The sequence below is a fragment of the Streptomyces sp. NPDC001851 genome (assembly GCF_040297165.1).
GTDB lineage: Bacteria > Actinomycetota > Actinomycetes > Streptomycetales > Streptomycetaceae > Streptomyces.
Map to the genome: position 1 here is coordinate 334056 of NZ_JBEOYR010000002.1, position 52530 is coordinate 386585.

Here is a 52530-nt window from a genome sequence, read left to right on the forward strand (position 1 = left end):
CCGGCCCCGGCACCGCCGCCACCGTGGCCGGGCTGCCCTTGGAAACGTTGGTCAGCAGCCGCTCCGACTGCAGGATGCGCAACGCCTGCCGCACGGCGCCGCGTTCAACACCGAACTCATGGGCGAGGGCGGCCTGCGTGGGCATGCGCTGGCCCGCCCGCAGCACACCGGACCTGATCCGGGTGCGCAGTTCGTCGGCGATGTCGCGGGACGCACGGGGCCGGTGTGACCTCGTCCGTCCACTGGCGGAGGCGTGCTCCGGGTCCACGGACAAACACTACAACTTCCCGCCAAGTTGCGGCAGTTCGCCGACGGCTGGTTATGAGTCGCGTCCCAACGGAGATAAGTACAGTGGAGTTGGCTGCCAACTCACATGACATGGTCAAGCTTCCCAGTGGTTGGCCGCCGGGCTCCCTTCCGGAGGGGAGCCGGGAGTCCGGACAGGGGACGGCCACCGAAGCGCACAGTCACAACTGAAGACGACCTCGCACAGCCACAACTGAACACCGCCGCACAGCCACAACTGAACAGCTCGCTACGGATGAACGGTCAGCGTCGCCGGGAGGAAGGAGCGGTCAGAACATGTCCGGGCACCACGGCCGCCCGGGCGAGCGGAACAGGGCGTCGGCCTTCCGGGCGGCGCCCTCTCGTTCTTCCCGCACCCGGCCGAGCGAGGCCAGCCGCAGCAGGGACTCGCCCCCGAGCCAGACCGCGGCCAACTCGCCCGCCTCCAGCGTCAGATCGGGGCTCGCGGTGCCCGCCGGCGTACAGGACGCCCCCTCGGGCGAGGCCTCCAGCCGGTACCGGCCCCCGGCGAGGCGGTCGCCGTCCACCACCTCCAGTACGACCGTGCCCGCCCCCTCGTACGTCCGCGCCTCCAGGGCCCGTACGACGTCCAGGATCCGCATCCAGAGCCAGTCCGCGTGCTCGGTGATCCGGGCCGCGCGCGGGTCGGGGAGATAGTGCGGGAGCAGGTCGTCGGGGCCGCGGTAGCCGCTGTCGACCTTCGTGATCCAGTCGATGGAGCACAGGAAGTGCCACAGGGCGCGCTCGGCCGCCGCGGTGGTGGCGACGAGGCCCAGCACACTGGCGGTCTGGTCCGGCTGCTTGCCGGTCCAGGTCTCGTCGGACCGGTACGCCACCAGGCCCTCGACCTCGCCGTGGGCCGAGCGGTAGGCGGCGTAGAAGGGCTCGGCCCAGTCGTCGTCGAAGCGGACCGCCCCGGTGTTCACCTGCCACCACAGCTCGTCGCGGCTGACCGCGCCGGGCTGGCGGCGGCGGAACCGCTCGTACAGCTCGGGGCCGAGCTTGCGTGCGCCCTCGCCGTCCACCAGGTCGATCCGGCCCCCGTCGCCCGGCCCCGACCAGCGCGGGTCGAGGCCGGCCCGGGGCACCTCGATGGTCCACCGGTTCGCCCAGGTGGCGGGGCCGAAGCCGTAGCGGCCGTAGATCGGGTACTCGGCGGCGATCAGGGTGGCGACGACGTCACCGCGCTCCTTCGCCGCCGCGAGGTCCTGCGCCATCATCCGGCTCAGCAGGCCGCGGCGGCGGTGGGTGGGGGCGACACTGACGTTGGTGATGGCGTCCGCGGCCACGGGCGCGCCGCCGACCGCCGTCAGTTCCTGGGCGAAGGACCGGAAGGTGGCCACACAGCGGCCGTCGTCGAAGGCCCCGCGCAGCCGCCCCGGTTCGAACTGCGCCCGCCGGGCGTCGATCTGCTCGGGTGTCAGGACCGGCGCCCGCAGAAACCCGACGGCATGCGCGCGCAGCCAGTCCCCGAACTCGTCCTCGGTGACGCTTCGGACCTCAGTCATGGGGCCACCGTAGGCGGCGCCCCCGGCACCTGTCGTCTGCATTTCGCCGGCTCAGAGCAGCAGGTCGTCCACCTGCGCCTCGCCCACCCGGTAGCGGCGGGCGATCTCCGCGCTGCAGTCGTCGGCCGTGCGCTGCAGGTGCTGGCGGCGCCGGGAGACCTCCTGCTCGTAGCGGACCAGGCGGCCCATGGCCGTGGTCAGTTCCAGGTCCGTGCGCGCTTCCAGGTCCGACAGCTCGACCTCGGCGAGCATCTCGGCGGCCAGCTGCCGGTACTCCTCGTTGTGCGGAGTGCCGAGCGTGACATGGCGGGCCGAGGAACGGTGCCGGGCCGGGGCGTCCTTGAGGATCTCCGGCAGCCGGTCGACCATGGAGCCGTCCGCCGGCGCGGGCACGGACGCCCGGCCGCGCCGGCACAGCTCGGCACGGAGGATGTCGATCCGGCCCTGCAGCAGCCGCCGCACATAACTGAGGTCGGCCTCGTCACGCTGGGCGTCGCGGCGCAGGGTGCGCAGCTCGGGCAGACTCAGCCGGGCCAGGTCGGGCTCGGGAGCCTCGACGGGCAGGACCGGCTCCGCGCAGAGGGCCGGCTCCGTCCCGTGCGCCCCCTGCGCCCCCGGCATCTCCAGCCGCCCGCTGGTACTCGGTGTGCTCATGTGCTTGTGACCGTCCCCTCGACCGGCGTGTGGGAGCATCGTGCCACCCCAACTGGCCGCTAAGTGACCGAGTGCCCCCGAACAGCCCCAGATGGGGGGTAAGGGATCTATATTGGACCCCCTGTATCCGCGTACCGGGCACCCGGCATGATGGTCCGCATGCGTGCGGTGGTGCAGAGAGTGGACGGCGCGAGTGTCGTCGTGGACGGTGAGACGGTCGGCGCGATCGAGGGCGAGGGGCTGTGCGTCCTCGTCGGGGTGACCCATGAGGACACCAAGGAGAAGGCGGGGCAGCTGGCCCGCAAGCTCTGGTCGATCCGGATGCTGCAGGACGAGAAGTCGTGCAGCGACATCGACGCCCCGCTGCTGGTGATCAGCCAGTTCACCCTGTACGGCGACGCCCGCAAGGGCCGCCGGCCCACCTGGAACGCCGCCGCCCCCGGCGATGTCGCCGAGCCGCTGGTGGACGAGGTCGTGGCCCAGCTGCGGAGCCTGGGGGCGACGGTGGCCACGGGCCGCTTCGGCGCGAAGATGCGGGTGTCCTTGACGAACGACGGGCCGTTCACGGTGCTGCTGGAGATGTGACTACGGCTCGACCACGACCTCCTGCGCAGCCGCCGTCTCTCCGGCCAGGAGCCTCGCGTCGACCGGGACATTGCGCTTGACCAGCGCCAGTGCCACCGGCCCCAGCTCATGGTGCCGTACCGACGTCGTCACGAAGCCGATCTTGCGGCCCTCCGGCCCCTCGTCCGCGACGCGGATCTCCGTACCCGGCACCGGCAGGTGGACGTCGCTGCCGTCCAGGTGCAGGAAGACCAGGCGGCGCGGCGGCTTGCCCAGGTTCTGGACGCGGGCGACCGTCTCCTGCCCGCGGTAGCAGCCCTTCTGCAGATGCACGGCCGTGCCGATCCAGCCCAGCTCGTGCGGAATCGTGCGGTGGTCGGTCTCGAAGCCGAGCCGCGGCCGGTGGTGCTCGACGCGCAGCGCCTCGTAGGCGAGGAGCCCGGCGGCCGGGCCGTGCGTGGCCGCGAAGGACTCCAGGTCGGCACGCGGCAGGAACAGATCACGGCCGTACGCCGTCTCCCGCACGACGACACCGTCGGGCACCTCGGCGATGGACCCGGCGGGCAGGTGCACCACGGCGAAGTCACCCGTTCGGTCGGCGACCTCGACCCGGTAGAAGAACTTCATCGACTCCAGGTACGCGACCAGCGCGTCCTGCGTGCCCGGCTCCACGTGCGCCCAGACGGTCGTACCGTCGTCCACCAGGTACAGCGCGTGCTCGATGTGACCGTGCGCGGAGAGGATCAGCGCCTCGGTCGCCTCACCGGCCGGCAGCTCGCTGACGTGCTGGGTGAGCAGGAGGTGCAGCCAGCTCAGGCGGTCGTCGCCGGTGACGGTGACGACGCCCCGATGGGACAGGTCGACGAATCCGGTGCCGTCGGCGAGGGCACGCTGCTCACGGAACAGGTCGCCGTAGTGGGCGGCGACGCCTTCGTCCACACCCTCGGCGGGGACGGCGCCGGGCAGGGTCAGCAGGGGGCTCTTCATGGGGCCAGCCTACGACGTGGTAGTTGAACTCTTCAGGGAGCAGTCCTTGCACCTGCCGAAGATCGCGAAGTGCTTCATGTCGGTGTCGAACCCGAACTGCGCACGCAGCTTCGCGGTGAACTCCGCGGCGACGCCCACATCGGCCTCGATCACGTTCTCGCAGTCCCGGCACACCAGGTGCAGATGGTGGTGGCGGTCGGCGAGGTGGTAGGTCGGCGCCCCGTGCCCGAGGTGGGCGTGGCTGACCAGGCCCAGTTCCTCCAGCAGCTCCAGGGTGCGGTAGACCGTGGAAATGTTGACCCCCGACGCCGTCTTCCTCACCTCGCTGAGGATGTCGTCGGGGGTCGCGTGCTCAAGGGTGTCCACGGCTTCGAGGACAAGCTGCCGCTGCGGCGTCAGCCGGTAGCCGCGCTGCCTGAGGTCGCTCTTCCAGTCGGTGCTCACCACACGCCCAGTGTAGAAGGGACCAACGGCCGTCAAGAGCCTGTCGGCAAGCGGTCCGCCATGAGAAGCTCCGCGAGGGTCGCGCGCAGGTCCGTGGTCACCCGGACGATCTCCTCGTGCGCCCTGATCTTCTCGTCCAGCGCCTTGAGCGCGGCACCGATCTCCCGTTGCCGTTCCAAGGGGGCCAGCGGCACCGGCAGGTCCTGAAGGGTGCGCACGGTGATCGACCGCATACCGGTGGTTCCGGCCGCCCGGCGCTCCAGCCATTCGGCGACCCGTGGTCGGGACAGGCAGGCGAACAGGTAGGTGGCCTGTGCGGGATCGTGTGCTCGCACACGCAGCAGGTGGGTGTTGTACAGCCAGCCGCTCTCGCGGTCGGTGACGAGCGCCACCCGTCCCACCGTTCCCGTACGCGTGACCAGGATGTCGTCGGTGACGATGCGGTACTTGAGCAGGCCCCGTGCCGTTTCGGGATCCACATGCACCACCGACTGCGCCGAGATCCGCTGATGACGTAGATCGACCGGGCGGACCACGGGAACCCCTGCCTGCCGATGCTCGTTCCTGCGCACGGCCGGGCCGCCCGCCTGGATGTCGCAGATCTCGCCGAGAGGGACACACCGCCAGCCCTGCGGCAGACCCTCCAGTCCGTCCTCGCTCACAGGCCGTACCTCCCCAGCAGTTCTTCGACGGCGGCGTCCGCGTCCCGCGCCCGAGCATGCAGCTCGGTCAAGTGCCCGGCGAGAGCGGCCAGGTCCGCCGGCTCTGCGGGGCTTGCACTGGCCGGCGTACCGCTCGGCACATAGAAGGCAGGGCTGAGGGTGTAGTCCTTTTCCCTGATCTTCTCAATGGGCACGGCCCGGCTCAGGCCGTCGGTCCCCGGGAACGTGCGGCCGTCGGCCCGGGCAGCCGTCCAGGACCGGTACTGCTCAAGGATGCGCCGCGTCTCGTGCGGGGCCAGCTCCCGCTGGACACGGGAGACAAGCGATCCGAGGTGACTGGCATCGACGAACAGAATCTCGTCGCACGTCCCCGTCGGATGCCGCAGCAGCCAGACCGTCACACGGATGCTCGTCGTCGTGAAGAGCTGAGCGGGCAGCGCGATCAGCGCCTCCACCGCGCCGTCCTCCACCATCGCGGCCCTGATCCTGCGCTCCGAGGGGTTGGCGGAGAACGCGGCGATGTCGGGCATGAGCACGGCTGCCCGGCCCTCTGGCCCGAGACGGGTCACGACGTACTGGAGCCAGTCGAAGTTCGCGTTGTGCTGGGGCGGTGCGCCGTAACGCCAGTGCCCGCGTTCAACAGGACGCTCGACCTTCATGTTGAACGGGGGGTTCGTCAGAATGCGGTCGAACCCCTGGTGCCGGGGGTTGTGCCCGGCCGATGGAGCCGTGCCTCCCGTCCCGAGCCTGGCCTCGGGCACGCCGTGCAGAGCGAGGTTCATGCCGGCCAGCGCCAACGGATGCTCGCCCACTCCCGCGCCGGTTGCCTCGGGGAAACCGCCTTGTGTCTCCGCCACGGCGTCGCACGCGGCCGCCAGCAGCTCACCGGCCCGCACGAAGGGATCATGCACACTCCTGACGCCCTGACCGCCGTCGGCGACGAGCTTGCTGAGAACGTCGACCGCGGCTCGGGGCGTGAAGAAGTCGCCCGCCCTTCTGCCCATGAGGTCGCTGTACCGCGCCATGAGCCTTTCGAAGGCGTGAGCGTGTTCGGCCCGGTCCACCGGTCCCGTGTCGTCCAGCAACCGGATGGTGTCGGCCACGCGGGAGCCGCCCAGGTTCTGGGAGAGCGCAAGGAGGAGACGCTCCTGCTCGGCTCCCAGCCCTCGGCGCACCGCGCTCGCCAGTATCCGCACCAACAGCTCGCCGGAGTGCGGAGAGGGAAAACGGCGCGCCTCGGTCAGGATGCTCTGCCATTCCTCGGGCAGGCATCCGCGGACATAGACGAGCGTGAGCAGCACGGTGAGGTAGTCCGCCTGGGACAGTTCTCCGCGGAATCGTTCCGCCTGCGCGCCGCTCAGCCTGTCCACGGTCCTGAGCAGTGCTCCGGTCCGCGTTCCCCCGAGCGAGGCCCGGAACCGATCACCGTAGGTGGTGCCTTCCGGCTCGTCGGATCGCCTGGCGTTCGCCGGGATGGTGCGCCGGTCGAGCCAGGCCAGCACGTCCGACGCCGAGAAGACCTCGACGTCCGCGGGCCCTCGGTCAGGGCCCCCCGCAGGCCGGGGGAAGTCCTCGTGCCGACGCTCCCAGTTGGTCACCGCGGGTCGCTTGACCCCGGCGAACCGGGCGATGTCGGCCCTTGAGACGAGGACGCCCTCGAAGTCGCTCACCACTCCTCCGCCCATCAGAATCGGGATGGCCTGGACCCACGCAGAGCATCGCGCTTGCCCGCGAGAACGGCCGGGAAGCGGTCCATGGCCTGGGCCTCCTTGGCCAGCTCGGGGTCGAGGTACCCGAGCATGCGGTAGATCTTGGCATGGTCGGCGGCGAGGTCCCGGTGGTGGATCGGCTCATGATGCATGATCCGATTGCGCAGCAGCACCAGCGACCACAGGCCGTCGTACAGAACATCGCGCCGGCCCGAGTAGTGCGGGAACGCCTTGTGCACGACGGGCACCCAGAACAACCGGTCGTAGCCCGATCCCCCGCTGACCAGCGACGCCCAGAAGCCGAAGGACAGTTCCGCCACCATGCTGTCGGGCGGCGCCGGCACGAGGCCCCGGCGCTCGCACTTGCTGCGCGCCTTGGCCACGAGCCGCTGCCCGTTCTGATTGAGCGGAGCCGTTGTCCACCAGTCGTCCCTGCGGTAGGCGGCGGAGAGCTGCCCGTGGATCGCGTTGCGCAGGGCGAGCTCCAGGCAGTGCAGAGCGCCGTAGAGCGCGGCCGAGGCCTCGACGTTCCACCAGTACAGTCGCCCCGCCACCACGGCGTTGCCACGCGCCGCACCGACGTAGCGCGCCAGCCGCAGCTTCGAGAACGCGCGCAGCATCCACTCCGGCAGTTTGTCAGTCATCGGGCCCCCCTCATCCGGGCACAGCAGGGCCCGGGACGCGTGTCGGTACGGGAACGTCCTCACCGTGATACGGTGGGTAGCGAAAGCCCTGGGCCCGCCTCTGCACAGCACGCCACCCAGGGCACGGACTTCCGAACCCCCGGCCACCCTCAGGGCAGCCGGGGGTTTCTGTTTCTCGCGCACGGCTTCTCGGCAGGCACCAACTGGGTTGGTGTCCCGCGTCGTTGCACCCAACGGTAGCAACGGAGATCACCCGACTGCAAGCGCAGTGCGCTGCGGGCCGAATCTGTTAACCCCTGGCTGTTTCGCATCGAGGCCTGGAAACAGGTGATGGCCCCGGCGCAGTACGCGGAGCCATCAGATGACGCCAGCCGGAACGGCCGGCCTACGGGGAGGTCGGGGGCCTACTTGAAGAAGGCGATGCCGTCGTCCGGCATATCGTCCGGGAGGGCCTTCGCCCAGCGCTCGACGTCCTCCGGGGTGACGACCTTCTTCAGGTGGGCCGACATGTAGGGGCGCAGCTCGACCTCGGGGGTCTGCTTCTCGCCGACCCACATGAGGTCGCTCTTGACGTAGCCGTAGAGCCGCTTGCCACCGCTGTAGGGCTGCGAGGCGGCCGTGCGGGCGACGGCGTCCGTGACCAGGTCGATCTGCGGCTTCTTGTCGGCCATCTCGCCGTACCAGATCTCGATGACACCGTCGTCGCGGGTCATCGTCACCTCGACCTTGCGGCCGGCGTCGATCCGCCAGAAGCCGTGCTCCGACTCCAGCGGGCGGACCTTGTTGCCGTCGTTGTCCAGCACCCAGGTCTGGGAGTGGTACTCCAGGAAGTCCCGGCCGTCGTGGGTGAAGCTGACCTCCTGGCCGAAGTTGCACTTCTCCGAGCCGGGGAAGTCGTGCACGCCCGCACCGGCCCAGTTGCCGAGCAGGAAGGCGAGCGGGACGAGGTCCTTGTGCAGGTCGGACGGGATCTCGATCATGAGGGGCGTTTCCTAGATGGGGGTCAGCGCTGGCCCTGGTACAGCTTCTTCACGGTCAGACCGGCGAAGGCGAGCACGCCGACGCAGACCAGGACCAGCAGGGTTTCGAAGAATGCTTCCACGGGTGCTCCTTGAGCGAGTGCGGGCATACGACAGAGCCGGGGCCCAGCTTACGCGGCCCTGGCCGGGCTCTCTTGGGGAGGTGGGCCGACCAGGGCCCCCGCCCCGTTCGGCCCGCCCGGCTCGCCCCGGCACCGGCCGGCACCGAACCTTGATCCAGGTCCAGCCGGAGATCGGAGATCGGAGAGAAGAGCATGCTCAAGGTGCTGCGAACGATGGCGACGGGTGTGGCCGCGGGTCTGTTGCTGGCGGTGATGCCGGCCACTGCCCACGCCCACAACGATGACTCCGCGGCCCTGTCGGAGGTCACCGACCTGGTGGGCACCCCGCTGAACGCAGGACTGTTCGGCTGATCAGCCCCGCTTGACCCCCTCGACGAACGCGGCCCAGGCGCCCGCGCCGATCAGCAGGGGGGTGCGGGTGGTGTCCTTGCTGTCGCGGACCGGGACGAGCCGCTTCGCGGGGATGTTGTCGGCGACCTCCAGGCAGTTGCCGCCGTCCGAGTTGCTGTGGCTGCTCTTGCGCCAGGTGACACTGCTCAGGTCGATGGCTCGCATGGCGCTTCCTCCAACATCCGCAAGATGAACGTCCGCGACTCGGCGGGGCTCAACGCCAGGTCACGCAGGTCATCATAGGTGCGCTGCAGACGCCCAACCTTGGTTGTTTCCTCGATGAGTTCGCCCCGCACATCGTTCTCTACGTAGGCCACGGTACGACCGTCTGACAGCTGGAGGAACATGGTGTCGGTGTTGTCCATGCCGTGCAGGCCGGCGCCGAAGGGCAGCACGTAGAGGGTGATGTTCGGGCGCTCCGCAGCCTGCGCCAGATACGTGAGTTGCTCCCGCCACTCGTCGGGGTCACGCAGCGAGTTGCGCAGCACCGCCTCCCAGAGAATGACCCGAAACGGCGGCGCGCAGTTCCCCTCCAGTACGTGCCGCCGTCCGATGCGCGCACCTACCTGCTGATCCAGATCCTCCCCGCTGAGGCCACCCGCGGCGAGTGCTTCTCGCGCGTATCCCGCAGTCTGCAGCAACCCCGGCGGTCGGCTTACGGAGTACTGCCACAGGCTCACCGCCTGAGCCTCCGCCACCATGTACCGCCGGTACTGCTCCTTGAACTGCGTCGGATCAGCCACCGCCAGCTCCCAGAGGGTCAGCACCAGCCGCCCCGTCCCGTAGTACTGGTCCAGCGCCTGCGCCACCTCCGGGCCGCCCAGTGTGTGGCCGTTCTCCAGCTTGCCGAAGAGGGACGCGTCCCAGCCCACCGCGTCGGCCAGTGTCCGCAGGCTCACGCCCCGGGCGGCCCGCAGTATCCGCAGCTCCTCGGCGAAACGAACCCTCGGCTCCTGGCTCCGCCCCGTGATCGCCCTCCGCTGCGGCACCGCGCCCTCCCCTGTTCGTGGAACTTGTGGAATTTGGGCCGCCCGCTGTGGCACTAGCCGCCATTCCGCTCGTGTCCGCCTTCACCCTGGGCCATCCTCGTATCAGCCCAGGAGCACGCAGAGTAGTGCAACTGTCGCATTCCGTATAGAAGTTGAGCAAAGGAGCGAACACCATGAGAACGGAACCGGCCGGCTACGAACCCGGCACCGTGCTGTACGACCCCGCCACCCGCCGCGTCGGCGAGTACCAGGACCGCTCGGGGCCGTACGCGCTGCTGCGCCCCGTCGGCGGTGGCCGCGAGTGGCAGGCCGATCCCGCCGCGGTGCGTCCGGCCACCGACCGCGAGCGCCTGAGCGCGAGCGTCCACGCGGCGAACGGCCGTACCCGGGCCGTGCCGCCCGACCCCGGCGACCTCAGCCGCCCGCCCCGGCCGGTGCCCGGCTGCGCGGCGTGCATGAGGATGGCCGAGCTGCGGGAGGCGGCGCGGGCGGTGTGCGATCGGAGTGCCGAGACCGACGCCAACGTGCTGCTGCGGCAGCACCGGCGGCAGGAGCACCGCGCATGAGCGGCGTCCAGGGCGGCCTGCCGTACGAGGAGTGCAGGCGGTACCGGGCGGAGCACGGCACACCGGGGGCCACAGCCCCGCTCTCACCGGGCTACGCGCTCCCGCCCTTCCACCCCGGATTCGCCGACCGGCAACGCCAACAGCGCCGGCGGCGGCACCGGCCCGACGGTGCCACCGTGAGCGGCGTACTCACCGCTCTCTGTGTCGCCGCGCTGCTCGTCACGATCGTCACCGCGGCTACGCTTCCGGCATGACCAAGAAGCTCGTGATCAAGGTGACGGCCGGGGCGGACGCCCCCGAGCGCTGTTCGCAGGCGTTCACCGTGGCGGCGGTGGCCGTGGCCAGCGGGGTCGAGGTGTCGCTGTGGCTGACCGGGGAGTCGTCCTGGTTCGCGCTGCCGGGACGGGCCGCCGAGTTCGAGCTGCCGCACGCGGCCCCGCTGCCGGACCTGATCGAGTCGGTCCTCGCCGCCGGACGCATCACGCTGTGCACGCAGTGTGCCGCCCGGCGGGAGATCACCGAGAAGGACGTCATCGAGGGCGTACGGATCGCGGGCGCGCAGGTCTTCGTACAGGAGTCCCTCGCCGACGACACCCAGGCGCTCGTCTACTGATTCCTGTGCTTCCTGCCGTCCAGCTCGTCCCACCACTCGTCGGACTGGGGATCGCCGGAGGGGTCGTCCCACCAGCGGTCCTCCGGGCCCCGCCGGTTGGCGATCATCGCGGCGACCGGCGGGATGATCATGGCCACGACGCACATGCCGACGGCCGCCGGGACGGACCAGAGCCGCACCACTCCCCACGCCAGGACGAAGAGGCCGATGCACGTCCCCATCATGGCGAAGTAGATGTGACGCCGCCGTGCGTACATGACTCCAGGGTAGGGCGGCCCGTCCTTGTCACAAGAGATCCACAATCCCCGCCCGGCCGCCGTCCGAGAGTTACCGTGGCGTAGCCACCTACCGACAACCCGGGGGAAACACCACATGCGCGCCCTGCGAATAATCCTGATCCTCGTCGTGGTCCTGGGCGGGCTGTTCGTGATCGCGGACCGGGTCGCCGTGCACTTCGCCGAGGGGGAGGCCGCCGACAAGCTGAAGGCGACCGAGAACCTGGCCTCGGCGCCGGACGTGGACATCAAGGGCTTCCCGTTCCTGACCCAGGTCGCGGGCGGGTCGCTCGACGACGTGGAGGTCGGGATCAAGGACTACCAGGCGGCCACCGGCAAGGCGGGGCAGACCGTCCGGATCGACGACCTGAAGGCCGACATGAAGGGCGTCTCGTTCTCCGGGGACTACAGCTCCGCCACCGCGGCCGACGCCACCGGCACCGCCACGATCTCCTACGCCGAACTGCTGAAGACCGCGGACTCCCGGCCGACCGAGGTCGCCCCCGGGATCACGGCCCGGATCGTCGGCCTCTCCGACGGCGGCAACGGCAAGATCAAGGTCATGGTGGAGGGCACCGTCTCGTCCCTCGGGATCAAGCAGACCGTGCCCGTGCTCAGCACGGTGACCGTCGAGCACGACAAGGTGCAGGTCCACGCCGACTCGCTGCCCCGGCTCGGCCCCGCCGCGATCGCCGAGAACCGCGTCCGTGAGATCACCGACTTCCAGCAGGCCATCGACCGGCTGCCCGGCGGCATCAAGCTGGACAAGGTGCAGGCGGTGAAGAACGGTGTGGAGATCACGGTGAAGGGTTCCGACGTCAGGCTGGCGGGGTAGGAACTCGGACGCCGGACGCGGACACCGCTCGTCCGAGTGGCGAGACGCTGCGTCCGTACCGTAGATGGGAAGACCCGGGCGAGCGCTCGGCGGGCCGTGAGACGGCCGCCGGGCGCTTCTTTGTTCCGCCATACGGACGATCGTGTCTCGTCATGTGACACACCGGTGACATGCCCGCCCGGACGTCCCTACGATCGGGCCCATGAAGCGACAGGCGGATCTCACGAAGCGGCGGGCAGTGGACCTGTGCCGCGTTGCCGCCATGCTCTGTCGCCCCTTCTGAGCGAAAGTCCCCGACTTCCGCATCCCTCAGCCGCCCTGCTGGAAGGGCACCCGTGCGCCGCCGCTCCCCCGAGCGCGCGCACCCCTCTACTCGCACGCCCCGCCGCAACTGCCCCGGAGGAGAAAGAGCATGAGCCGCACCGACGTCCTGGTCGACGCCGACTGGCTGGAGCAGCACCTGGACGACCCGGCCATCGCCATCGTCGAGGTGGACGAGGACACGTCCGCCTACGAGAAGAACCACATCAAGAACGCGATCCGCATCGACTGGACCAAGGACCTCCAGGACCCGGTCCGCCGCGACTTCATCGACCAGGAGGGCTTCGAGAAGCTCCTGTCGGAGAAGGGCATCGCCAACGACACCCTGGTGATCCTGTACGGCGGCAACAACAACTGGTTCGCGTCGTACGCCTACTGGTACTTCAAGCTCTACGGCCACGAGAACGTCAAGCTCCTCGACGGCGGCCGCAAGAAGTGGGAGCTGGACGCCCGCGAGCTGGTCGCCGGCGACGAGGTCCCCGAGCGCCCGAGGACGGAGTACAAGGCCAAGCCGCAGGACACCTCGATCCGCGCCTTCCGTGACGACGTCGTCGCCGCGATCGGCTCGCACAACCTGGTCGACGTCCGCTCGCCCGACGAGTTCAGCGGCAAGCTTCTCGCCCCTGCCCACCTCCCGCAGGAGCAGTCGCAGCGTCCGGGCCACGTCCCGAGCGCCCGCAACATCCCGTGGTCGAAGAACGCCAACGACGACGGCACCTTCAAGTCGGACGAGGAGCTCAAGGCCCTCTACGCCGAGGAGAACGTGGACCTCGCCAAGGACACGATCGCCTACTGCCGCATCGGTGAGCGCTCGGCCCTGACCTGGTTCGTGCTGCACGAGCTGCTCGGCGTCGAGAACGTCAAGAACTACGACGGTTCCTGGACCGAGTACGGCTCCCTCGTCGGCGTGCCGATCGAGCTCGGCGCCAACAAGTAATCCCAACCCCTCTGGAGAGACAGCATGTGCGGAGCGAAGGCCGGCGGCCCGGACGCCTCGACGATCAAGCCCGGTGAGACCACGATCCAGGGTCAGGTGACCCGCGACGGCGAGCCGGTGACGGGCTACGTCCGTCTGCTGGACTCGACCGGCGAGTTCACCGCGGAGGTGCCCACCTCGGCGACCGGCCAGTTCCGGTTCTACGCGGCCGAGGGCACGTGGACCGTGCGCGCGCTGGTGCCGGGCGCGACGGCGGACCGTACGGTCGTCGTGGCGCAGAAGGGCGCGCTGGCCGAGGTGGCCATCGCGGTCTGAGCCGGTCCGAGCCGGTTCTGAGTGGGTTCAGTGACGGGCCGGAGGGCCGTACCCCTGGGGTTGGACGCCAGTGGGGTACGGCCCTTCGGCTTCCCGCCCTAGCCCAGGGCGCGCCCCAGCAGCCACACCACCGGTGCCGCCGCCGACAGGGGCAGGGCCACGCCCGCGGTGAAGTGGACGAACCGGGACGGGTAGTCGTAGCTCGCGACCCGGTGTCCGATCAGTGCGCACACACCGGCCGCCGCGCCGAGGGCGGCGCCCTTCGCGCCCAGGCCGGTCATCCCGCCGACGGCGATCCCCGAGCCGGCCGCCGCCAGCAGCGACACCACCACCGACACCGGTGAGGGCAGGGGGAGGGCACGGGCCAGGATCGCCACCGCCACCGCCGCCGCGCCCACCGACACCGCGTGCGGGTCGGCGCCCAGGTATCCGGTGGCCAGGACCGACAGCGCCGTCGAGACGACCGTCGCCATCAGGCCGTACATCCGCTCGTCCGGCGAGGCGTGCGAGCGCAGCTGCAGGACCAGGCACAGCAGGACCCAGACGCCGAGCGGGCCGAGGATCGCGGCGGGCACGTGGTCGCGGCCGGCGGTCAGCACCGCCACGTCCGCGGCGAGCCCGCCCAGGAAGGCCAGTGCGATGCCCTGCCGGGCCGGCCACATGCCGTTCAGCCGGAACCAGCCCGCCGCCGTCACCGCCTGGAGCAGCACGAGCGGCACGACCAGCGCGTACGAGGCGACCGGCGCCGTGGCGGCCAGCAGCAGGCCCAGCACCGCGGTCAGCAGCGCCGGCTGCATACCGGGCTCGATGATCGGCGAGCGCCCCTCAAGACGCGCCCGCTGGGCATCGGTGATGCGGGAGTTGCCGCCGAGCGTGGCGGGACCGTAGTCGGGCTCGGACTCCTCCGCCCCGGCTTCGGGGGCGGGCGGCGCCGTCGCCGGCGCCGTCGCCGGTGCGGGCTGCGGCTGGGGAGCGGCCGGGTACGGCTGGGCGTACTGCTGCCCGTGCTGCTGCCCGTACTGGCCCTCGAACGTCTGCGGCGGCACATACGCCGCCTCCGCCGGCATCTGCATCGACCCGTGCGTCTGCGTCTCCCAGGTCTGCCCCTGCCACTGCTGGGTCAGCTGGGGGTCGTAGCCGGGCTGCTGCCCGTGTCCGTACTGCTGCTGGTCGTACGCGGACCACTGCTGCTGGTACGGGTCGTAGCCCTCGTAGGGGCCGCCCTGATGGGGCTGTCCGCCCTGATACGGCTGGTCGCTCATCGCCTCACCCTCCTGCGAACGGCGGGAGCACCTCGACCGTGCCGCCCTCGGCCAGCCGTACCGTCTCATGCGCGCGGGTCCCGACGGGGTCGCCGTCGACGAGGAAGGAGCATCGCCGCAGTACGCGAGCGAGTTCACCGGGGTGTCGCGCGCGCACGGCGGCCAGCGCGTCGGCCAGCGTGTCCGCGTCGTACGGCTCCTCGGCGACCTGGGCCGCGGCCTTGGCGGCGGCCCAGTAGCGGACCGTGACCTTGGGCATCTCGTTCCTCAATCGACGGCGAGAAAAGACAAAGACAGAAGACAGATGGTGTCAGGCTAGCCCGCCCGGCCCGCGGCCCAGTGCGCGATCCGGGCGAGGAGTGCGTCGTCGGCCGCGTGTTCGGCGTGGGCCATGCCCGGCTCCACCCAGAGTTCCCCGTGCTCTCCGGCCGCCTCGGCGAGCATCCGGGGGTGGTCGAGGGGGAAGTAGCCGTCGCGGTCGCCGTGCACGATGAGGAGGGGGGTGGGGGCGATCCGGGGGACCGCCTCCACCGGGGACAGCGGGACCGGGTCCCAGTCGCGGTGGTGGATGCGGGTGCGCAGGCCGTAGCGGCCGACCAGGCGGCCCTCCGGGCGGGTGACCAGCCAGTGCAGGCGGCGCATGGGGGCGGTGCCCCGGTAGTACCAGCGGGCCGGCGCGCTGACCGAGACCACGGCGTCGACCGCGCCGGGGTGCAGGGCCGCGTGCCGCAGGACCACCGAGCCGCCCATGGAGAAGCCGACGGCCACCACGCGCGTGTGGCCGAGGGCGCGGGCCCGCTCGACGGCCGCGGCGAGGTCCAGCACCTCCTTGTCGCCGACCGTGGAACGGCCGCCGGAGCGGCCGTGGCCGCGGAAGGAGAAGGTGAGGACCGCGCCGTAACCGCGCAGCACGCCCGCCACCCGTCGTACGTGCGGCCGGTCCACGCCCCCGGTGAACCCGTGGGCGACGACGAACACCAGGTCGCGTGCGGGTGTACGGGAGGCGTCCGGGGCCGTTTCGTATACGGCCGCGCCCGGGTCGTATACGGAATCGACCGGAACGCCGTCGGCCGTGTGCAGAAACGTCCGGATAGGCACCCGTCTGCCTGTCTCGCGATACGGACGAACGGTGGAACGTGCCACATGACCTGCCGGAGCGTTGCTCATGTGGGCTATTCTGCTGGGCAGAGGACTCGGGCAGCGCAGCCCCCGGGTCCTTTTGTGCTTTCGGAAGCGTTGTATACGAAGCGGGAAACCGCAGGTGTACGGGGCCTTCGGGATCGCAGAGCAGTGCCCGTCCGCACAGTCCTCGCAGGGACCGAGGAGGAACCAGACGTATGAGTTCTCTGCTACTGCTGACCAACGCCCTCCAGCCGTCGACGGAGGTGCTCCCCGCCCTCGGCCTGCTCCTGCACAATGTGCGGGTCGCCCCGGCCGAAGGCCCCGCCCTGGTCGACACCCCGGGCGCCGACGTCATCCTCGTCGACGGCCGCCGCGACCTGCCCCAGGTGCGCAGCCTGTGCCAGCTGCTGCGCTCCACCGGGCCCGGCTGTCCGCTGGTCCTGGTCGTCACCGAGGGCGGTCTGGCCGCCGTCACCGCCGACTGGGGCATCGACGACGTGCTCCTCGACACCGCGGGCCCCGCCGAGGTGGAGGCCCGGCTGCGGCTGGCCATGGGGCGCCAGCAGATCGTCAACGACGACTCCCCCATGGAGATCCGCAACGGCGACCTGTCCGTGGACGAGGCGACGTACAGCGCGAAACTCAAGGGCCGGGTCCTCGACCTCACCTTCAAGGAGTTCGAGCTGCTGAAGTACCTCGCCCAGCACCCGGGCCGCGTCTTCACCCGCGCCCAGCTGCTGCAGGAGGTGTGGGGGTACGACTACTTCGGCGGCACCCGGACGGTCGACGTCCACGTACGGCGGCTGCGCGCCAAGCTCGGACCGGAGCACGAGTCGCTGATCGGCACCGTCCGGAACGTCGGCTACCGGTTCGTCACGCCCGAGAAGACCGACCGGGCCGCCGAGGAGGCCAGGGCCAAGGCGGACCGGGCCAAGGCGGACCGGGCCAAGGCGGACCGGGCGAAGGCGGAGGACGCGGACGCGTCGGCCGTCCGGGACGGCGCCGAGGTCCACGCGGACGCATAGTTCGTTGCTTGTACGCATCCAAGGGCTGGTACGCCCTGCCCAGGGCAGATCAATCCGCGTAGACTCCGCGCGTGGCCAAGGTGACTCGGGATGATGTGGCACGGCTGGCTGGGACCTCCACCGCCGTCGTCAGTTATGTCATCAACAACGGACCCCGGCCGGTCGCCCCGGCCACGCGCGAGCGTGTCCTCGCGGCGATCAAGGAACTGGGGTACCGCCCCGACCGGGTCGCCCAGGCGATGGCGTCCCGGCGCACCGACCTCATAGGCCTGATCATCCCGGACGCCCGCCAGCCCTTCTTCGGCGAGATGGCGCACGCGGTCGAGCAGGCCGCCTCCGAGCGCGGAAAGATGGTCCTGGTCGGCAACACCGACTACATCGGCGAGCGCGAGGTCCACTATCTGCGCGCCTTCCTGGGCATGCGAGTCTCCGGGCTGATCCTGGTGAGTCACGCCCTGAACGACCTCGCCGCCGCCGAGATCGACGCCTGGGACGCCCGGGTGGTGCTGCTGCACGAGCGCCCCGAGGCCATCGACGACGTGGCCGTGGTCACGGACGACCTCGGCGGCGCCCAGCTCGCCGTACGCCATCTGCTGGAGCACGGCTACGAGTACGTCGCCTGCATGGGCGGTACGGCGGAGACGCCGGCCGTCGGCGACCCGGTCTCCGACCACGTGGAGGGCTGGAAGCGGGCCATGGACGAGGCGGGGCTGTCCACCGAGGGCCGGCTCTTCGAGGCGCCGTACAACCGCTACGACGCCTATCGCGTCGCCCTGGACCTCCTCTCCGGACCCGACCGGCCGCCGGCGGTCTTCTGCTCCACCGACGACCAGGCGATCGGCCTGCTGCGGGCCGCGCGCGAGCTGCGCATCGACGTGCCCGGCAAGCTCGCGGTGGCCGGGTTCGACGACATCAAGGAGGCGGCGCTGGCCGACCCGCCGCTGACCACGGTCGCCTCCGACCGCTCGGCGATGGCCCGGGCGGCGGTCGACCTGGTCCTGGACGACGGACTGCGGGTGGCGGGGTCGCGCCGCGAGCGGCTGAAGACGTTCCCGTCCCGGCTGGTGGTGCGGACGTCCTGCGGCTGCGAGGCCTGAGCCCCACCGCGGGTCTTCATACCGGGCAAACGAGGTTCTGCCGGGCTTCTCAGCGAGCGCTCAGGAAGCTCTCATGGTCAGGGGGGACTCTTCTAGACATGACCGAGAGCCAGGGTTCCCACCCCCAGCAGCCCAGCAGCAGCTACTCCGCTCCCGTGAACCCCGAGTGGCCGCCTCCGCCGCCGTACCAGCCGGTGACGGCCGTGGCACCCGAGCCGCGCACGAAGCGCAACCGGCGTCCCGTCGCCCTCCTCGCGGCCGTCGCGATCGTGGCGGCGGCGGTCGGCGGCGCCACGGCGTACGGCTTCCAGGAGCTGACCGGCGAGAACACGGTCGCCTCCGCCGGTACGACCACGCATGTGGTGCCGACCGGCAAGAGGGGCGACGTCGCCGCGATCGCCGCCGCGGTCAGCCCGAGCGTCGTCGAGATCCGGGCGACCCTGGACAGCGGCACCTCCACCGGCTCCGGTGTGGTCATCACGTCGAAGGGCGAGATCGTCACCAACAACCACGTCGTCTCCGGCGCGCAGTCCGTCAAGGTGCGCACCAGCGACGGCACGAGCTACACCGCCGACATCGTCGGCACCGACAGCTCCAAGGACCTCGCGCTGATCAAGCTGCGCGGCGCCTCCGGGCTGAAGCCCGCCTCGCTCGGCAACTCGTCGGGCGTCCAGGTCGGTGACTCGGTCGTCGCGATCGGCTCCCCCGAGGGCCTGACCGGCACCGTCACCAGCGGTATCGTCTCCGCGCTCAACCGGGACGTGACCGTCTCCACCGACGAGAACCAGGGCCAGGACCAGGGCGGCGACGGCCAGTGGCCGTTCCAGTTCGGCGGCCGTGAGTTCAACGGTGACACGGGCTCGTCCACGACGACCTACAAGGCCATTCAGACCGACGCCTCGCTGAACCCCGGCAACTCCGGCGGCGCGCTCATCGACGCGAGCGGCAACGTCATCGGCATCAACTCCGCGATGTACTCGTCGAGCCGGCAGTCCTCCTCGTCCACGGACGCGGGCAGCATCGGCCTCGGCTTCGCGATCCCCGTCAACACCGTCAAGTCCGACCTCGCCAAGCTGCGGGCGGGCGACAGGAACTAACGCTTCACCCTCAGTCAGCAGGGAGTACGTCATGATCCAGCATGTCTCGCACAAGAGCGCCGGCCGCCGTCCCGCCGACGTCGCCCTCGCCCTGTCGATCGTCCACGATCTGCACACGCCCGTCCCGACGCCCCGTGCCCCCGAGGTGGCCCTGCCGCCGGTCCCCCGCGAGCTGATGGGCCTGCGTACCTCCGCCGCCCGCACCCACCGCCGCAAGGTGCCGCTGCACCGCCTCACCGCGGTGCAGGCCTGACCCCGGCGCTGCGCCGCCCGGCCCGTCGGGCGTGGCAGGCTGAGAGACACCGTTCATCCTGTCCACCGCATCCCCGAGGAGTCGCGCGCGATGAGCCCCGCCGAAGGCGACCGTGACCCCCAGCGCATCCTGATCGTCGACGACGAGCCCGCCGTGCGCGAGGCGCTGCAGCGCAGCCTCGCGTTCGACGGGTACGACACGGAGGTGGCCGTCGACGGCGCGGACGCGCTGGAGAAGGCGACCGCCTACAAGCCCGACCTGGTCGTCCTGGACATCCAGATGCCGCGGATGGACGGTCTGACGGCGGCCCGCCGCATCCGCGGGGCCGGCGACACGACGCCCATCCTGATGCTGACGGCCAGGGACACGGTCGGCGACCGGGTGACCGGGCTGGACGCGGGCGCCGACGACTACCTGGTCAAGCCCTTCGAGCTGGACGAGCTGTTCGCCCGTATCCGGGCGCTGCTGCGGCGCAGCTCGTACGCGGCGGCGGTGTCGGCCGAGGCGCAGGAGGACGAGGCCCTCACCTTCGCGGACCTGCGCATGGACCTCGCGACCCGGGAGGTCACGCGGGGCGGCCGGCAGGTCGAACTGACCCGCACGGAGTTCACCCTGCTGGAGATGTTCATGGCGCACCCGCGCCAGGTCCTCACCCGCGAGCAGATCCTGAAGGCGGTGTGGGGCTTCGACTTCGAGCCGTCCTCCAACTCGCTCGACGTCTACGTCATGTACCTGCGCCGCAAGACCGAGGCCGGCGGCGAGCCGCGCCTGGTGCACACGGTGCGGGGCGTGGGCTACGTCCTGCGCCAGGGCGGCGCCGAGTGAACAAGCTGGTGCGGCGCTACCGCTCCCTGCCGATCCGGGCCCGGCTGGCGGTGCTGGTCGCGGCGGCGGTGGCGTTCGCGGTGGCCGCGGTCTCGGTCACCTGCTGGTTCATCGTGCAGCGCAGACTGGACGTGCAGGTCAACAAGACCCTCGACAACTTCAACCAGCGGCTGACCGAGGACCAGATCACCGCGGTCCTGGCCGCCTGCCCGACGACCGTGGACCAGCCGCCCAACGCGGTGCGGCCCACCTTCTACTACATGCAGGTGGTGACGCCGAACGGCCAGATCTGCGTCTTCAACTACTCCAAAGGAGTCGTGGCGGCCTCGGCGCAGGACGCGGAGGTGGCCGCGAAGGGCGACGTCCGCATCTACCACGACGCCAAGGACGCCCACGGCAATGACGTACGGGTCAAGACCGTGCCGATACTGGTGGGAGGCCCCGGGCTGGTTCCCCAGCGCTATCCGGGCGTCGCCCTGATGGTCGCCGTCTCCCTCAAGGACACCCAGCGGACCCTCAACGACCTGGCACTCGTCCTGCTCCTCGTCTCCGGCATCGGAGTGGTCGGCGCCGGGGCCGCGGGTCTCGTGGTGGCCCGCGCGGGTCTGCGCCCGGTCGACAAGCTCACCGAGGCCGTGGAGGAGGTGGCCCGGACCGAGGACCTGACGATCCGCATCCCGGTGGAGGACGACAGCGAGGACGAGGTCGCCCGGCTCTCCCGGTCCTTCAACTCCATGACCGCCTCACTGGCCAGCTCCCGCGACCTCCAGCAGCAGCTGATCGCCGACGCCGGCCATGAACTCCGTACGCCCCTGACGTCGTTGCGCACGAACATCGAGCTCCTCACCCGCAGCGAGGAGACGGGCCGGCCGCTTCCGCCGGAGGACCGCAAGGCCCTGCTCGCCTCGGTGAAGGCACAGATGACGGAACTGGCCGCGCTCATCGGTGACCTGCAGGAGCTGTCCCGCCCGGAGGGCCAGCGCGGCGAGCGCCTCCAGGTGGTGGCGCTGCGGGACACCGTCGAGGCGGCCCTGCGCCGGGCGCGGCTGCGCGGCCCGGAGCTGACGATCACGGCCGACCTGGAGCCCTGGTACGTCCGGGCGGAGCCCTCCGCGCTGGAGCGGGCGGTGGTCAACATCCTCGACAACGCGGTGAAGTTCAGTCCCGAGGGCGGCACGGTCGAGGTGCGGCTGAGCGAGGGCGTGCTGAGGGTCCGGGACCACGGCCCCGGCATCCCCGAGGACGAACTCCCGCACGTCTTCGACCGCTTCTGGCGCTCCCCGAGTGCGCGTGCGCTGCCCGGCTCGGGCCTCGGCCTGTCCATCGTGGCCCGCACGGTCCAGCAGGCGGGCGGCAAGGTCACCCTGGCACGGGCGGAGGGCGGCGGCACGACGGCGACGGTGCGCCTGCCGGGCGCGCCGACGCCTCCGCCGGAGACACCGGAGGCACCCGCGGCACCGGCCGGCTGAGCAGCCCCTGTCCGCCCGGCCGGCCCCCTAGGGCCTGTCTGGTTTCGGCAGCGAGCGCAAGTGCTGGATCTGGGTGCGGCTGAGGTCGTTCGCGCGGCGCATATGGCGGATGATCACCTGGAGTTCGGCCTCGGTGTGGTCGTCGAAGATGGCCTGCCAGCCCTGCCGGAGGTCTCCCCACACAGCGGCGACCCGGGCGATGTGCTCCGGTACCGGGGTGACCAGGACGCGGCGGCGGTCCTGCCGGTCAGGGGTGCGGACGACATAGCCGCCGCGTTCGAGCCGGTCCACCAGGCGGGTGGCCGAGCCGGTGGTGAGGCTGGTCATGTCGGCGATCTGGCGGACCGTGAGGGGTTCCGGCTCGGCCGTCAGCAGGCTCAGGCACTGCACGTCGGTGGGGTGCAGGCCGAGGTGGTCGGCGACGGCCTGGTTGAACAGGACGTAGGCCGCCAGGTAGCGGCGCGATTCCGTGGACAGTTCCTCGTACAGCCGGTCCCGGCTCGGCTCCGGCATATGACTCGCCTCCAAATCGCTGCGCGGCGCAGCAATCCACTGCTATTCTCCTGCGTGGCGCAGCTATTGCGCCACACAGTCATTCTATCCACCGGGGGACACCCATGCTCACCGTCGCCGTCACCGGCGCCACCGGCGCCCAGGGCGGAGCCACCGCCCGCGCCCTGCTGGCCGCCGGACACCGCGTCCGCGCCCTGACCCGCCGCCCGGACGCCCCGGCCGCCCACGCCCTGCGCGCCCTCGGCGCCGAGGTCCGCCGCGCCGACTTCGACGACCGCGCCTCCCTGGACGCGGCCCTCACCGGCGCGGACGCCCTCTTCGGGGTCACCACGCCGTTCGGCACCGACACCGACACCGAGGTCCGGCAAGGCCGGGCCCTGGTCGACGCCGCCGCGGCGGCCCGCCTCGACCACGTCGTCCTCACCTCGGCCGCGCACGCCGACCGCGGCACCGGCATACCGCACTACGAGAGCAAGTACGTGATCGAGCGGCATCTGCGCGAGTCCGGGGTGCCCTGGACCGTGATCGCACCGGCCGCCTTCATGGACAACCACGCCGGCGGCTGGGCCCTCCAGGGGCTGCGCGAGAACACCTTCGGCTGGCCCATGCCCGCCGACCGGCCGATCACGCTCATCCCCGCCGCCGACATCGGCGCGTTCGCCGCCCTGGTCATGGGCCGCCGCGACGAGTTCTCCGGCAGCCGCGTCGACATCGCCTCCGACACCTGCACGCCCGCACAGATCGCGGCCGTCCTCGCCACCGCCACCGGCCGCCCGGTCACCCACCACGAGGTGCCCCTGCGGTACGTCCGGGCCCACTCCGCCGACCTGGCGGCCATGTTCGAGTACTTCAACACCCACGGCCTGGACGTCGACGTCACCGGCCTGCGGCGCGCCTACCCCGAAGTGGGCTGGCACACCTTCGCGCAGTGGGCGTCCGCACAGGACTGGCCGCGGCTGCTGTCCGCACCCGACCCCGAAGGAGCCCCCGCGTGAAGCCCATCGGCTACTGGCTCAACCGCACCGACAAGGCCCTGACCCGCGCCATGAACGCCACGCTGACGGAGTCCGGCCTCACCCGCGTCGACTGGCAGGTGCTCAACGTCGTCCGCGACACCCCGGACGCCGGCGACCACGACGTCCTGTCGGCCCTCGCCGCCAACGCCGACGTCCTCACCCTGCGGGCCTCCGTCGACGCCCTGACCGCCGACGGCTGGGTGACCCGCAGCGCACCGGACCGGCTCGCCCTCACCCCGGACGGCCGGCGCCGGCTGACCGCCGTGGCCGAGCGGGTCGACGCGTTCCGCGCACGCTGCACGACCGGCATCACGCCGGACGAGTACCGCACCGCCGTCCAGGTCCTCGAACGCATGGCGCAGAACGCGGAGGGCGACCTCTCACCGGCCCCGTGACGAGGGGCACCCGGTCATGCGGATGCCTCCCGGGGTGGGCGCGACGCGTCCGCGCCGCGCACGGGGGTGTCGTCCTCCAGGGGATGGGCATAGCGGCGGAAGCCGGGGACATGCTCGGCGCGGCGCAGCGCACCCCGGTACAGGACCATGCCGTGGACGGTGGCGCCGTCGTCGCGCCAGCACACGAGAGGGAGCCGGCGGGCGTCCCCCTCGTCGGTGACGAACAGGGCCACATGCCCGTCGGCCGCCAGCAGGCTCATGCCGCGCCGCCCGGCACCTCGGCGCCGTACAGCCGGCCGTACCCGGTGATCCGGCGGGCCGTGTCGTGCGCTCCGGCCAGGTGCAGGGCGTGCCAGAACAGAACCTGGTTGGCGGTCAGGACCGCGAAGTCCAGTTCCCGCTCCAGGGCGTCGATGACGCCCACCGCGCGGATGCCGTTGCCGGCCACCAGGACCGCGTCGGGCCGGTGCCCGGCGACCGTGGCACGGATCCACTCGGACAGCGCCTCGGGGGTGATCAGCTTCTGGTTGCTGGGCAGCCCGCACGGCCCGTGGTGGACGACCTCGAAGCCCTGTTCGGTGAAGTAGTCCGCGCCGAGCCCGGAGAGCCGGTCGTCGAACCACGGCGGGTTGACCAGGGCGATCCGCCGCGCGCCGAGCGCGGTGAAACCGGCCACGGCCGCCGTCGTGGTACCGGTGAGCGGCAGACCCCGCGTGTACCGCGCGAGACGGGCGAACAGCTCCTTCTCGCCGCTCGCGCCGAGGACGTAGGCGGAGCTGGTGAAGCCGAGCGCGATCGCGTCGAGCGGGGAGGCGGCCAGCAGCTCCACGGCGTCGTCGATGTGCGGCGGCTCCACGAAGGCCCGCACCGGGTCGTGCGGGATCTTCGGGTCCATCTCGCCGCCGGCCCGCATCGCGCCGAAGTGGACGCGGGAGCCGTGCACGAACACGTCCTCGGGGGCCATCGCCTGGAACTCCGACTCCGGGCCCACGTCCGCGTGCGGTACGACGACGCCGATGCGCGCCCGCGCCTCCCAGCCGTCCTGCTGCGCTCGGATGGTGCTCATCTCGGTGTCTCCTCGTCGTCGGGCCGGGTCAGGCGGACGCCTCGGCGGCCAGCGAGCCGCCTCGGACCGTGCCGGTGCCGTTGGCATTCAGGAAGCCGGGGTGCTTGCGGCGCATGTTCGTCATCACGAACTCGTAGGGGACGTCGTCGAAGCCGCCGTGGTCGGCCAGGAACTCCATGCTCTGGCGGCCCTGGTCGTCGAAGGGGTGGTGCAGGCTGTCGGCGGTGCCGTCGAACTCCAGCGGCTTCATCCCGTACAGCCGGCACAGGATCTTGTTGAAGACCGGGGTGGCCTTGACCCACCTGCCGTCCAGGTGGACCGAGTTGAGGCCGTGGAAGAAGACGTCGCCGCCGATGTGGGCGCGCAGCCGGTCGGAGGCGAGGTGGTTGCGCACATCGCCGTAGTGGACGCGGGCGGGAATGCCCACGGCCCGGCAGGCCGCCGCGTACAGGGCCGACTTGTGCAGGCAGAAGCCCTTGCGGGTGGACGCGGTGTGGCTGGCCCGCAGTCCCTCGGGGGACAGGTCGGCCCCGTACACCTCGTAGAAGACGTCGTCGCGGACGGCGTAGTAGAGCTCGACCGCCAGCCGGCGCTTGTCCGCGCCGCGGTCGGTGACGGCCTCGTCGACGAAGGACTGGACGGCGTCGGTGTCGTGGTCGAGGAAGTCGGTGGGCGCGGTGAGCCGTCGGAGGTCGTGCGGTGTGAGTGCGTTCATGGTGACCCTTTCGTCAGCCCCCGGCTCACAGGCCCAGGAGAGCGGCGATGCGGTTGCGCTGGATCTCGCTGGTGCCGGAGTAGATGGTTCCGCCGACCGCGTTGCGGACGTCCCGTTCGATGCCGGTGGCCGTGAGGTAGCCCTGGCCGCCGAAGATCTGGACGGCGTCGAGCGCGGTGCGCTTGTTGGCCTCGCTGACCACGGTCTTGGTCGCGGCGACGTCGATCGCGGCGTCCTGGCCGGCCTCCACCTTGGCGCCGGTGTCGGTGAGCCACTTGCGGCTGGTCTCCACCGCGATCTTCATGTCCGCGATCTTGTGCGCGACCCCCTGGAAGGTGCCGATCGGTTCGCCGAACTGGCGGCGGGACTTGGCGTACCGGACCACTCGCTCCAGACGGTGCTCCATCTCGCCGAGCGTGAGGGAGAAGGAGAAGAGGATCTCCCGCTTCATCACATGGTCGAGGATCAGGAAGCCGGCGCCCTCCTGGCCGACGCGCCGGGCGGCGGGCACGCGCAGTCCCTCGAAGGTCACCTCGCTCAGCGGCGAGGTGCGCAGCCCCATCTTGCCGAGCGGCTCGCCGACCCTGAGGCCGGGGGTGTCCCGCTCGACCAGGAAGACGCTCAGGCCGAACGGGCCCGGCCGGCCGGTGCGTACGTACAGCAGGAAGAGATCGGCGATCGGGGCGTTGGTGATGAACATCTTGCCGCCGTCGATGACGTAGTCGTCCCCGTCGCGGGTCGCGGTGGTGGAGATGTTCAGGGCGTCGGAGCCGTGGTCCGGCTCGGTGATGGCGTGCGCGGTGATCAGGTCGCCCGCGATGATTCCCGGCAGGAAGCGGGACTTGAGCTCCTCGGAGCCGAACGCCTGCAGCGGGACGCCGACGCTGACGATCTGGGTGGAGGCGGAGAAGCCGAGGCCGGCGTCGCGGCAGGTGTGCCCGAGGCCCTCCAGGGCGCGCATCGTGCCGGTCAGGGTGCCGCCACGGCCGCCGTACCGCGTCTCGAACGGTACGGCGAGCAGTCCCGAGCGCTGGATCGTCTTCCACTTCTCCCAGGGGAACTCGGCGCGGGCGTCCCACTCCTCGACGTCGCGGTTGAGTTCGTCCGCCCAGGCGGCGGCGAGGGTGTACGGGTCCGGTGTCATACGTGTACTGCCTTCCGGTACGTCGTTGGTCGGGGCCGGGGCCCGCGCCGCCGTCGGCTGGACGGGCCCCGGATCGCGGAACTCAGTACTGGGAGAATCCGTCGGCGGACAGCGTGTGCTTCTCGTCGCCGCGCAAGGCTGGACTGAACACGGAGATCAGTGTCAGGTCCTCGTAATCGGACGCTATGAGGTAGTGCGCGTCGTTCTCGTTGAGGGCGTAGATGGTGCCCGCCGTGATCTTGTAGCGTTCGCCGGACACGGTGACGACCTCGCCGGAACCGCCCGTGCAGTAGCAGGCCTCAAGGTGGTTGCGGTACTGCAGGGCGCTTGTGGTGCCCTTGCGGACCAGGGTCTCGCACACGGTGAAGCCCATGCCGTCGGCCTCGGTGAGCAGGCGGTGGCTGGTGCCGTTGCCCCACTCGACGGGGGCGAGCTCGCTGATGCTACGGACGATCATTGCGGTCTCCTTGTGTGAGGGGTTCTTCCGGAAGGTCTTTCCGAGGTTCTTTTCGAGGTTCGTTCCGAGGTTCGTTCCGAGGTTCTTTCCGAAGGTCTCTCCGAAGGTCTTTCGGAAGGCCCTTCGGAAGGCCGGCTCAGGCGGCGGTCTTCGTCGCGTTCTCCACGAATGCCGAAATGGCGCCGATGCTGCGGAAGTTGTCCGGGGTCAGCGGAATGTCGTCGATCGGGATCGAGTAGGCCCGCGAGAGGTGCGAGACGATCCGGACGACGCCCAGACTGTCGACCACACCGTTGTCGATGAGGTCGAATTCGGCGGTCAGGTCCGCCGTGTCCTCTCCGTCGAGGAACTCGGCGACGACATAGCCACGAATTTCGTCCGCCAGGGAGGTCATGCGGGATTTCCCTTCAGTCGTGCTGCTTTGATGAGATTGCGGTCGGGCTTTCCGGTGGACGTCCGCGGCAGCGGGGCATCGCCCACGTGCACGGAGGACGGGATGGCATGGCGGGGCAGGCGCTCGGCGCTGTGCGAGCGCAGCCGCAGCGAGGTGAGCGAGGTGCCGGGCCGCCGGGTCACCTGGGCGTGCAGCCGGTAGCCGGCCTCGGGGTCGGGGACGGCCACGACGGCGGCCTCGGCGACCTCGGGGTGAGCCGCCAGGACGTTCTCGACCTCCTGCACATTGGTCCGCACCCCGCGGACCTTGACCTGGAAGTCGGTGCGCCCCTGCAGCCAGTACAGGCCGTCGGCGTCCCGGGTGACGAGGTCGCCGGTGCGGTAGAAGACCTCGTCACCGCCGTCGGGGGCGGGCACGAACGCCCCTTCGTTGCGGGAGCGTTGCAGGTATCCGAAGGTCTGGAACGGTGTGGTCACGAGAAGTTCACCCGTTCCGGGACCGTCGAGGATCCGTCCCTCGCCGTCGAGCAGCAGGGCCCGCACCCCGGGCAGCGGCCGGCCGATCGGGGTCTGCTCACCGGCCCTGGCGGGGTCGGCGTCGTAGATGAAGCTGTCGTTGGTCTCGGTGCACCCGAAGACGTTGTGGAAGCCGGCGCCGGGGTAGGCCGTGCCCAGCTGCCGCAGCAGCGCCTGCGGCAGCGCGTCCCCGGTGAAGATCACCGTGCGGACCGCCGGATGGACGGCACCGTCCTGGGTGAGCAGCCGGTGCAGCATCGGCACGCCCTGGACGAAGGTGACCTCGTGCCGGGTGACCAGGTCCTGCAGGTGACGGGCGTCCGCGCTGAACTCCTGCTCGACGAGGACGGCCCGGGCGCCCAGCCGCAGCGCGGTCCACACGTCGAGCAGGGAGAGGTCGAAGTTCAGGGGCGCGTAACTCAGCAGGGTGTCCTGCTCGGTGAGGCGGAAGCGGCCGGCCGCCCAGTCGGCGAACCGTTCGAAGGCGTCGCCCGGGATGGGCACGATCTTCGGCGTACCGGTGGAGCCGGAGGTGGTGAGCAGCAGGGACGCGGTGGCGGGGTCCACGGTGTCGAAGTCACGGGCGGCCTGCTCGTCCGGCTCCACCGGGGTGGTGTCGAGCACCCCCCGGTCGTCGACGGTCAGCACCACGGAGCACCGGGCCTGCGCGGCGAGCGCCGCACGGGCGGCGGAGCCCAGTTCGGGTGACGGCGCCAGGACCGCGTACCCGGCCCGGAAGGCGCCGATGAGCAGGGCGATCGTCTCGGGCGTCTTGTGGGCGGGCACGCACAGCGGCTGCCGCCGGTCGAGCCCGAGGCCGTCCAGGGCGCCGGACAGTTCCTCGGCGAGGCCGACCAGCCGGCGGTACGTCACCTGCCGCTCGCCCCGGATCAGGGCCACCTGATCGGGCCGGCGCCGGGCGTGCGCGGCCAGCGCGTCAAAGAGGCATGCTAATGGCACAGTTCCCCCTATTTGTGCACCTGTCCATACGAAAATGAACATGCTCAAGGGGGTGGCGGCGCATGAGTCGCGCCATAGAACTCGCGGAGCCCGGCGGCCATCAGCTCGGCCGGCCCCGCATCACTCCCCCGGTGATCGAGCCGCCACTAACCGTACCGGCGGTGCATGCAGAGTCAAGCATGTATTTGGTTTCTCAATAGTGACGCAGATCACTGAACCACGGGGAGCCGGAGAGCGTCGAGTTTGCTTGATGAACTATGCGTTTCAGCTTGGTGTAATACGCCGTGCGGAATCCGGCATTCACCCGGGGAATGCCCGGCCGGGGTGCGGAAACGCCGAAAGCCGCCTCCCGTGGGGACGGCTTTCGTCAGGCGGATTCGGTGCGGAACGACAGGGGTGCGGCGGCGCCGCTCAGAGCGTGCTGCGCAGCGCCTGGACCGTACCGGCCAGCTCCGAGGTGGCACCAGCGGTGTTCAGCGCCGCGCTGAGGACCTCGGAGTAGGTCCCGCGCGCGTCGGCGTAGCGCTGCTTGCCCTCGTCGGTGATGACGGCGTAGACACCGCGCTTGTCGTCGGGACACAGGTCCCGGAAGGCGAAGCCGGCCGAGAAGAGCCGGCCGACCAGCCGGGTCACCGAGCTCTGCCCCAGTCCGACCTTGTCAGCGAGTTCCTGCATGCGCAGCTCGCCGTCCTTGGCCTGGACGAGACACTCCAGGGCGCGGAATTCGGAGAGTCCTATTCCGTGCTTGCGCTGCAGAGCCTGGGTGAGCTGGCGCTCCACATGCGCGTGCAGGGCGAGGACTCTCCCCCACATGGCCTGGTCGGACGAGGCGGCCGGCGCATAGGAGATCGTGGTCATGAGGCAGCTCCCTCTCAGGCGGCGTTGACAACAAGATACATGCTCATGCAAGCTCTATCCGCCCGCCCAAGTCTTCCGCCGGATGCCCTGAATCCAATAAACTTGCACGTACAAGCAACTATGAGGGATGCCATGTCCGACACCACACACCGCGCCACCGCCGCCGAGGGCTTAGCCCGCACCCGCCCGTGGCCGGCCCTGCGGCAGCCCGACATGCGCGTCGAGACGGTCTGAGCCAGGGAGCGAAGTTGTCCGATTCCGATATTCCAGAGAGCGAGCTGACCGAGTACGTCCGTGAGGCCGTACGGATCAGCCGCGAGCACGTCGCCAGGGGCGGCATCCCCTTCTCCGGCGTGGTGGTCAACGACGGCCGTGTCCTCGGCACCGGCTTCAACCGGGTACGCGAGGACAACGACCCGACCGCGCACGCCGAGGTGGTCGCGCTGCGCGAAGCCGCCGCGAAGTACGGGCTGCACGCCACCGCCGGGGCCACGCTGATCGCCTCCGGCGAGCCCTGTGCCCTGTGCTACATGGCCTCGCTGTACTTCAACGTCGGCCACATCGTCCACGCGGCCGACCGCAAGACGGCCGCACGGTACGGCTTCGACTACTCGGGCTCGTACTCGATCTTCGCCGAGGACCCCGCGCTCTGGCCCATCAAGGTCACCTCGCTGCAGATCCCGGAAGCGACGCAGCCGTTCGAAGAGTTCCTCGCCATGAACCGGAGGCCGATGTGACCGAGACGGAAGCCGGCGCAGTCGGCATCAAGGTCTGGTCGGACTACGTCTGTCCGTTCTGCATGCTCGCCGAGGGCCCGCTGCACGAAGCCACCCGCGACCTCGACGTCGACATCGAGTGGATGCCGTTCGAGCTGCGGCCCCACCCGACCCCGACACTGCGGCCCGAGGACGAGTACCTGCCGGAGATCTGGGCCCGTTCGGTCTATCCGATGGCCCGCCGGATGAAGGTGGACATCACCCTGCCCACCGTCTCACCCCAGCCCTACACCCGGCTGGCGTTCGAGGGCTACCAGTACGCGGCCGAACACGGCAAGGCCGCGGCCTACACACCACGTGTCCTGCGGGCCTTCTTCCAGGAGAACCGGGACATCGGTCAACTGGACGTCCTCACCGACATCGCATCCGAACTCGGCCTGGACGCAGCGGGTTTCAGCGAGGCGCTCACCGCCGGGACCTACACCGACACCCACCAGGAGGCGCTGCGGACCGCCAAGGCGTACCGCATCTCCGTGGTGCCCACGCTCATCATCGGCGAACGCCACCGCCTGGAAGGCGTCCCCACCGCGGCCCAGATCCGCAAGGCCGTGCTCGACACCCAGGCCGAACAGGCGGTCGCCCGAGGCACCGCCTGCGGGATCGACGGCTGCTGACGCTCCGGCGTGCCCGCCACCGTCCACGCACCACGGCGAACTCCACAGCGGGCCGGCCCGGCAGCGCCGGCCGCCCCCGAACGAAAGGACTTCCCATGCAGTGGCTCTACCTCGCCATCGCAGACATCTTCGAGATCACCGTCGCCATCGCGGCCGGCAAGGCCGAGGGCTTCAAGAACCGCGGGTGGACCATCGCGACCCTGGTCAGCGGTGCCATCGGGACCTACTTCCTCAGCAAGGCACTGCTGACCTTCGACGTCGGCGTCGGCTACGCCATCTGGACGTCCATCGCCGGTATCGGCATCGCCCTGCTCGGAGCGCTGCTCTTCGGCCAGCGCCTGAACTGGCGCAAGGCGCTCGGCATCGTCGTCATCATCGCCGGTGTCGTCGGCCTCCAGCTCAGCGGTGCCGCCTGAGGATCCCGCCGCCACCTGACCCGAACTCCACGAAAGGACTCGCGTACATGTCCCACACCGGCCGCTCCTCAGCCAACTCCTGGCTCACCCTCCTCCTCGCCGGAGGTTTCGAAGTCGGCTACGCCCTCTCCGTCGGTGGCAGCCACGGCTTCACCCGCCTGTCGTGGTCGCTGGTCGCCGTCGTGTTCTTCCTCCTGACGCTCTGGGCGCTGAGCGTCGCACTGCGCACCATCGACGTCGGTATCGGCTATGCCGTCTGGGCGGGAATCGGGGCAGCCGGCGCGGCGCTGCTCAGCCCCGTCTTCTTCCACGAGACGCTCACCCCGGTCCAGGCCCTCTGGCTGGCCCTCATCATCGCCGGAGTGGTCTGGCTCAAGCTCGCCGACCGGCCGCAGAACACCCCGGACCCCACCGAGGAGCCCACCGAGCGGCCTGCGGCCCAGGTCCGCTGAACCACCCTCGATGTGAGCTGCCCCGGGATGCGGACATCGCGGAGACCGGGGCGGCTCACGTTGAGGGCTCAGCCGCGCCTGAGGTGATCCGTCAGGTCCCGCAGCCTCCCCCAGGCGCCGGCGTCCATGCCGTCGCCCAGCGGATAGTGCAGGGCACGCCCCACGTGCGACGGCTCCGGGCCGGCCGGCGGGTGTTCGGCGCGCCGACGCCCGACCACGTCGGCCTCGGAGGCGCCCAGCGCGAACGCCACCGGTACGGGCGGCGCCTCAAGGCACGCCGGAACCGTCAGGTCCCGCCGGGCGGCACGCAGCAAGACCAGCAGACTGACCAGGCCATGCTCGGCATCGAGCGCCCCGAGCAGCGGCGGGATCGCCTTGAGCGGCGGCTCCTCGTCGCAGCCGTAACCGAGTGCCAGGGTGATGTCCTCCTCGACGCCCCTCGGCGTGCGCAGCACTCGGACCGTGGCCAGAGCCGGTCGTTCGGGGTGCCCGACGGCGATCAGGAAGGTGGGTCGGGGAGAGCGAGCCCGGGCAAGGTCGGTGATCTCCCTGGTGGACCACGGCAGATTGACCGGTTCGGCGGTGCTCCAGCCGGCAGGTGGGGCGCCGGTGAGGTGGCGCCAGGCGGTCTCCAGGGCATGCCCGAGAGCGAGCGACTCGGTCGGCCGGTGCCGGGTGCGCAGGGTCAGCAGGAGCTGGCGGTCACCCGTGTCGGCGGCCGTCGCGAAGGGCACCGACACCGACACTCCGCCGCGCTCGTCGCGTACAGGGGAGAACGTGCCGTCCTTCCAGCGGAGTTCGGCCCCGGACAGCCCGTCGTAGTAACCATGGTCGGGATCCTGGATCACCCATCGGTTCGGCAGGCCGCGCAGCGCGGTGCGGGTGGGCAGCGTCAGACGCGCCGTGGGCGGGGTGACGATCTGCAGACTGCGGTCGGCACCCGAAGCGGTGCGGAAAGCGTCGGACAGCCAGTTGGTCAGAGCGATCACCGGTCTGTCCTGGATGACGACACCGGTCGCCTCCGTGAGAACGTCGATCGCTGGGGCGTCGGTGACCGGGACGGGGACCGCCGAGACGTCTGTGGCCAGGGGCACGACGTCGGTCGTGGCGGCCTCCGGCGGCCAGACCGCCCCGCCCAGCACGGTGGCCAGGCGTCCGGCGAAGGAACCCGCGAGCCGGCCGGCATCGGCGACGGCCGTAGAGGCGCGCGCCTCCGTCCACCACACCGGCCCGCCGTACGCCGCGCCCGGCAGGAGGCGCTCGATCTCACCGGGGACCTGGACCAGGACAGGTGCCTCCACGGCTGTCGCACAGCGGGTTGCGGCAGCAACGACGTTGAGGGCCAATGGCGGGTTCCTATCTGTCGACCGCCATGGTGCCCGTGACCTTGTCATGCAGACACTGCTGGTACGGCCTGTCCCAGCTGCACCACAGCGCGTTGAGGAGACCGAGCACCGGCACGACGAGCGACACCAGCCAGAACCACTCCCGGCCGAGGGCCTGCCAGAAGCCGATGGGCCGCCCGGACGCGCGACGCACGATGCGTACGCCGCACAGGCGCTTGCCGAGCGTGGAGCCGAACAGATAGAGGGGGAGGGGAAAGTAGAGGGTGAGCCAGCCGAAGAGCCAGATGATGAGCAGCGCGCGGACCCCGGGTCCACCGCCGGCGTCCATCCACCACATCAACGGCAGGCCCAGGGTGAAGTAACCGACCGCGCAGAACAGCAGGTCCAGCGCGCGCTCCCAACCTGGACCCGAGGTCAGCAAGCCAGTGCGGGGGTGTCAGTGCCGCGCTGCCCGGATGCATCGGGTAGGCCGGATGAACCGACGGCTGCTGCCCCTGGGGCTGCTGTGGGTCCTGCGGATACGCCGGGTACTGCGGCAGAGTCGACATCCAGTCTTCCTGTCTTCGGATCTTCTTGTCTCCCGCCCAGGGCCTTCTTCCGCATCAAGCCGGCTCCGAACGGCCGAGCCAGGATGGGTGCGGACCGCTCAGAACAGAGGGAGGTGGGTCCCGCGTGGGGCGGCCATCCGGGCCGGGTCTGCGCCCGCGTCGCCTCTTCCGACCTGCGTCACCCGAACGTGCGCACGCCCCTCCGACCCTTGATCCCTTCCACGAACACGGCCCAGGAGACGGCAGAGAGAACCAGCGGGTGGGCGGACGGGGCCTTGCTGTCACGCACGGGGACGATGCCGGGGTAGCCGTCGACGACCTCGACGCAGTCGTTGTCTCCCCCTTCGCTGTAACTCGACTTGCGCCACACGGCGGTGCTGAGGTCGGGGGTGCGCGTCATGATCTGTGCTCCTCCAGTACGTCCCGGATGAACGTGAGCGAGTCCGACGGGGACAGCGCCAGGTCGCGGAGCCGATCGTAGGACAGTCGTTGCCGCAGGACTTCGTCCGGATCTTCGATCAAGCGGCTGCACCCGTTGCCTTCCTTGTAGGCAACAGCACTTCCGTCCCTCTGCCAGAGCAGCGTCAGCGACCCGTTCATATGGTGGTGCGCTCCTACGGAAAACGGCAGTACTTGGAGCGTCATGTTGGGCCACAACGCGGCGGTCTCCAGATGGTGCAGCTGGTCATGCCAGGCTTTGCCCCACACAGCAGGGCGTCGGAGCGCGAACTCGTCCATGACAATCCGGACTTCGGGCTCCGGCTTCTGCTTCAGCAGGAACTGTCGCCCGAGACGTGCCGCCACTTGCTCCTCGACGGACTCGTCGCCATCAGCCGTTGTCTGGCCCCCAGACAACACCCCCCGAGCGAAGTCCTCAGTCTGCAGAAGCCCTGGAATTCCCGGCGAGAACTTCCACATGATCCGCGCCGTCGCCTCCAGCCCCATGAACTCCCTGTACTGGTCCTTGAACGCGTCCAGCCGTGCCGCCCGCCAATGGCGAACCAGCAGGTCACCGGTGCCGTAATACCCGTCCAGGTCCTCCATGACCGTCACCTTGGACAGCCGGTCCCCGGACTCCAGCCGGCTCAGGTAGCTCTTGTCGTACCCCGTCTCGTCGGCCAACTGCCCTAGCGACTTGCCCGCCTTCTCGCGCAGCACCCTCAGCGTCTGGCCCAGCATGACCCGCCCGGAAACCGGCTCCGCGTCAACGTTCTCCCCCACGTCACCCCTCCCCGTTGCCTGGCGCCCCAGGCAACACCGAACCTCTTCCGCAGCGTACGCCGGAGCTGTGACGATCGAGGCACGAACGGTAATCACCGCTCGTCAAACCCCCTGCCGATCAAGGAGTTTCGACGTGCGCGCACGTATCCCCGGACTCATCGAATCGCTGCTTCTCCTGCTCATCCGGGCCCTGCTCCCCGCCCGGGGTCGCCGCCGAGCGACCCTGCTGCAACTGCCGGACGCCGGACCGCCGTTGCCGCCGCGCAGCTGCCACCCGCACGACGGCCCCGAAGCGCGCCTCTTCCTGTACGACACCCCGCTCGTACGCCCGTACCTCCACGACGTGGAGGTGTTCGCGTGAGTGGCGGACTCCGTCTCCTGCCCTGGACCACTCCAGAGGGCAAGCCCTGCTACCTCAGCGCCGACGCCGACCGCAGCCGCCTCTCCCTCCTCGCCGACGACGTGGAGGCCGCGCAGCTCGTATCGGGGGAGCAGGTGCTCGCCGGCGCCAAGGCCGTGCTGGCGGACCGGGCGGCGGGGGAACACGCGGTGCGCTTCGCGCTGAGGAGGGCGTCGGAATCACTGACGGAGGTACTCCGGATCGCCCACAGCAGGGGCGCGCGCGTCCAGCCCCATGACCCGATCGGGTGATCGCAGGTCATTTTCCCCTGTCATATGCACAGCCGCGCCTACCGTGATCGCGTTGCTTGTGCCGCTGCCCAACCCAGCCCACACTTGAGGAGGTGCCCACCTTGACCGCTCTCGTACATGAGAGGCCCGAGACCATGTCCGAGGCTACGGCTGAACCCCTGAAAGAACCCGACCTGGACGAGGTCCTGTGGCAGGCATGGAAGGCCATGGAACTCCCCGAGGGCTACCGCGCCGAGATCATCGAGGGAGCCATCGAGGTGTCGCCCACCGGTCGCCTGTCCCATGCCCAGATCATCAACCGCCTCCGCAATGGGCTGGTGCGCTTCCTGGGGGAGGGAGAATACGCGGCCTTTCAGGACACCAACGTCATCCACCAGCGCACGGCATGGGTTCCGGACCTTCTGATCGCACCGGAAGACATGGAGTCGCACGCTGACGAGGAAGGACTGGGCCTGGTCGCTTCAGCAGTCTCCCTCGTTGTCGAAGTGGCCTCTCCCGGTAACCGCAATCTGGAACGCGACAGGCTCCGCAAGCGCCGCGAATACGCCCGCGCCGGCATCCCCGTCTACGTCCTCATCGACGACTACGACGGTCAGGGCGCCGTCACCCTCTTCACCGGCCCTCGTCCCGACAAGGCCGACTGGGAGGACATCCACCGTGTTCCCTACGGCACCGACGTGACCATCCCCGAAGGCCCCGCCAAGGGATTCGTCATCGGTGAGGCCGTCACCGGGCCCAAGCGGAGCTGACCGCACGGCGGCTTCGTAGGGTGGGCCCATGCCGGAAGAGCCCCCTGGTTCCCAGTCTGCGTACGGCCGTTGCCGCCGCACCTGCCGATGTCCCGCTCCGACTGCATCTGGCCGAGCTGCTCCTGAGTGAGGGCCAGGCGGATGCCGCCATCGCCGAGGCGGCCGTGGCCCTGCAGCACGCGCCCGGCGACCCGCAGGCACGGCAGCTCATGGCCCGTGCCATGGGAGTGCCCCAGCAACAGCCAGCTCAGCCCCATTAGCCCCAGCAGGCCCAGCAGCTCCAGCAGGCCCAGGCACAACAGACACAGCAGCAGCCCGCCGACCGCCGGGCCGGACTCGACTGGAAGGCCGCCGAGGAGTAGGTCGGCGATGTCGTGCCGCCCCGGTTCGTCGAGACCGAGGCGCCGGTGCGGGCGGACGGGGACGACGACCCGGGAGACGCCGAGGCCTGGGACGTGGAGCAGCCGGGAAGCGTGCGGCTTGCCGATGTGGGCGGTATGCAGGAGGTGAAGGACCGGCTGGAAGCCGCCTTTCTCGCCCCGCTGCGGAACCCCGAGTTGAGGAAGCTGTACGGGAAGAGCCTGCGGGGCGGGCTTCTGCCGGACGGTCCCGCGCGTCCTCTTCTGGGCGGGTCTGGTGCCGATCGCGGCGACGATCTGGTTCGACCGGAGGAAGACCACCTAGCCGGAAACAGGGCAATTCCGGTGAGACCTCAATCAATGAGTCACCTGCCGTACCCTCTACCCATGAGCAGCGACGACACCGTACGGGCCTTCCCCGCCCGCTCCATCGAGACCCATTCCGCGCTCACCCCGGACCAGGCCGAGGCCGTGCTGGCCCTGCTCGCCGAGGCCGCCCGGGTCGACGGGCAGCAGCCGGTGTCCGAGCAGGGCCGGCTGCAACTGCGCGGAGGCCCCCGCGAGGGCGTCTCGCATCTGCTGCTGACCGTCGGCACCGAACTCGTCGGCTACGCCCAGCTGGAGGACACCGACCCGGTGGAGGCGCCGGCCGCCGAACTCGTCGTCCACCCCGCGCACCGCGGACACGGGCACGGCCGGGCGCTCGGGTCGGCGCTGCTCGCCGCCTCCGGCAAGCGGCTGCGGGTGTGGGCGCACGGCGGACACTCCGCCGCCCGGCACCTCGCTCAGGTGCTCGGCCTGACCCTGTTCCGCGAACTGCGCCAGATGCGGCGGCCGTTGACCGACCTGGCGCTGCCCGACCCGGTACTGCCGGAGGGCGTGACCGTGCGCGCCTTCGTGCCCGGCAAGGACGACGCGGCCTGGCTGGAGGTCAACGCCGCCGCCTTCGCCCACCACCCCGAGCAGGGCTCGCTGACCCAGCGGGACCTCGACGACCGCAAGGCCGAGCCGTGGTTCGACCCGGCCGGGTTCTTCCTCGCCGAGCGGCGCGGGGAGTTGATCGGCTTCCACTGGACCAAGGTGCACGCCGAGGAGGGGCTGGGAGAGGTCTACGTCCTCGGGGTGCGCCCCGGTGAGCAGGGCGGCGGTCTCGGCAAGGCCCTCACCACGATCGGCCTGCGCCACCTGGCCTCCCAGCAGCTGCCGACCGCGATGCTCTACGTCGACGCCGACAACCAGGCGGCGGTGTCGGTGTACGAGCGGCTGGGCTTCAGCACGTACGAGACGGACCTGATGTACCGCACGGAGACCTGAGCACCGCCCTCCCTCGCAGGGGCGGGGCGGCGACGGCCCCGCCGGGTTCCGGCTCGTCCGCGCGGCGTACGGCGACCGCGGTCGCGGCGTGGGCCGGCGGGGACCCGGTACCGGCCGCCACAGGGTGACGTCCCCGGCCGGGAACGAGCAGCGGCACGGCCGTCACCACAGGCCCCGCACCGGGCGCCGCCAAGGCGACCCGCAGCCCTGCCCGCAGCACCCGCCGGACCGGCACCGAGGCCGCGGCCGGGGGCCGTGCCAGTGCCAGTGCCAGTGCCAGTGCCAGTGCCACCGGCGCGGCCGGGAACCGTGCCGGTGCCCCCGCCGCACGCCCGCATACCGACGCCCTGCCGCCCGCCCCCGCATACCGACGCCCTGCCGCCCGCCCCCGCATACCTGCGCCCGGCCGGTCCGCCCCCGCCGCACACCCCGCAGGCCGACCACCCGTGCCCTCGCCTCCCAGGCACCGCCGCCACCACAAACGCCCTGCTCCCAGCTCGCCCCCGCCGCACGCCCCGCATACCGACGCCCTGCCGGTCCGCCCCCGCCGCACGCCCCACAGCCCGACCACCCATCCCCTCGACTCCGAGGCACCGCCGCCACCGCAAGCGCCCCGCTCCCGGCCCGCGCCGGCCCCGCGTCGGCGAAGGGCACGGGCACGGGCGCGTCACTCACGCGGCCAAGACCCTCGGGAGCCGCCCCCCGCTATCCCGCACGTCATGTCTCCGTAACCATTGATTCAGCCAGGCTTGCGACGCTCGGCCAATGAAGCCCGCCGTGCCAGAGCCTTCGCCGCCCCCCGAGGGGGCCGCGGGAAACGGGACCGTGACGCTCCCACCCGCACGTTCCGACGCGCCCGTCTCGCCCCTGGCGCGGAAGAATGGGTTCATGAGTCAGCAAGACACCCAGGCAGCCGAGGTCCAGCACGTCCAGCCCTCCGTGGGCTCCATCGCCGCGCACCGCCCGCACACGGTGTCCGCGGCCGTCTCCGACCTGGAACCCGACATCGATGCCGACCTCGACGCATACGAGGAGTCGCAGGTCGACGGCGCACCGTTGCCGCAGGGCCGGTTCCTCGACCGGGAACGCAGCTGGCTCGCCTTCAACGAGCGCGTGCTGGAACTGGCCGAGGACCCGAACACGCCCCTACTGGAGCGCGCGAACTTCCTCGCGATCTTCGCCAGCAACCTGGACGAGTTCTTCATGGTCCGGGTGGCGGGTCTGAAGCGCCGCATCGCCACCGGCGTCGCGACACGGTCCGCCTCGGGGCTGCAGCCGCGCGAGGTGCTGGAGATGATCTGGGCCCGCTCGCGGGAGCTGATGGCCCGGCACGCCGCCTGCTACCACGAGGACGTCGCCCCCGCACTCGCGGACGAGGGCATCCACCTGGTCCGCTGGAACGAGCTGGCCGAGAAGGAGCAGGCCCGCCTCTTCACGCTCTTCCGCCACCAGATCTTCCCCGTCCTCACCCCGCTGGCCGTGGACCCCGCGCACCCGTTCCCGTACATCTCCGGCCTGTCCCTGAACCTGGCCGTCGTCGTACGCAACCCGGTCAGCGGCCACAAGCACTTCGCCCGGGTGAAGGTGCCCCCGCTGCTGTCCCGCTTCCTGGAGGCCGCCCCGGGCCGGTACGTCCCGCTGGAGGACGTCATCGCCGCCCACCTGGAGGAGCTGTTCCCGGGCATGGAGGTGCTGGAGCACCACGCCTTCCGGCTGACCCGGAACGAGGACCTGGAGGTCGAGGAGGACGACGCCGAGAACCTCCTCCAGGCCCTGGAGAAGGAGCTCATGCGGCGCCGCTTCGGCCCGCCGGTGCGCCTGGAGGTCGAGGAGTCCATCGACCGCGAGGTACTGGACCTGCTGGTCCGCGAGCTGAAGATCTCCGAGGCGGAGGTGTACCCGCTGCCGGGCCCGCTCGACCTCACCGGTCTGTTCCGGATCCACTCCCTCGACCGGCCCGAGCTGAAGTACCCGAAGTTCGTCGCCGGCACCCACCGCGACCTCGCCGAGGTCGAGTCGGCCTCCCCGCCGGACATCTTCGCCGCCCTGCGCACCCGGGACGTGCTGCTGCACCACCCGTACGACAGCTTCTCCACGTCCGTGCAGGCCTTCCTGGAGCAGGCGGCGGCCGACCCCGACGTCCTCGCGATCAAGCAGACCCTGTACCGCACCTCCGGCGACTCCCCGATAGTCGACGCGCTCATCGACGCCGCCGAGTCCGGCAAGCAGGTCCTCGTCCTGGTCGAGATCAAGGCCCGCTTCGACGAGCACGCCAACATCAAGTGGGCGCGCAAGCTGGAGGAGGCCGGCTGCCACGTCGTCTACGGCCTGGTCGGCCTGAAGACGCACTGCAAGCTGTCCCTGGTGGTGCGCCAGGAGGGCGAGACCCTGCGCCGCTACAGCCATGTCGGCACCGGCAACTACCACCCGAAGACCGCCCGCCTGTACGAGGACCTGGGCCTGCTCACCGCCGACCCGCAGGTCGGCGCGGACCTCTCCGACCTGTTCAACCGGCTGTCGGGCTACTCCCGCCGGGAGACCTACCGCCGTCTGCTGGTGGCCCCCAAGTCCCTGCGGGACGGCCTGATCTCGCGGATCGACAAGGAGGTCCAGCACCACCGCGCGGGCCGCCCGGCCTTCGTCCGCATCAAGGTCAACTCCATAGTCGACGAGGCGGTCATCGACGCCTGCTACCGGGCGTCCCAGGCCGGCGTGCCGGTCGACATCTGGGTGCGCGGCATCTGCGCGGTCCGCCCCGGCGTCGCCGGCCTGTCCGACAACATCCGGGTCCGCTCGGTCCTCGGCCGCTTCCTGGAGCACTCCCGCGTGTTCTCCTTCGGCAACGGCGGCGAACCCGAGGTGTGGATCGGCAGCGCCGACATGATGCACCGCAACCTCGACCGCCGGATAGAGGCCCTGGTGCGGGTCGTCGACCCCGCCCACCGGGCGGCCCTCAACCGGCTGCTCGACACCGGCATGTCCGATTCGACCTCTTCCTGGCACCTCGGCCCGGACGGCGAGTGGACGCGGCACGCGGCCGACGCGGACGGCCAACCCCTGCGCAACGTCCAGGAGATGCTCATAGACGCCCGGAGGCGCCGGCGTGGCACAGCAACACCTTGACCCGACGGACCCCACGGCCGAGGTGGTGACCGGGGACGCCCTCGCGGCGTACCTGCGCGCCCGGGCCACGGAGTTCCTCCGCGCCCTGCGCCTGCACCGGGAGACCGGCGGCACCACGGCGGCCGGTGCGGAGGAATCCGTCGACGCGGCCCGTCTGCTGCGCCGCTCGGCCCGCCGCATCAGCGGCAGCCTGCACACCTTCCGCCCCCTCCTCGACCCCGACTGGTCCGAGGAGATGCGCCCCGAACTGGCCTGGCTGTCCGGCACGTTGGGTCTTGAGCACGCCTACGAGGCCCGTCTGGAGCGGCTGTTGCTGGCGTTGCACCGCCTGTCGGGTGCGACGGCCCTGCCCGCCCAGGCGGTCGACGTCGTGGCTGCGGACCGTCGGGCCGCCGGGGCGGCGCTGGTGGGCGGTGGGGCCGCGCGAGCGAAGCCGGGCGTGGGGGAGGCACCTTCCGGCTCCAGCGGCCCGGCCCAGGCGACGCCCGCGGCGGAACGCGGCAACCTGACCGTCGGCGCGGCGAAAGCGGGCGCCCTGCTCGAACGCCAGCTGACCCTGGCCCGTACCCGAGCTCACTCCACCGCCCTGCAGGCACTGGGATCGAGCCGCTTCCACGCCGTCGCCGACAGGGTCGCCGTACTCGCCAGCGAAGTCCCCCTCACCGCCCTCGCCCACACCACCGACCTGCACCCCCTGGCAGCCGCCGCGGAGGAACGGCTGACAGCCGCCGTCACCGCGCTCCCCCTGGTCACCGCGGGGCTCCCGTACAACGCGGAGGCCCTCGTCCACGGCCTGTCGCCGGATCCGTCCCCCCACCCCCAGGACGGCCCCTGGCACCAGGTCCGGCTGCTGCTGCGCCTGCACCGGTACGCCCGGGAGGTGCTGCACGGGGGCAACGCCCAGGTGGACGTCCGCCTGCTGGCGGCGGGCCGGGCACTGAACCGGCACCGGGACGCCTCGGAGGCGGCAGCGGCGGCGGCGCAGGCCGCCCGTACGCCCCGTATCGCCCCGGCGACGGCGTACGCGCTCGGTGTGCTCCACGCCGACCAGCGGCACGAGGTGGAGGCCGCCAGGTTCGCCTTCCAGCAGGCCTGGCAGAAGGAGACGGTGGAGGCGGTGTGAGCGACACCCTGGTCCTGGCGGCCGGCTGCGTCCTGTGGCGCCGTTCGCCGGTGGACGCCTCGGTCGAGATATGCCTGGTCCACCGGCCGAAGTACGACGACTGGTCCCACCCGAAGGGCAAGCTCAGGCGGGGTGAGGACGCGCTCGCGGGCGCTCTGCGGGAGGTGGCGGAGGAGACCGGGTACACGGCCCAGCCCGGCGCCGAGCTGCCGACCCTGCGCTATCTCGCCAACGGCCGCCCCAAGCAGGTGCGTTACTGGGCGGCCGAGGCGATTTCCGGCCACTTCGTGCCGAACGACGAGGTGGACCGGATCCTGTGGCTCTCCCCCGCCGCGGCCCGTGGCCGCCTCACCCAGCCCCGCGACCGTGACCTGGTGGACGCGCTTCACAGCTCCGCGGCGTGACCCTCCGCGTCCGCCCGGGCCTGGCTGCGGGCCCTGCGGGCGGGGCCGCGCCAGCCGCAGCTGCAGCGGGCCACGCAGAAGCGGCCCTCTTCGGCCGTCGTGACGAGGTGTTCCTGCCCGGACCGGGCGTGTTCCGGCCCGTCCTGCCGTGCCGAGGTGACTGTCACCCCGACAACGTTACCCACCCGTGCGCAAAGGGTTCGCACGGCTGTCCCCGCGCCCGGCCGGCGCGTGACGGCGCCTCCTACCCGTCGTTAACCGGACGACAGGGGGCCCGTGACGGACGTACCGGCTGGGGGTAGGCAGGCGATGGATCGGCGGCAGCACAGGAACGCGGGCAGGACGTTCGTCGCGGTCGGCATCATGCTCGGCCTCGGGGTGGGTGCCACGGGGTGTTCCGGTACCGGGGCCGCCGCCGAGGGCGTCAGGGGCGAGGGTGATCCGGTCGCCGTGCTGCACCGGACCGCCGACACCCTGCGCGGCGCGGGCAGTTCCAAGGCCACCACGTCCATGGAGATGGCCACGGGCGGCACCCGCGTCACCATCCGCGGCCAGGGCGTCTACGACTTCGGGCGCCGGATCGGCCGGCTCACGGTCGTCCTGCCCGAGGACCCGTCGGGCACCGCCGAGCACCAGCCGATCACCGAACTCCTCGCCCCCGGCGCCCTGTTCATGAAGAACCGGGGCGCGGGCGTGCCCGCCGACAAGTGGGTGCGGGTGGACACCGCCACGCTGTCCGACGGCAACCTGGTCACCGGCGGCGCGACCGACCCGTACGCGGCGGCCGAGGTGCTGCGCGGGACGCGGACGGCCAGCTACGTCGGCAGGACCGAGGTCGGCGGCACGGCCGTACGGCACTACCGCGGCACGGCCGATCTGCGCAGCGCGGCCCGCCTGGCCTCCGCCGAGAACCGGCAGCCGCTGGCCGCGGCGGCGAAAGGGTTCGCCACCACCCGGGTTCCGTTCGACGCCTATCTGGACGACCAGGGCCGCATCCGCAAGCTCAGGCAGCACTTCAGTTTCGTCAACAGCCGGCAGAAGATCCCCGTGGCGGTCGCCTCGACCACGCTGCTGTACGACTACGGCGCCCCCGCCGGCGTGCGGCTGCCGCGGTCGGCGGACATCTACGCGGGCCGTATCGCCGAGGGCGGCGACTAGTCCGTCCCACTCCCTCGTAAGTAGCCCGTCCGTGCCATGCGCGGTGTGTAGCGGCTGCCTACCCTAGGAAGTCGGTGACGGCAGGGAAGAGGTGAGGCGGGTGGCTCCGGTCGGCGGTACGGCGGTGCAGGACCATGTGGCCCTCGCCGAGATCGAGCTGTGCGGAGAGCTGATCATCGCGGCCTCCGCGGCCGAGGACCGGCTCAGCCTGGAGAGCATCGACGAGGTGCTGCGGGTGTCCGAGGAGCGCCGCGGAGATCCACCGCAAGGATCCTAGGTGCGCAGCAGGCGGCCGATGGCCTTGGTCGCCTCGTCCACCTTCGCGTCGATCTCGTCGCCCCCCTTGAGGGCCGCGTCCGCGACGCAGTGCCGCAGGTGCTCCTCCAGCAGCTGCAGCGCGAAGGACTGCAGCGCCTTGGTGGAGGCGGAGACCTGGGTGAGTATGTCGATGCAGTACGTGTCCTCGTCGACCATGCGCTGCAGGCCGCGGATCTGGCCCTCGATCCGGCGCAGCCGCTTGAGGTGCTCGTCCTTCTGCTTGTGGTAGCCGTGCGTGGCGCCGGCCTCGGTCGTCGTCATCGCTGGGCCTCCCTCTCGGACGAGCTGCGGATATATACCCCTGGTGGGTATATGGTAACGAATTCTGCGGGGTAGGAGGGCCTTCGTGCGCCCCCGTGCTGATCACTCTGCCCGATGGGCGACACTGGGATGCGGCCCGATAGCCGTGGCCGGATGATGCGCCTAGCATCAGCCTGACCGAAACCGAAGCACCCCGAGGAACCCACGTGCGCTTTCGTCTGACCCCCAGGGAGACGAGCTTCTACGACATGTTCGCCGCATCCGCGGACAACATCGTCACGGGCTCGAAGCTCCTGATGGAACTGCTCGGGGCGGACGCACCTGCCCGAGCCGAGATCGCGGAGCGTATGCGGGCCGCGGAACACGCGGGTGACGACGCCACGCACGCGATCTTCCACCAGCTGAACTCCTCGTTCATCACGCCGTTCGACCGCGAGGACATCTACTCCCTCGCCGGGTCCCTCGACGACATCATGGACTTCATGGAGGAGGCCGTCGACCTGGTCGTCCTCTACAACGTCGAGGAACTGCCGAAGGGCGTCGAGCAGCAGATCGAGGTACTGGCCCGGGCCGCCGAGCTGACGGCGGAGGCGATGCCGAACCTGCGCACGATGGACAACCTCACCGAGTACTGGATCGAGGTGAACCGCCTGGAGAACCAGGCGGACCAGATCCACCGCAAGCTCCTCGCGCAGCTCTTCAACGGCAAGTACGACGCGATCGAGGTGCTCAAGCTCAAGCAGATCGTGGACGTCCTGGAAGAGGCGGCGGACGCGTTCGAGCACGTGGCGAACACGGTGGAGACCATCGCCGTCAAGGAGTCCTGAGGCGTCGATGGACACCTTCGCCCTGGTCGTGACCATCGCGGTCGCGCTCTTCTTCACGTACACGAACGGCTTCCACGACTCGGCGAACGCGATCGCCACGTCGGTGTCGACGCGGGCGCTGACCCCGCGGGCGGCCCTCGCCATGGCAGCGGTCATGAACATGGCCGGTGCCTTCCTGGGCTCGGGCGTCGCCAAGACGGTCAGTGAGGGCCTGATCGAGACCCCGTCCGGCTCCACCGGCATGGGCATCCTCTTCGCCGCGCTGGTCGGCGCCATCACCTGGAACCTGATCACCTGGTACTTCGGCCTGCCGTCCTCCTCCTCCCACGCCCTGTTCGGCGGCCTGGTCGGCGCGGCCCTGGCGGGCGGCACCGCCGTGCACTGGAACGGCGTGGTGAACAAGATCATCATTCCGATGTTCCTGTCCCCGGTGGTGGGTCTGATCGCCGGCTACCTCGTGATGCTGGCGATCATGTGGCTGTTCCGCGGGGCCAACCCGCACAAGGCCAAGCGGGGCTTCCGTATCGCACAGACGGTCTCGGCGGCGGGCATGGCCCTGGGCCACGGCCTCCAGGACGCCCAGAAGACCATGGGTGTGGTCGTGATGGCACTGGTGATCTCCGGCCATGAGACGTTCGGCGACCCGATCCCGGTCTGGGTGAAGATCGTCTCCGCCCTGATGCTCTCCCTCGGCACCTACGCCGGCGGCTGGCGCATCATGCGCACGCTCGGCCGCAAGATCATCGAGCTGGACCCGCCGCAGGGCTTCGCGGCCGAGGCCACCGGTGCCTCGATCATGTTCGGCACGGCGTACCTCTTCAAGGCCCCGATCTCCACGACCCACGTCATCACCTCGGCGATCATGGGTGTGGGCGCCACCAAGCGCGTCAACGCCGTCCGCTGGGGCGTGGCCAAGAACATCGTCCTGGGCTGGTTCATCACGATGCCGGCCGCCGCGCTGGTCGCCGCGCTGGCCTTCGGAGTGCTCGACCTGGCGGTGCTGTAGCCGGCCGGCCTGTCACCGCTCTCCGGCCGGGTCCGCCGGCACCGAGAACAGCGGGCGGAAGTAGGAGGGGTCCGCCTTCTCCTCCACCATGCGCCCCTCGGCCTCCACCCACGCATGGGCGCCGAACGGCCGGCGGGCCCGTACTCCCACCGTCCACGTGGGCCAGGTGCCCCGTGCCCGGCACAGCAGAACGGTCGCCAGGGAGCGGGGCAGGCACCCCTCGTCCCCGGCGCAGCGGAGGCTGACGGTCACCACGGCCTCCCGGGCGGCGCGGGCCTCGGCGTACGTGGCGGCGCGGGCGCCCCGGCGCAGGCGGGTCAGTACGGCGCGGGTCCGGGCCGGGGGCTTGGCGGCCAGGCGCCGGGCGACGGCCACGGCGAGCAGGGCCAGCAGGCGGTGGCCCGGTGACAGGCGGACCTTCGTCCGGTGGGGGACGACCGAGCTCACGCGGGCTGCACCACCTTCGCCTGCCGGAGAGCGGCCAGCAGTTCTTCCACGTCCGCGCGGGCGCGTGGCTCGTCGACGTCGTACGTGGCCATCAGCCGCCCGGCGGCCTCCTGCACGGTGCTGCCGTCGAGCAGGGCGCGGAAGGCGAGGGAGGCGGTGGCGTTGAGCTGCCAGTAGCGGCCGTCCCTGCCGTCCAGGAGGACCGTTCCGTAGTCGGTGTCCACCGTTGAGACGTCGGGGTGCAGTCTCCAGGTCATGGTTGTCTCCTGCTCGGGCCTGTGGCGGGCTTCACGGGTGGGGGGCGGGCGCCGGCCGGGCGGCCGTGGCCCGGGCCCACAGTTCACAGCTGAGCGCGGACTGCATGGCCCCTTGGTGGAGGCTGTCGGTGTAGGGCAGGTCCAGCAGCTCGCGCAGCGGTCCGGGATCGATCAGGCCCAGGGCGGCCAGGCGGGAACCGTCCCACAGTTCCGCCAGTTCGCGCCGGTGCGTCTCGAAGCCCTCGGCGACGAGGGTGGTGCCGTCGCCCTTGGTCCGCCGGGTCAGCACTCCTGCCGGCATGACGTCCGCCATCGCCGCCTTGATGACGGGCTTGAACTCCCAGGGCGTGACGCGCTGTTCCGGCCGGACGGCCAGGCACGCCTGGATGACCCGGTCGTCGAGGAAGGGGGAGGTATGGCTGAAGTCCTGGGTCTCGGTCAGCTGGTGGCACTGGCGGACGAGCCGTCCGGCGTCCTGGATGGCGAGGAGGTCGTTGTGCCGGCCCCGCGTCGGCGCGAGCGGCTCGGCCGTCGCGGCGGTTTCCCGCAGGGTGCGGATGACCAGGTCCCTGGCGTCCGGGGTGAGCCATGCCGGCAGGCTCGGGAAGTGGCCCCAGTCGGACAGCGGGCTCGGGGCACGGCGGATGCGGCCGTGGGCCCGGTCGGTGAACCAGCGGCGGTAGGAGCGGCTGTCCAGCAGCCCCCGGGCCTCGGCCCCCCAGCTGCTGCGGCGCAGCTGGATCAGCACCCGCAGGCGTTGGGCGGCCAGCAGCGGGCGCCGGCGCACCAGGTCGTGGTGATAGGCCGGGTGACCGCACAGGAGCTGGTCGCCGCCGAGCCCGTCGAGGTGCAGCCGTGAGCCGTGCGCGCGGGCCCGCTCGCGTACGGCGCGCAGCCGGGGCGCGCTCAGCAGGGCGGTGGACGGCTCGTCGGGAACGCCGTCGAGCGCCATGAGGCCGCCGAAGAACTGCGGCAGTTCGCGGCTGGAGTAGACGATCCGGTTGAGGTCCGGCAGGCCGGCTGCGGCCTGCCCGGCCCACTCGGCGTCGTCGTCGGCCTGGTCGTCGTTCTCCATGGTGAGCGTGGTGAGCGAGGGCCGGTGCCGGGCGGCCAGCAGGGCGATGCTGGTGGAGTCCATGCCGCCGGAGAGGTCCGCGCTGAGGGACTGGGTGCCGTGGGCGCGCACCCGCACGGCGTCGTCCAGTGCCTGGCGCAGCAGCTGACCGCCCTCGGTCAGTGAACGCACCGGTTCGGGGGCCTGCCACCAGCGTGTGACCAGGGGCCCCCGGCCGTGCGGAGGCAGTGCCAGGTACCAGCCCGCGGGCACTGCGGAGACCTCGCGCCAGGGCGGCAGGTCGCCCAGGGGGTGGGGCAGCGCGTCCAGGGTGCGCAGGGCGAGCAGGGCCGGGTCGGGCGGGGCGTCCAGCACGGTCGCCAGGACGTCCGCGCGGTCGGCGGCGACGGTCAGTGCGCCGAGCTCACCGTGGAAGATCCGGCGCAGTCCGGAGGCGGTGCCCTGGAGGCGCAGGCGGCCCCGCACGGAGGCGACGAGATGGTAGCTGCCGGCCCAGGCCAGACCCAGTCGGTCGAGGTCGGTCACCTCGTCGATGCGGGCGGCCGCCGCGGCGAGTTCGTCCTGCGTCGCCGAGCAGTGGCCGATCACGGCGAGCCGGGTGTCGCCCCGTTCGGCTGTCAGGACCCGGTCTTCGGCCAGCCGGCCGGCCACGAAGGGCCGGCCGGACCGGTGCCTGAGCCAGATGCGCACACCGTCCGTCGGGAGCCGTCCGATGGCGGCGTTCGCGCCCTGCCCGTCCGGCAGCGCGACGAAGTACTGCCAACCAGCGTCGGCCATGTTCATGTCCTTACGGGGTGAGCCGCATCAGCGTCGGCCTAGCTGAGCCTGTTGTAGAAGTGGAAAAGGTTCTCGTAGCCGGTCAGGCCGAAGTAGCCGGTGTCCTCCTGGAAGGAGCCGCACTCGACCATCTTGGGGGCCTCGTAGGCCTGGAGCTTGTCGGTCTCCTGGAATTCGTCGCCCTGCATCACAGTTCACCTCCCCGTTGACTGGTATGACGGCTCAGAGCGGGACGCGTTTGCGGCGCGGAAGGTTGCGCGGGAACCGAGATGGCTCCCAACCGCCCAGCAATCGAGGGGACTTGCGTCTCCATCGCCGCCCTGGACCTGAACGACAGCGAATCACGCGGCTCTCCGCGATTCAAGATCCACAATCGACCGCCCTGCTATGGATATGCCGGAATGCCCTCTCCCACTTTTGCCCCATTGGCATCTCAGTTCACACGGATTGCGCTGTCAGGGACCTGGCGGCAGTGGGCCGGCGCGCGGCAAACGCGTGGGGCCCGCCCCCGGGAGCCAGGGGCGGGCCCTTTTGCGTCCTCGCGGTGGCACCGCCATGCAGCACCGCGAGGGGTCGTGCCGGCCTAGCCGAAGCGGCCGGAGATGTAGTCCTCCGTGGCCTGGACCGACGGGTTGGAGAAGATGCGCTCGGTGTCGTCGATCTCGATCAGACGGCCCGGCTGGCCCACCGCCGCCAGGTTGAAGAACGCCGTACGGTCCGAGACGCGCGCCGCCTGCTGCATGTTGTGCGTCACGATGACGATCGTGAAGCGCTCCTTCAGCTCGCCGATCAGGTCCTCGATGGCGAGGGTCGAGATCGGGTCCAGGGCGGAGCAGGGCTCGTCCATCAGCAGCACCTTCGGCTCCACCGCGATCGCGCGGGCGATGCACAGGCGCTGCTGCTGGCCGCCCGAGAGGCCGGAGCCCGGCTTGTTCAGGCGGTCCTTGACCTCGTTCCAGAGGTTCGCGCCCTTGAGGGACTTCTCGACGATGTCGTTCAGTTCCGACTTCCGGTACTTGCCGTTCAGGCGCAGGCCCGCCGCCACGTTGTCGAAGATCGACATCGTGGGGAAGGGGTTGGGGCGCTGGAAGACCATGCCGACCTCGCGGCGCACGGACACCGGGTCGATGCCGGCGCCGTACAGGTCCTCGTCGTCCAGCAGCACCTTGCCCTCGACGCGGCCACCGGGGGTGACCTCGTGCATCCGGTTCAGCGTGCGCAGGAACGTCGACTTGCCGCAGCCGGAGGGGCCGATGAACGCCGTCACCGAACGCGGCTCGACGGTCATCGAGATGTCCTCGATCGCCTTGTGGGAGCCGTAGTAGGCGGTCAGTCCGCTTACGTCGATTCGCTTGGCCATGTCGTCTACTTCACTTCCAGAAATTCAAGCTCGGTCGCTGTGTGGCCCCGCCCGGCGGAGCCGGAGATAGTCGCCTCAGCGACCGGTCTTGGGGGCCTTCCAGCGGGCGATGCCGCGGGCCACCAGGTTGAGGATCATCACGAAGGCGATCAGCGTGAGGGACGCCGCCCACGCGCGGTCGTACGCCGCGTTGGCGCCCGCGCTCTGCGCGTACTGCTGGTAGATGTACAGCGGCAGCGACGCCTGCGCGCCCTCGAACGGGTTGTTGTTGATGAACGGGTTGCCGAACACCAGCAGCAGGACCGGGGCGGTCTCGCCGGCGATGCGGGCGATGGCCAGCATGACGCCGGTGGTGATGCCGCCGATGGAGGTGGGCAGGACCACCTTCAGGATGGTCCGCCACTTCGGCACACCGAGTGCCAGTGAGGCCTCGCGCAGCTCGTTCGGGACGAGCTTGAGCATCTCCTCGGTGGAGCGCACGACGACCGGCATCATCAGGATGGCCAGCGCCAGCGAACCGGCGAAACCGAACGGCTGCATCTGGAAGATGAGCATCAGCGACAGGATGAACAGGCCGGCGACGATCGACGGGATGCCCGTCATGACGTCCACGAAGAACGTGACGGCCTTGGCGAGCTTGCCCCGCCCGTACTCCACCAGGTAGATCGCGGTGAGGATGCCGATCGGCGCACCGATGACGGTGGCGAGGCCGACCTGCTCCAGGCTGCCGATGATGGCGTGGTAGATACCGCCGCCGGGCTCGGAGTCGGCGACGACGCCCATGGAGTGGGTGAGGAAGTAGACGTCGAGGACCTTCACACCGCGCGAGACGGTCACCCAGATCAGGGAGACCAGCGGGACGACGGCGAGCAGGAAGGCCACCCAGACGAAGGAGGTGGCGACCCGGTCCTTGGCCTGCCGGCGGCCCTCCACCCTGGAGGCGATGGCATAGGTGCCGACGACGAAGAGGACCGCGGCGATCAGACCCCACTGGATCTTGCTGCTGAGGCCGCCGATCAGGCCGATGGCCGCGGCGACGACGACCGAGCCGGCGGCGATGGCCCACGGGGACCACTTCGGGAGGCTGGCGCCGCGCAGCGTGCTGGGGCGCTTGTCGGTGACGGCTGCGGTGGTCATGCGTTGGCCCCCGAGTACTCCTTGCGGCGGGCGATGATCGCGCGGGCCGCGCCGTTGACCAGCAGGGTGATGACGAACAGGACGAGACCGGAGGCGATCAGCGCGTCGCGGCCCTGCTCGGTGGCCTCACCGAACTTGCTGGCGATGTTCTGGGCGAAGGTGCCGCCGCCCGGGTTCAGCAGGCTGAGGTGGATGACGTAGTCCGGGGAGAGCACGGTGGCGACGGCCATCGTCTCGCCGAGGGCGCGGCCGAGGCCGAGCATGGACGCGGAGATCACACCGGAGCGGCCGAAGGGCAGCACGGCCATGCGGACGACCTCCCAGCGGGTGGCGCCGAGGGCCAGCGCGGCCTCCTCGTGCATCCGCGGGACCTGCCGGAACACCTCACGGCTGACGTTGGTGATGATCGGCAGGATCATGATCGCCAGCAGGATGCCGACGGTGAGCATGGCGCGGGGGGCGCCGTCGTCCCAGGAGAAGAGCCCGGTCCAGCCGAAGTAGTCGTTCAGCCAGCCGTACAGGCCCGTCATGTGCGGGACGAGGATCAGGGCGCCCCAGAGGCCGTAGACGATGGACGGCACGGCGGCGAGCAGGTCGATCACATAGGCGATGGGACCGCGCAGCCGGCGGGGGGCGTAGTGGGTGAGGAACAGCGCGATCGCGACGGCGACGGGGACCGCGATCACCATGGCGATGATCGAGGAGACGACCGTGCCGTAGGCCAGCACCGCGATGCCGAAGCTCGGCGGGGTGAGGTTGGTGTTCCACTCGAAGGTGGTCAGGAAGTTCCCGTGGTCCTTGCTGATC

At 70.7% G+C, this 52530-nt stretch carries 70 protein-coding genes (2 of these 70 running past the window's edge); 33 read left to right on the top strand and 37 right to left on the bottom strand.

The window, feature by feature from the left end:
- The 3 genes from ABT171_RS04575 to ABT171_RS04585 all read right to left on the bottom strand — a co-directional run.
- A protein-coding gene (locus ABT171_RS04575; protein ID WP_351239739.1) for a winged helix-turn-helix domain-containing protein crosses the window boundary here: on the bottom strand, positions 1-274 show its beginning. 638 nt of this gene lie to the left of the window's left edge; only the first 274 of its 912 coding nucleotides appear in the window; the start codon lies at positions 272-274; its stop codon lies beyond the left edge, outside the window.
- Positions 275-575: 301 nt separating this feature from the next.
- A complete protein-coding gene (locus tag ABT171_RS04580) occupies positions 576-1814 on the bottom strand; it encodes a GNAT family N-acetyltransferase (protein ID WP_351239741.1) in 1239 nt (412 codons plus the stop codon).
- Positions 1815-1865: 51 nt separating this feature from the next.
- Positions 1866-2435, bottom strand: coding sequence for an RsiG family protein (locus tag ABT171_RS04585; protein WP_351239924.1), 570 nt, complete (start codon positions 2433-2435; stop codon positions 1866-1868).
- A 192-nt stretch (positions 2436-2627) separates the two neighbouring features.
- On the opposite strand from ABT171_RS04585, the gene dtd reads away from it, so the two are divergent.
- Positions 2628-3053, top strand: a complete 426-nt coding sequence (gene dtd / locus ABT171_RS04590; protein WP_351239743.1) for a D-aminoacyl-tRNA deacylase — start codon at positions 2628-2630, stop codon at positions 3051-3053.
- Here the strand turns inward: dtd and ygfZ are convergent, their stop codons facing one another.
- The 6 genes from ygfZ to ABT171_RS04620 all read right to left on the bottom strand — a co-directional run bounded on the left by ygfZ (position 3054) and on the right by ABT171_RS04620 (position 8458).
- Positions 3054-4019 carry a CAF17-like 4Fe-4S cluster assembly/insertion protein YgfZ gene (gene ygfZ, locus ABT171_RS04595; RefSeq protein WP_351239745.1) on the bottom strand — a complete coding sequence of 322 codons (966 nt, stop codon included), beginning with the start codon at positions 4017-4019 and terminating at the stop codon, positions 3054-3056.
- 9 nt (positions 4020-4028) lie between these two features.
- On the bottom strand, positions 4029-4466 hold the full coding sequence (locus ABT171_RS04600; protein ID WP_351239746.1) for a Fur family transcriptional regulator: 438 nt from the start codon (positions 4464-4466) through the stop codon (positions 4029-4031).
- A gap of 29 nt (positions 4467-4495) precedes the next feature.
- A complete protein-coding gene (locus ABT171_RS04605) occupies positions 4496-5125 on the bottom strand; it encodes a restriction endonuclease subunit S (protein ID WP_351239748.1) in 630 nt (209 codons plus the stop codon).
- Complete coding sequence (locus ABT171_RS04610) at positions 5122-6795, bottom strand: N-6 DNA methylase (protein ID WP_351239750.1); 1674 nt, start codon at positions 6793-6795, stop codon at positions 5122-5124. The genes ABT171_RS04605 and ABT171_RS04610 overlap by 4 nt, the downstream gene beginning before the upstream one ends.
- 14 nt (positions 6796-6809) lie before the next feature.
- Positions 6810-7478: a hypothetical protein gene (locus ABT171_RS04615; protein WP_351239752.1), complete on the bottom strand. Its 669-nt coding sequence runs from the start codon at positions 7476-7478 to the stop codon at positions 6810-6812.
- A 404-nt stretch (positions 7479-7882) separates the two neighbouring features.
- Positions 7883-8458: a heme-binding beta-barrel domain-containing protein gene (locus ABT171_RS04620; RefSeq protein ID WP_351239754.1), complete on the bottom strand. Its 576-nt coding sequence runs from the start codon at positions 8456-8458 to the stop codon at positions 7883-7885.
- 314 nt (positions 8459-8772) lie between these two features.
- On the opposite strand from ABT171_RS04620, the gene ABT171_RS04625 reads away from it, so the two are divergent.
- Entirely contained in the window at positions 8773-8931 is a 159-nt protein-coding gene (locus ABT171_RS04625; RefSeq protein WP_351239756.1) for a hypothetical protein, read from the top strand.
- Here the strand turns inward: ABT171_RS04625 and ABT171_RS04630 are convergent, their stop codons facing one another.
- Together ABT171_RS04630 and ABT171_RS04635 are read right to left on the bottom strand one after the other, a co-directional pair.
- A complete protein-coding gene (locus ABT171_RS04630) occupies positions 8932-9135 on the bottom strand; it encodes a DUF397 domain-containing protein (RefSeq protein ID WP_351239758.1) in 204 nt (67 codons plus the stop codon).
- Positions 9117-9959 carry a helix-turn-helix domain-containing protein gene (locus tag ABT171_RS04635; protein ID WP_351239760.1) on the bottom strand — a complete coding sequence of 281 codons (843 nt, stop codon included), beginning with the start codon at positions 9957-9959 and terminating at the stop codon, positions 9117-9119. Before ABT171_RS04635 ends, ABT171_RS04630 begins: the two co-directional genes overlap by 19 nt.
- A 173-nt stretch (positions 9960-10132) precedes the next feature.
- Here ABT171_RS04635 and ABT171_RS04640 point away from each other — a divergent pair, with 173 nt between their 5' ends.
- Genes ABT171_RS04640 through ABT171_RS04650 form a run of 3 tightly spaced genes read left to right on the top strand, consistent with a single transcriptional unit; the run spans position 10133 to position 11138 of the window.
- Complete coding sequence (locus tag ABT171_RS04640; protein ID WP_351239762.1) at positions 10133-10525, top strand: hypothetical protein; 393 nt, start codon at positions 10133-10135, stop codon at positions 10523-10525.
- Positions 10522-10779: a hypothetical protein gene (locus ABT171_RS04645; RefSeq protein WP_351239764.1), complete on the top strand. Its 258-nt coding sequence runs from the start codon at positions 10522-10524 to the stop codon at positions 10777-10779. Before ABT171_RS04640 ends, ABT171_RS04645 begins: the two co-directional genes overlap by 4 nt.
- Positions 10776-11138, top strand: a complete 363-nt coding sequence (locus ABT171_RS04650) for a DsrE family protein (protein WP_351239766.1) — start codon at positions 10776-10778, stop codon at positions 11136-11138. The genes ABT171_RS04645 and ABT171_RS04650 overlap by 4 nt, the downstream gene beginning before the upstream one ends.
- Here ABT171_RS04650 and ABT171_RS04655 read toward each other — a convergent pair.
- The gene (locus ABT171_RS04655) at positions 11132-11395 is read right to left on the bottom strand and encodes a DUF3099 domain-containing protein (protein WP_351239768.1); all 264 of its coding nucleotides are present in this window, start codon (positions 11393-11395) and stop codon (positions 11132-11134) included. The two genes, ABT171_RS04650 and ABT171_RS04655, sit on opposite strands and share 7 nt — an antisense overlap.
- A gap of 115 nt (positions 11396-11510) precedes the next feature.
- On the opposite strand from ABT171_RS04655, the gene ABT171_RS04660 reads away from it, so the two are divergent.
- The 4 genes from ABT171_RS04660 (at position 11511) to ABT171_RS04675 (ending at position 13821) form a co-directional block, all read left to right on the top strand.
- Positions 11511-12248, top strand: coding sequence for an LmeA family phospholipid-binding protein (locus tag ABT171_RS04660; RefSeq protein ID WP_351239770.1), 738 nt, complete (start codon positions 11511-11513; stop codon positions 12246-12248).
- A gap of 202 nt (positions 12249-12450) precedes the next feature.
- Positions 12451-12531: an Ms5788A family Cys-rich leader peptide gene (locus tag ABT171_RS04665; RefSeq protein WP_350751515.1), complete on the top strand. Its 81-nt coding sequence runs from the start codon at positions 12451-12453 to the stop codon at positions 12529-12531.
- Positions 12532-12660: 129 nt separating this feature from the next.
- Complete coding sequence (locus tag ABT171_RS04670; RefSeq protein ID WP_351239772.1) at positions 12661-13506, top strand: sulfurtransferase; 846 nt, start codon at positions 12661-12663, stop codon at positions 13504-13506.
- A 24-nt stretch (positions 13507-13530) separates the two neighbouring features.
- Positions 13531-13821, top strand: a complete 291-nt coding sequence (locus tag ABT171_RS04675) for a DUF1416 domain-containing protein (protein WP_351239774.1) — start codon at positions 13531-13533, stop codon at positions 13819-13821.
- Positions 13822-13919: 98 nt separating this feature from the next.
- Here the strand turns inward: ABT171_RS04675 and ABT171_RS04680 are convergent, their stop codons facing one another.
- From ABT171_RS04680 to ABT171_RS04690, 3 genes are read right to left on the bottom strand one after another with little or no spacing between them, the layout of a single operon-like run.
- Positions 13920-15083 carry a hypothetical protein gene (locus ABT171_RS04680; RefSeq protein ID WP_351239776.1) on the bottom strand — a complete coding sequence of 388 codons (1164 nt, stop codon included), beginning with the start codon at positions 15081-15083 and terminating at the stop codon, positions 13920-13922.
- Between the two features lie 4 nt (positions 15084-15087).
- Positions 15088-15342 carry a MoaD/ThiS family protein gene (locus ABT171_RS04685; RefSeq protein ID WP_351239778.1) on the bottom strand — a complete coding sequence of 85 codons (255 nt, stop codon included), beginning with the start codon at positions 15340-15342 and terminating at the stop codon, positions 15088-15090.
- A 56-nt stretch (positions 15343-15398) separates the two neighbouring features.
- Complete coding sequence (locus ABT171_RS04690; RefSeq protein WP_351239780.1) at positions 15399-16250, bottom strand: alpha/beta hydrolase; 852 nt, start codon at positions 16248-16250, stop codon at positions 15399-15401.
- Between the two features lie 170 nt (positions 16251-16420).
- On the opposite strand from ABT171_RS04690, the gene ABT171_RS04695 reads away from it, so the two are divergent.
- The 6 genes from ABT171_RS04695 (at position 16421) to ABT171_RS04720 (ending at position 21971) form a co-directional block, all read left to right on the top strand.
- Complete coding sequence (locus tag ABT171_RS04695) at positions 16421-17230, top strand: winged helix-turn-helix transcriptional regulator (protein ID WP_351239782.1); 810 nt, start codon at positions 16421-16423, stop codon at positions 17228-17230.
- 71 nt (positions 17231-17301) lie between these two features.
- Complete coding sequence (locus ABT171_RS04700; RefSeq protein ID WP_351239784.1) at positions 17302-18327, top strand: LacI family DNA-binding transcriptional regulator; 1026 nt, start codon at positions 17302-17304, stop codon at positions 18325-18327.
- A gap of 98 nt (positions 18328-18425) precedes the next feature.
- A complete protein-coding gene (locus ABT171_RS04705) occupies positions 18426-19424 on the top strand; it encodes a S1C family serine protease (RefSeq protein WP_351239786.1) in 999 nt (332 codons plus the stop codon).
- 31 nt (positions 19425-19455) lie between these two features.
- Positions 19456-19677, top strand: coding sequence for a hypothetical protein (locus ABT171_RS04710; protein WP_351239788.1), 222 nt, complete (start codon positions 19456-19458; stop codon positions 19675-19677).
- 90 nt (positions 19678-19767) lie between these two features.
- Complete coding sequence (locus tag ABT171_RS04715) at positions 19768-20502, top strand: response regulator transcription factor (RefSeq protein ID WP_055706594.1); 735 nt, start codon at positions 19768-19770, stop codon at positions 20500-20502.
- Positions 20499-21971 carry a HAMP domain-containing sensor histidine kinase gene (locus tag ABT171_RS04720; RefSeq protein ID WP_351239790.1) on the top strand — a complete coding sequence of 491 codons (1473 nt, stop codon included), beginning with the start codon at positions 20499-20501 and terminating at the stop codon, positions 21969-21971. Before ABT171_RS04715 ends, ABT171_RS04720 begins: the two co-directional genes overlap by 4 nt.
- Before the next feature lie 27 nt (positions 21972-21998).
- Here the strand turns inward: ABT171_RS04720 and ABT171_RS04725 are convergent, their stop codons facing one another.
- Positions 21999-22484, bottom strand: a complete 486-nt coding sequence (locus tag ABT171_RS04725; RefSeq protein ID WP_351239792.1) for a MarR family winged helix-turn-helix transcriptional regulator — start codon at positions 22482-22484, stop codon at positions 21999-22001.
- Between the two features lie 104 nt (positions 22485-22588).
- Between ABT171_RS04725 and ABT171_RS04730 the strand changes: the two genes are divergently transcribed.
- Positions 22589-23479, top strand: coding sequence for an NmrA/HSCARG family protein (locus ABT171_RS04730; RefSeq protein ID WP_351239794.1), 891 nt, complete (start codon positions 22589-22591; stop codon positions 23477-23479).
- Entirely contained in the window at positions 23476-23895 is a 420-nt protein-coding gene (locus ABT171_RS04735; protein WP_351239796.1) for a MarR family winged helix-turn-helix transcriptional regulator, read from the top strand. Before ABT171_RS04730 ends, ABT171_RS04735 begins: the two co-directional genes overlap by 4 nt.
- Before the next feature lie 14 nt (positions 23896-23909).
- Here ABT171_RS04735 and ABT171_RS04740 read toward each other — a convergent pair whose 3' ends face one another.
- The 8 genes from ABT171_RS04740 to ABT171_RS04775 all read right to left on the bottom strand — a co-directional run bounded on the left by ABT171_RS04740 (position 23910) and on the right by ABT171_RS04775 (position 30004).
- Entirely contained in the window at positions 23910-24155 is a 246-nt protein-coding gene (locus ABT171_RS04740; RefSeq protein ID WP_351239798.1) for a DUF6253 family protein, read from the bottom strand.
- Positions 24152-24961, bottom strand: coding sequence for a maleate cis-trans isomerase family protein (locus tag ABT171_RS04745; RefSeq protein ID WP_351239800.1), 810 nt, complete (start codon positions 24959-24961; stop codon positions 24152-24154). The genes ABT171_RS04740 and ABT171_RS04745 overlap by 4 nt, the downstream gene beginning before the upstream one ends.
- 28 nt (positions 24962-24989) lie before the next feature.
- A complete protein-coding gene (locus tag ABT171_RS04750; RefSeq protein WP_351239802.1) occupies positions 24990-25676 on the bottom strand; it encodes a transglutaminase-like domain-containing protein in 687 nt (228 codons plus the stop codon).
- 25 nt (positions 25677-25701) lie between these two features.
- Complete coding sequence (locus ABT171_RS04755) at positions 25702-26820, bottom strand: acyl-CoA dehydrogenase family protein (protein ID WP_351239804.1); 1119 nt, start codon at positions 26818-26820, stop codon at positions 25702-25704.
- A gap of 82 nt (positions 26821-26902) precedes the next feature.
- Positions 26903-27277 (bottom strand): ectoine synthase, encoded by a 375-nt coding sequence (locus tag ABT171_RS04760; protein WP_351239806.1) that lies wholly within the window; start codon positions 27275-27277, stop codon positions 26903-26905.
- A gap of 136 nt (positions 27278-27413) precedes the next feature.
- A complete protein-coding gene (locus ABT171_RS04765) occupies positions 27414-27671 on the bottom strand; it encodes an acyl carrier protein (RefSeq protein ID WP_351239808.1) in 258 nt (85 codons plus the stop codon).
- Complete coding sequence (locus tag ABT171_RS04770) at positions 27668-29146, bottom strand: AMP-binding protein (RefSeq protein ID WP_351239810.1); 1479 nt, start codon at positions 29144-29146, stop codon at positions 27668-27670. The genes ABT171_RS04765 and ABT171_RS04770 overlap by 4 nt, the downstream gene beginning before the upstream one ends.
- A 411-nt stretch (positions 29147-29557) precedes the next feature.
- A complete protein-coding gene (locus ABT171_RS04775) occupies positions 29558-30004 on the bottom strand; it encodes a MarR family winged helix-turn-helix transcriptional regulator (protein WP_351239812.1) in 447 nt (148 codons plus the stop codon).
- 248 nt (positions 30005-30252) lie between these two features.
- Between ABT171_RS04775 and ABT171_RS04780 the strand changes: the two genes are divergently transcribed.
- The 4 genes from ABT171_RS04780 to ABT171_RS04795 all read left to right on the top strand — a co-directional run bounded on the left by ABT171_RS04780 (position 30253) and on the right by ABT171_RS04795 (position 32262).
- Positions 30253-30741 carry a nucleoside deaminase gene (locus tag ABT171_RS04780; protein ID WP_351239814.1) on the top strand — a complete coding sequence of 163 codons (489 nt, stop codon included), beginning with the start codon at positions 30253-30255 and terminating at the stop codon, positions 30739-30741.
- Complete coding sequence (locus ABT171_RS04785; RefSeq protein ID WP_351239816.1) at positions 30738-31394, top strand: DsbA family oxidoreductase; 657 nt, start codon at positions 30738-30740, stop codon at positions 31392-31394. The genes ABT171_RS04780 and ABT171_RS04785 overlap by 4 nt, the downstream gene beginning before the upstream one ends.
- A gap of 95 nt (positions 31395-31489) precedes the next feature.
- Positions 31490-31810: a DMT family transporter gene (locus tag ABT171_RS04790; RefSeq protein WP_351239818.1), complete on the top strand. Its 321-nt coding sequence runs from the start codon at positions 31490-31492 to the stop codon at positions 31808-31810.
- A 47-nt stretch (positions 31811-31857) separates the two neighbouring features.
- Complete coding sequence (locus ABT171_RS04795) at positions 31858-32262, top strand: DMT family transporter (protein WP_351239820.1); 405 nt, start codon at positions 31858-31860, stop codon at positions 32260-32262.
- Positions 32263-32330: 68 nt separating this feature from the next.
- On the opposite strand, the gene ABT171_RS04800 is transcribed toward ABT171_RS04795, so the two are convergent.
- The 4 genes from ABT171_RS04800 to ABT171_RS04815 form a co-directional block, all read right to left on the bottom strand.
- Positions 32331-33563, bottom strand: a complete 1233-nt coding sequence (locus ABT171_RS04800; protein ID WP_351239822.1) for a DUF6177 family protein — start codon at positions 33561-33563, stop codon at positions 32331-32333.
- Between the two features lie 55 nt (positions 33564-33618).
- The gene (locus ABT171_RS04805) at positions 33619-34029 is read right to left on the bottom strand and encodes an RDD family protein (RefSeq protein WP_351239824.1); all 411 of its coding nucleotides are present in this window, start codon (positions 34027-34029) and stop codon (positions 33619-33621) included.
- A 305-nt stretch (positions 34030-34334) separates the two neighbouring features.
- Positions 34335-34556, bottom strand: a complete 222-nt coding sequence (locus ABT171_RS04810) for a DUF397 domain-containing protein (RefSeq protein WP_351239826.1) — start codon at positions 34554-34556, stop codon at positions 34335-34337.
- Entirely contained in the window at positions 34553-35377 is an 825-nt protein-coding gene (locus ABT171_RS04815; protein WP_351239828.1) for a helix-turn-helix domain-containing protein, read from the bottom strand. Before ABT171_RS04815 ends, ABT171_RS04810 begins: the two co-directional genes overlap by 4 nt.
- A 133-nt stretch (positions 35378-35510) precedes the next feature.
- Between ABT171_RS04815 and ABT171_RS04820 the strand changes: the two genes are divergently transcribed.
- The 8 genes from ABT171_RS04820 (at position 35511) to ABT171_RS04855 (ending at position 43100) form a co-directional block, all read left to right on the top strand.
- Positions 35511-35738, top strand: a complete 228-nt coding sequence (locus ABT171_RS04820) for a hypothetical protein (protein WP_351239830.1) — start codon at positions 35511-35513, stop codon at positions 35736-35738.
- Positions 35735-36028 carry a hypothetical protein gene (locus ABT171_RS04825; protein WP_351239832.1) on the top strand — a complete coding sequence of 98 codons (294 nt, stop codon included), beginning with the start codon at positions 35735-35737 and terminating at the stop codon, positions 36026-36028. The genes ABT171_RS04820 and ABT171_RS04825 overlap by 4 nt, the downstream gene beginning before the upstream one ends.
- Before the next feature lie 101 nt (positions 36029-36129).
- Positions 36130-36777 carry a Uma2 family endonuclease gene (locus ABT171_RS04830; protein WP_503073668.1) on the top strand — a complete coding sequence of 216 codons (648 nt, stop codon included), beginning with the start codon at positions 36130-36132 and terminating at the stop codon, positions 36775-36777.
- A gap of 20 nt (positions 36778-36797) precedes the next feature.
- Positions 36798-37037 (top strand): tetratricopeptide repeat protein, encoded by a 240-nt coding sequence (locus tag ABT171_RS41845; RefSeq protein ID WP_503073670.1) that lies wholly within the window; start codon positions 36798-36800, stop codon positions 37035-37037.
- Positions 37038-37523: 486 nt separating this feature from the next.
- Positions 37524-38450 carry a mycothiol synthase gene (mshD, locus tag ABT171_RS04840; protein ID WP_351239926.1) on the top strand — a complete coding sequence of 309 codons (927 nt, stop codon included), beginning with the start codon at positions 37524-37526 and terminating at the stop codon, positions 38448-38450.
- Positions 38451-39215: 765 nt separating this feature from the next.
- Positions 39216-41573: an RNA degradosome polyphosphate kinase gene (locus tag ABT171_RS04845; RefSeq protein ID WP_351239836.1), complete on the top strand. Its 2358-nt coding sequence runs from the start codon at positions 39216-39218 to the stop codon at positions 41571-41573.
- Positions 41554-42696, top strand: a complete 1143-nt coding sequence (locus tag ABT171_RS04850) for a CHAD domain-containing protein (RefSeq protein WP_351239838.1) — start codon at positions 41554-41556, stop codon at positions 42694-42696. The genes ABT171_RS04845 and ABT171_RS04850 overlap by 20 nt, the downstream gene beginning before the upstream one ends.
- On the top strand, positions 42693-43100 hold the full coding sequence (locus ABT171_RS04855) for an NUDIX hydrolase (RefSeq protein ID WP_351239840.1): 408 nt from the start codon (positions 42693-42695) through the stop codon (positions 43098-43100). Before ABT171_RS04850 ends, ABT171_RS04855 begins: the two co-directional genes overlap by 4 nt.
- Here the strand turns inward: ABT171_RS04855 and ABT171_RS04860 are convergent.
- Complete coding sequence (locus ABT171_RS04860) at positions 43082-43267, bottom strand: hypothetical protein (protein ID WP_351239842.1); 186 nt, start codon at positions 43265-43267, stop codon at positions 43082-43084. The two genes, ABT171_RS04855 and ABT171_RS04860, sit on opposite strands and share 19 nt — an antisense overlap.
- 142 nt (positions 43268-43409) lie before the next feature.
- Between ABT171_RS04860 and ABT171_RS04865 the strand changes: the two genes are divergently transcribed.
- Both ABT171_RS04865 and ABT171_RS04870 read left to right on the top strand, forming a co-directional pair.
- Positions 43410-44258, top strand: coding sequence for an SCO4651 family lipoprotein (locus tag ABT171_RS04865; RefSeq protein ID WP_351239844.1), 849 nt, complete (start codon positions 43410-43412; stop codon positions 44256-44258).
- A 91-nt stretch (positions 44259-44349) separates the two neighbouring features.
- The gene (locus tag ABT171_RS04870) at positions 44350-44535 is read left to right on the top strand and encodes a hypothetical protein (protein WP_351239846.1); all 186 of its coding nucleotides are present in this window, start codon (positions 44350-44352) and stop codon (positions 44533-44535) included.
- Here ABT171_RS04870 and ABT171_RS04875 read toward each other — a convergent pair.
- Complete coding sequence (locus ABT171_RS04875) at positions 44532-44837, bottom strand: metal-sensitive transcriptional regulator (RefSeq protein WP_020940900.1); 306 nt, start codon at positions 44835-44837, stop codon at positions 44532-44534. The genes ABT171_RS04870 and ABT171_RS04875 overlap by 4 nt on opposite strands.
- 206 nt (positions 44838-45043) lie before the next feature.
- Here ABT171_RS04875 and ABT171_RS04880 point away from each other — a divergent pair, with 206 nt between their 5' ends.
- Positions 45044-45664 carry a DUF47 domain-containing protein gene (locus ABT171_RS04880; RefSeq protein WP_351239849.1) on the top strand — a complete coding sequence of 207 codons (621 nt, stop codon included), beginning with the start codon at positions 45044-45046 and terminating at the stop codon, positions 45662-45664.
- A 7-nt stretch (positions 45665-45671) separates the two neighbouring features.
- Positions 45672-46670, top strand: coding sequence for an inorganic phosphate transporter (locus ABT171_RS04885; protein WP_351239851.1), 999 nt, complete (start codon positions 45672-45674; stop codon positions 46668-46670).
- Positions 46671-46682: 12 nt separating this feature from the next.
- Here ABT171_RS04885 and ABT171_RS04890 read toward each other — a convergent pair whose 3' ends face one another.
- The 7 genes from ABT171_RS04890 to pstC form a co-directional block, all read right to left on the bottom strand.
- Positions 46683-47117 carry a lasso peptide biosynthesis B2 protein gene (locus ABT171_RS04890; RefSeq protein WP_351239853.1) on the bottom strand — a complete coding sequence of 145 codons (435 nt, stop codon included), beginning with the start codon at positions 47115-47117 and terminating at the stop codon, positions 46683-46685.
- Positions 47114-47374, bottom strand: coding sequence for a lasso peptide biosynthesis PqqD family chaperone (locus tag ABT171_RS04895; protein ID WP_351239855.1), 261 nt, complete (start codon positions 47372-47374; stop codon positions 47114-47116). Before ABT171_RS04895 ends, ABT171_RS04890 begins: the two co-directional genes overlap by 4 nt.
- Positions 47375-47405: 31 nt before the next feature.
- Complete coding sequence (locus ABT171_RS04900; RefSeq protein ID WP_351239857.1) at positions 47406-49226, bottom strand: asparagine synthase-related protein; 1821 nt, start codon at positions 49224-49226, stop codon at positions 47406-47408.
- Positions 49227-49264: 38 nt separating this feature from the next.
- Positions 49265-49414 (bottom strand): keywimysin-related RiPP, encoded by a 150-nt coding sequence (locus ABT171_RS04905; protein WP_351239859.1) that lies wholly within the window; start codon positions 49412-49414, stop codon positions 49265-49267.
- Between the two features lie 395 nt (positions 49415-49809).
- Positions 49810-50586, bottom strand: a complete 777-nt coding sequence (pstB, locus tag ABT171_RS04910) for a phosphate ABC transporter ATP-binding protein PstB (RefSeq protein ID WP_351239861.1) — start codon at positions 50584-50586, stop codon at positions 49810-49812.
- Between the two features lie 75 nt (positions 50587-50661).
- Positions 50662-51723 carry a phosphate ABC transporter permease PstA gene (gene pstA / locus ABT171_RS04915; protein WP_351239863.1) on the bottom strand — a complete coding sequence of 354 codons (1062 nt, stop codon included), beginning with the start codon at positions 51721-51723 and terminating at the stop codon, positions 50662-50664.
- Positions 51720-52530 carry the 3' portion of a phosphate ABC transporter permease subunit PstC gene (pstC, locus tag ABT171_RS04920; protein WP_351239865.1) on the bottom strand. 197 nt of this gene lie beyond the right edge of the window, so 811 of the gene's 1008 nt are visible here — the last part of the coding sequence; its start codon lies beyond the right edge, outside the window; the stop codon is at positions 51720-51722. The genes pstA and pstC overlap by 4 nt, the downstream gene beginning before the upstream one ends.

Excerpts from the sequence above, each read along its gene's own strand:
- ABT171_RS04580 (WP_351239741.1), bottom strand. The coding sequence starts at position 1,814 with ATGACTGAGGTCCGAAGCGTCACCGAGGACGAGTTCGGGGACTGGCTG.
- ABT171_RS04585 (WP_351239924.1), bottom strand. The coding sequence starts at position 2,435 with ATGCCGGGGGCGCAGGGGGCGCACGGGACGGAGCCGGCCCTCTGCGCG.
- dtd (WP_351239743.1), top strand. The coding sequence starts at position 2,628 with ATGCGTGCGGTGGTGCAGAGAGTGGACGGCGCGAGTGTCGTCGTGGAC.
- ygfZ (WP_351239745.1), bottom strand. The coding sequence starts at position 4,019 with ATGAAGAGCCCCCTGCTGACCCTGCCCGGCGCCGTCCCCGCCGAGGGT.
- ABT171_RS04615 (WP_351239752.1), bottom strand. The coding sequence starts at position 7,478 with ATGACTGACAAACTGCCGGAGTGGATGCTGCGCGCGTTCTCGAAGCTG.
- ABT171_RS04620 (WP_351239754.1), bottom strand. The coding sequence starts at position 8,458 with ATGATCGAGATCCCGTCCGACCTGCACAAGGACCTCGTCCCGCTCGCC.
- ABT171_RS04625 (WP_351239756.1), top strand. The coding sequence starts at position 8,773 with ATGCTCAAGGTGCTGCGAACGATGGCGACGGGTGTGGCCGCGGGTCTG.
- ABT171_RS04630 (WP_351239758.1), bottom strand. The coding sequence starts at position 9,135 with ATGCGAGCCATCGACCTGAGCAGTGTCACCTGGCGCAAGAGCAGCCAC.
- ABT171_RS04640 (WP_351239762.1), top strand. The coding sequence starts at position 10,133 with ATGAGAACGGAACCGGCCGGCTACGAACCCGGCACCGTGCTGTACGAC.
- ABT171_RS04645 (WP_351239764.1), top strand. The coding sequence starts at position 10,522 with ATGAGCGGCGTCCAGGGCGGCCTGCCGTACGAGGAGTGCAGGCGGTAC.
- ABT171_RS04650 (WP_351239766.1), top strand. The coding sequence starts at position 10,776 with ATGACCAAGAAGCTCGTGATCAAGGTGACGGCCGGGGCGGACGCCCCC.
- ABT171_RS04655 (WP_351239768.1), bottom strand. The coding sequence starts at position 11,395 with ATGTACGCACGGCGGCGTCACATCTACTTCGCCATGATGGGGACGTGC.
- ABT171_RS04660 (WP_351239770.1), top strand. The coding sequence starts at position 11,511 with ATGCGCGCCCTGCGAATAATCCTGATCCTCGTCGTGGTCCTGGGCGGG.
- ABT171_RS04665 (WP_350751515.1), top strand. The coding sequence starts at position 12,451 with ATGAAGCGACAGGCGGATCTCACGAAGCGGCGGGCAGTGGACCTGTGC.
- ABT171_RS04670 (WP_351239772.1), top strand. The coding sequence starts at position 12,661 with ATGAGCCGCACCGACGTCCTGGTCGACGCCGACTGGCTGGAGCAGCAC.
- ABT171_RS04675 (WP_351239774.1), top strand. The coding sequence starts at position 13,531 with ATGTGCGGAGCGAAGGCCGGCGGCCCGGACGCCTCGACGATCAAGCCC.
- ABT171_RS04680 (WP_351239776.1), bottom strand. The coding sequence starts at position 15,083 with ATGAGCGACCAGCCGTATCAGGGCGGACAGCCCCATCAGGGCGGCCCC.
- ABT171_RS04685 (WP_351239778.1), bottom strand. The coding sequence starts at position 15,342 with ATGCCCAAGGTCACGGTCCGCTACTGGGCCGCCGCCAAGGCCGCGGCC.
- ABT171_RS04690 (WP_351239780.1), bottom strand. The coding sequence starts at position 16,250 with ATGAGCAACGCTCCGGCAGGTCATGTGGCACGTTCCACCGTTCGTCCG.
- ABT171_RS04695 (WP_351239782.1), top strand. The coding sequence starts at position 16,421 with ATGAGTTCTCTGCTACTGCTGACCAACGCCCTCCAGCCGTCGACGGAG.
- ABT171_RS04705 (WP_351239786.1), top strand. The coding sequence starts at position 18,426 with ATGACCGAGAGCCAGGGTTCCCACCCCCAGCAGCCCAGCAGCAGCTAC.
- ABT171_RS04710 (WP_351239788.1), top strand. The coding sequence starts at position 19,456 with ATGATCCAGCATGTCTCGCACAAGAGCGCCGGCCGCCGTCCCGCCGAC.
- ABT171_RS04715 (WP_055706594.1), top strand. The coding sequence starts at position 19,768 with ATGAGCCCCGCCGAAGGCGACCGTGACCCCCAGCGCATCCTGATCGTC.
- ABT171_RS04725 (WP_351239792.1), bottom strand. The coding sequence starts at position 22,484 with ATGCCGGAGCCGAGCCGGGACCGGCTGTACGAGGAACTGTCCACGGAA.
- ABT171_RS04730 (WP_351239794.1), top strand. The coding sequence starts at position 22,589 with ATGCTCACCGTCGCCGTCACCGGCGCCACCGGCGCCCAGGGCGGAGCC.
- ABT171_RS04740 (WP_351239798.1), bottom strand. The coding sequence starts at position 24,155 with ATGAGCCTGCTGGCGGCCGACGGGCATGTGGCCCTGTTCGTCACCGAC.
- ABT171_RS04745 (WP_351239800.1), bottom strand. The coding sequence starts at position 24,961 with ATGAGCACCATCCGAGCGCAGCAGGACGGCTGGGAGGCGCGGGCGCGC.
- ABT171_RS04750 (WP_351239802.1), bottom strand. The coding sequence starts at position 25,676 with ATGAACGCACTCACACCGCACGACCTCCGACGGCTCACCGCGCCCACC.
- ABT171_RS04755 (WP_351239804.1), bottom strand. The coding sequence starts at position 26,820 with ATGACACCGGACCCGTACACCCTCGCCGCCGCCTGGGCGGACGAACTC.
- ABT171_RS04760 (WP_351239806.1), bottom strand. The coding sequence starts at position 27,277 with ATGATCGTCCGTAGCATCAGCGAGCTCGCCCCCGTCGAGTGGGGCAAC.
- ABT171_RS04765 (WP_351239808.1), bottom strand. The coding sequence starts at position 27,671 with ATGACCTCCCTGGCGGACGAAATTCGTGGCTATGTCGTCGCCGAGTTC.
- ABT171_RS04775 (WP_351239812.1), bottom strand. The coding sequence starts at position 30,004 with ATGACCACGATCTCCTATGCGCCGGCCGCCTCGTCCGACCAGGCCATG.
- ABT171_RS04790 (WP_351239818.1), top strand. The coding sequence starts at position 31,490 with ATGCAGTGGCTCTACCTCGCCATCGCAGACATCTTCGAGATCACCGTC.
- ABT171_RS04795 (WP_351239820.1), top strand. The coding sequence starts at position 31,858 with ATGTCCCACACCGGCCGCTCCTCAGCCAACTCCTGGCTCACCCTCCTC.
- ABT171_RS04810 (WP_351239826.1), bottom strand. The coding sequence starts at position 34,556 with ATGACGCGCACCCCCGACCTCAGCACCGCCGTGTGGCGCAAGTCGAGT.
- mshD (WP_351239926.1), top strand. The coding sequence starts at position 37,524 with ATGAGCAGCGACGACACCGTACGGGCCTTCCCCGCCCGCTCCATCGAG.
- ABT171_RS04845 (WP_351239836.1), top strand. The coding sequence starts at position 39,216 with ATGAAGCCCGCCGTGCCAGAGCCTTCGCCGCCCCCCGAGGGGGCCGCG.
- ABT171_RS04865 (WP_351239844.1), top strand. The coding sequence starts at position 43,410 with ATGGATCGGCGGCAGCACAGGAACGCGGGCAGGACGTTCGTCGCGGTC.
- ABT171_RS04875 (WP_020940900.1), bottom strand. The coding sequence starts at position 44,837 with ATGACGACGACCGAGGCCGGCGCCACGCACGGCTACCACAAGCAGAAG.
- ABT171_RS04885 (WP_351239851.1), top strand. The coding sequence starts at position 45,672 with ATGGACACCTTCGCCCTGGTCGTGACCATCGCGGTCGCGCTCTTCTTC.
- ABT171_RS04895 (WP_351239855.1), bottom strand. The coding sequence starts at position 47,374 with ATGACCTGGAGACTGCACCCCGACGTCTCAACGGTGGACACCGACTAC.
- ABT171_RS04900 (WP_351239857.1), bottom strand. The coding sequence starts at position 49,226 with ATGGCCGACGCTGGTTGGCAGTACTTCGTCGCGCTGCCGGACGGGCAG.
- ABT171_RS04905 (WP_351239859.1), bottom strand. The coding sequence starts at position 49,414 with ATGCAGGGCGACGAATTCCAGGAGACCGACAAGCTCCAGGCCTACGAG.
- pstB (WP_351239861.1), bottom strand. The coding sequence starts at position 50,586 with ATGGCCAAGCGAATCGACGTAAGCGGACTGACCGCCTACTACGGCTCC.
- pstA (WP_351239863.1), bottom strand. The coding sequence starts at position 51,723 with ATGACCACCGCAGCCGTCACCGACAAGCGCCCCAGCACGCTGCGCGGC.